At 66.2% G+C, this 56,781-nt stretch carries 57 protein-coding genes (2 of these 57 only partly in view); 32 read left to right on the top strand and 25 right to left on the bottom strand.

The window, feature by feature from the left end; translation table 11 throughout:
• From TX88_RS05300 to TX88_RS05275, 6 genes are all read left to right on the top strand, one after another.
• Window positions 1-417, top strand: partial view of an ABC transporter substrate-binding protein gene (locus TX88_RS05300; protein WP_044515164.1) — the 3' portion only. The gene continues 495 nt to the left of window position 1, outside the view; only the last 417 of its 912 coding nucleotides appear in the window; its start codon lies off the left edge, out of view; it ends in the stop codon at window positions 415-417.
• 56 nt (window positions 418-473) lie between these two features.
• Entirely contained in the window at window positions 474-2,006 is a 1,533-nt protein-coding gene (locus tag TX88_RS35530) for an amino acid ABC transporter permease/ATP-binding protein (RefSeq protein ID WP_044515162.1), read from the top strand.
• Entirely contained in the window at window positions 2,003-2,437 is a 435-nt protein-coding gene (locus TX88_RS05290; protein ID WP_044515159.1) for a RidA family protein, read from the top strand. Before TX88_RS35530 ends, TX88_RS05290 begins: the two co-directional genes overlap by 4 nt.
• A complete protein-coding gene (locus TX88_RS05285; RefSeq protein ID WP_044519122.1) occupies window positions 2,437-3,558 on the top strand; it encodes an acetamidase/formamidase family protein in 1,122 nt (373 codons plus the stop codon). Before TX88_RS05290 ends, TX88_RS05285 begins: the two co-directional genes overlap by 1 nt.
• Before the next feature lie 110 nt (window positions 3,559-3,668).
• Window positions 3,669-3,956 carry a hypothetical protein gene (locus TX88_RS05280; protein WP_044515157.1) on the top strand — a complete coding sequence of 96 codons (288 nt, stop codon included), beginning with the start codon at window positions 3,669-3,671 and terminating at the stop codon, window positions 3,954-3,956.
• Window positions 3,957-3,973: 17 nt separating this feature from the next.
• Complete coding sequence (locus TX88_RS05275; RefSeq protein WP_044515155.1) at window positions 3,974-4,285, top strand: hypothetical protein; 312 nt, start codon at window positions 3,974-3,976, stop codon at window positions 4,283-4,285.
• On the opposite strand, the gene TX88_RS05270 is transcribed toward TX88_RS05275, so the two are convergent.
• From TX88_RS05270 to fadD2, 3 genes are read right to left on the bottom strand one after another with little or no spacing between them, the layout of a single operon-like run.
• Window positions 4,274-5,140: an SDR family NAD(P)-dependent oxidoreductase gene (locus TX88_RS05270; RefSeq protein WP_044515153.1), complete on the bottom strand. Its 867-nt coding sequence runs from the start codon at window positions 5,138-5,140 to the stop codon at window positions 4,274-4,276. The two genes, TX88_RS05275 and TX88_RS05270, sit on opposite strands and share 12 nt — an antisense overlap.
• Before the next feature lie 56 nt (window positions 5,141-5,196).
• Window positions 5,197-5,979 carry an SDR family NAD(P)-dependent oxidoreductase gene (locus TX88_RS05265; RefSeq protein WP_044515151.1) on the bottom strand — a complete coding sequence of 261 codons (783 nt, stop codon included), beginning with the start codon at window positions 5,977-5,979 and terminating at the stop codon, window positions 5,197-5,199.
• A 29-nt stretch (window positions 5,980-6,008) separates the two neighbouring features.
• The gene (gene fadD2, locus TX88_RS05260) at window positions 6,009-7,682 is read right to left on the bottom strand and encodes a long-chain-fatty-acid--CoA ligase FadD2 (RefSeq protein ID WP_044515149.1); all 1,674 of its coding nucleotides are present in this window, start codon (window positions 7,680-7,682) and stop codon (window positions 6,009-6,011) included.
• A gap of 54 nt (window positions 7,683-7,736) precedes the next feature.
• Between fadD2 and ligD the strand changes: the two genes are divergently transcribed.
• From ligD to TX88_RS05230, 6 genes are all read left to right on the top strand, one after another.
• Complete coding sequence (gene ligD / locus TX88_RS05255) at window positions 7,737-8,966, top strand: non-homologous end-joining DNA ligase (RefSeq protein WP_044519121.1); 1,230 nt, start codon at window positions 7,737-7,739, stop codon at window positions 8,964-8,966.
• Between the two features lie 31 nt (window positions 8,967-8,997).
• Window positions 8,998-9,543, top strand: coding sequence for a GNAT family N-acetyltransferase (locus TX88_RS05250; protein WP_044519120.1), 546 nt, complete (start codon window positions 8,998-9,000; stop codon window positions 9,541-9,543).
• Between the two features lie 65 nt (window positions 9,544-9,608).
• Window positions 9,609-10,343 carry a (Fe-S)-binding protein gene (locus tag TX88_RS05245; protein ID WP_044515147.1) on the top strand — a complete coding sequence of 245 codons (735 nt, stop codon included), beginning with the start codon at window positions 9,609-9,611 and terminating at the stop codon, window positions 10,341-10,343.
• Complete coding sequence (locus TX88_RS05240) at window positions 10,340-11,806, top strand: LutB/LldF family L-lactate oxidation iron-sulfur protein (protein ID WP_044515145.1); 1,467 nt, start codon at window positions 10,340-10,342, stop codon at window positions 11,804-11,806. The genes TX88_RS05245 and TX88_RS05240 overlap by 4 nt, the downstream gene beginning before the upstream one ends.
• On the top strand, window positions 11,803-12,423 hold the full coding sequence (locus tag TX88_RS05235; protein ID WP_110917893.1) for a LutC/YkgG family protein: 621 nt from the start codon (window positions 11,803-11,805) through the stop codon (window positions 12,421-12,423). The genes TX88_RS05240 and TX88_RS05235 overlap by 4 nt, the downstream gene beginning before the upstream one ends.
• 146 nt (window positions 12,424-12,569) lie before the next feature.
• Entirely contained in the window at window positions 12,570-13,019 is a 450-nt protein-coding gene (locus tag TX88_RS05230; RefSeq protein ID WP_044515141.1) for an STAS domain-containing protein, read from the top strand.
• A 174-nt stretch (window positions 13,020-13,193) separates the two neighbouring features.
• Here the strand turns inward: TX88_RS05230 and TX88_RS05225 are convergent, their stop codons facing one another.
• Window positions 13,194-14,639 (bottom strand): DUF1254 domain-containing protein, encoded by a 1,446-nt coding sequence (locus tag TX88_RS05225; RefSeq protein ID WP_409365848.1) that lies wholly within the window; start codon window positions 14,637-14,639, stop codon window positions 13,194-13,196.
• A gap of 174 nt (window positions 14,640-14,813) precedes the next feature.
• On the opposite strand from TX88_RS05225, the gene TX88_RS05220 reads away from it, so the two are divergent.
• From TX88_RS05220 to TX88_RS05210, 3 genes are all read left to right on the top strand, one after another.
• Window positions 14,814-15,830 (top strand): AraC family transcriptional regulator, encoded by a 1,017-nt coding sequence (locus TX88_RS05220; RefSeq protein ID WP_044515140.1) that lies wholly within the window; start codon window positions 14,814-14,816, stop codon window positions 15,828-15,830.
• 166 nt (window positions 15,831-15,996) lie between these two features.
• A complete protein-coding gene (locus tag TX88_RS05215) occupies window positions 15,997-16,350 on the top strand; it encodes a heme-binding protein (protein WP_044519118.1) in 354 nt (117 codons plus the stop codon).
• On the top strand, window positions 16,347-16,661 hold the full coding sequence (locus TX88_RS05210) for a hypothetical protein (RefSeq protein WP_209446952.1): 315 nt from the start codon (window positions 16,347-16,349) through the stop codon (window positions 16,659-16,661). Before TX88_RS05215 ends, TX88_RS05210 begins: the two co-directional genes overlap by 4 nt.
• Window position 16,662: 1 nt before the next feature.
• Here the strand turns inward: TX88_RS05210 and TX88_RS05205 are convergent, their stop codons facing one another.
• The 4 genes from TX88_RS05205 to TX88_RS05190 form a co-directional block, all read right to left on the bottom strand.
• Window positions 16,663-17,874 (bottom strand): CaiB/BaiF CoA transferase family protein, encoded by a 1,212-nt coding sequence (locus TX88_RS05205; protein ID WP_044519117.1) that lies wholly within the window; start codon window positions 17,872-17,874, stop codon window positions 16,663-16,665.
• A gap of 84 nt (window positions 17,875-17,958) precedes the next feature.
• Window positions 17,959-18,699, bottom strand: a complete 741-nt coding sequence (locus tag TX88_RS05200; protein ID WP_044515136.1) for an SDR family NAD(P)-dependent oxidoreductase — start codon at window positions 18,697-18,699, stop codon at window positions 17,959-17,961.
• A 61-nt stretch (window positions 18,700-18,760) separates the two neighbouring features.
• On the bottom strand, window positions 18,761-19,099 hold the full coding sequence (locus tag TX88_RS05195; protein ID WP_084621819.1) for a nuclear transport factor 2 family protein: 339 nt from the start codon (window positions 19,097-19,099) through the stop codon (window positions 18,761-18,763).
• Between the two features lie 64 nt (window positions 19,100-19,163).
• The gene (locus TX88_RS05190) at window positions 19,164-19,670 is read right to left on the bottom strand and encodes a MarR family winged helix-turn-helix transcriptional regulator (protein WP_244438366.1); all 507 of its coding nucleotides are present in this window, start codon (window positions 19,668-19,670) and stop codon (window positions 19,164-19,166) included.
• Window positions 19,671-19,733: 63 nt separating this feature from the next.
• Between TX88_RS05190 and TX88_RS05185 the strand changes: the two genes are divergently transcribed.
• The 3 genes from TX88_RS05185 to TX88_RS05175 all read left to right on the top strand — a co-directional run bounded on the left by TX88_RS05185 (window position 19,734) and on the right by TX88_RS05175 (window position 22,649).
• Entirely contained in the window at window positions 19,734-20,231 is a 498-nt protein-coding gene (locus TX88_RS05185; RefSeq protein ID WP_044515133.1) for a nitroreductase family deazaflavin-dependent oxidoreductase, read from the top strand.
• Window positions 20,232-20,300: 69 nt separating this feature from the next.
• A complete protein-coding gene (locus TX88_RS05180; protein ID WP_044515132.1) occupies window positions 20,301-22,190 on the top strand; it encodes an acyl-CoA dehydrogenase family protein in 1,890 nt (629 codons plus the stop codon).
• A 177-nt stretch (window positions 22,191-22,367) separates the two neighbouring features.
• Window positions 22,368-22,649 carry a hypothetical protein gene (locus tag TX88_RS05175; protein ID WP_235732705.1) on the top strand — a complete coding sequence of 94 codons (282 nt, stop codon included), beginning with the start codon at window positions 22,368-22,370 and terminating at the stop codon, window positions 22,647-22,649.
• An 8-nt stretch (window positions 22,650-22,657) separates the two neighbouring features.
• On the opposite strand, the gene TX88_RS05170 is transcribed toward TX88_RS05175, so the two are convergent.
• Window positions 22,658-24,112, bottom strand: coding sequence for an NAD-dependent succinate-semialdehyde dehydrogenase (locus TX88_RS05170; RefSeq protein WP_044515129.1), 1,455 nt, complete (start codon window positions 24,110-24,112; stop codon window positions 22,658-22,660).
• 33 nt (window positions 24,113-24,145) lie between these two features.
• Complete coding sequence (gabT, locus tag TX88_RS05165; protein WP_044515127.1) at window positions 24,146-25,492, bottom strand: 4-aminobutyrate--2-oxoglutarate transaminase; 1,347 nt, start codon at window positions 25,490-25,492, stop codon at window positions 24,146-24,148.
• Between the two features lie 112 nt (window positions 25,493-25,604).
• Here gabT and TX88_RS05160 point away from each other — a divergent pair, with 112 nt between their 5' ends.
• Window positions 25,605-27,083, top strand: a complete 1,479-nt coding sequence (locus tag TX88_RS05160; RefSeq protein WP_044515125.1) for a PucR family transcriptional regulator — start codon at window positions 25,605-25,607, stop codon at window positions 27,081-27,083.
• Here TX88_RS05160 and TX88_RS05155 read toward each other — a convergent pair.
• Genes TX88_RS05155 through TX88_RS05145 form a run of 3 tightly spaced genes read right to left on the bottom strand, consistent with a single transcriptional unit; the run spans window position 27,073 to window position 30,323 of the window.
• Window positions 27,073-27,879, bottom strand: coding sequence for an acyl-CoA thioesterase (locus TX88_RS05155; protein WP_044515124.1), 807 nt, complete (start codon window positions 27,877-27,879; stop codon window positions 27,073-27,075). The genes TX88_RS05160 and TX88_RS05155 overlap by 11 nt on opposite strands.
• 54 nt (window positions 27,880-27,933) lie before the next feature.
• Entirely contained in the window at window positions 27,934-29,100 is a 1,167-nt protein-coding gene (locus tag TX88_RS05150) for an acyl-CoA dehydrogenase family protein (RefSeq protein WP_044515122.1), read from the bottom strand.
• Window positions 29,100-30,323: an MFS transporter gene (locus TX88_RS05145; RefSeq protein ID WP_044515120.1), complete on the bottom strand. Its 1,224-nt coding sequence runs from the start codon at window positions 30,321-30,323 to the stop codon at window positions 29,100-29,102. Before TX88_RS05145 ends, TX88_RS05150 begins: the two co-directional genes overlap by 1 nt.
• 74 nt (window positions 30,324-30,397) lie before the next feature.
• Here TX88_RS05145 and TX88_RS05140 point away from each other — a divergent pair, with 74 nt between their 5' ends.
• The 4 genes from TX88_RS05140 to TX88_RS05125 are packed head-to-tail and all read left to right on the top strand — an operon-like array spanning window position 30,398 to window position 32,535.
• Window positions 30,398-30,952, top strand: a complete 555-nt coding sequence (locus TX88_RS05140; protein WP_044515119.1) for an RNA polymerase sigma factor — start codon at window positions 30,398-30,400, stop codon at window positions 30,950-30,952.
• Window positions 30,945-31,556, top strand: coding sequence for a methylated-DNA--[protein]-cysteine S-methyltransferase (locus TX88_RS05135; RefSeq protein WP_044515117.1), 612 nt, complete (start codon window positions 30,945-30,947; stop codon window positions 31,554-31,556). Before TX88_RS05140 ends, TX88_RS05135 begins: the two co-directional genes overlap by 8 nt.
• Window positions 31,553-32,272 (top strand): 2OG-Fe(II) oxygenase, encoded by a 720-nt coding sequence (locus tag TX88_RS05130; protein WP_044515116.1) that lies wholly within the window; start codon window positions 31,553-31,555, stop codon window positions 32,270-32,272. Before TX88_RS05135 ends, TX88_RS05130 begins: the two co-directional genes overlap by 4 nt.
• The gene (locus tag TX88_RS05125) at window positions 32,269-32,535 is read left to right on the top strand and encodes an Ada metal-binding domain-containing protein (protein WP_044515114.1); all 267 of its coding nucleotides are present in this window, start codon (window positions 32,269-32,271) and stop codon (window positions 32,533-32,535) included. The genes TX88_RS05130 and TX88_RS05125 overlap by 4 nt, the downstream gene beginning before the upstream one ends.
• On the opposite strand, the gene TX88_RS05120 is transcribed toward TX88_RS05125, so the two are convergent.
• Together TX88_RS05120 and TX88_RS05115 are read right to left on the bottom strand one after the other, a co-directional pair.
• Window positions 32,532-35,426, bottom strand: coding sequence for an MMPL/RND family transporter (locus TX88_RS05120; protein ID WP_044515112.1), 2,895 nt, complete (start codon window positions 35,424-35,426; stop codon window positions 32,532-32,534). The genes TX88_RS05125 and TX88_RS05120 overlap by 4 nt on opposite strands.
• Entirely contained in the window at window positions 35,423-35,836 is a 414-nt protein-coding gene (locus tag TX88_RS05115) for an MmpS family transport accessory protein (protein WP_044515111.1), read from the bottom strand. Before TX88_RS05115 ends, TX88_RS05120 begins: the two co-directional genes overlap by 4 nt.
• 320 nt (window positions 35,837-36,156) lie before the next feature.
• On the opposite strand from TX88_RS05115, the gene TX88_RS05110 reads away from it, so the two are divergent.
• Window positions 36,157-36,783 carry a sigma-70 family RNA polymerase sigma factor gene (locus TX88_RS05110; protein ID WP_409365847.1) on the top strand — a complete coding sequence of 209 codons (627 nt, stop codon included), beginning with the start codon at window positions 36,157-36,159 and terminating at the stop codon, window positions 36,781-36,783.
• Window positions 36,784-36,804: 21 nt separating this feature from the next.
• On the opposite strand, the gene TX88_RS05105 is transcribed toward TX88_RS05110, so the two are convergent.
• Window positions 36,805-37,395 carry a sigma-70 family RNA polymerase sigma factor gene (locus TX88_RS05105; RefSeq protein ID WP_084621974.1) on the bottom strand — a complete coding sequence of 197 codons (591 nt, stop codon included), beginning with the start codon at window positions 37,393-37,395 and terminating at the stop codon, window positions 36,805-36,807.
• 405 nt (window positions 37,396-37,800) lie between these two features.
• Here TX88_RS05105 and TX88_RS05100 point away from each other — a divergent pair, with 405 nt between their 5' ends.
• The 3 genes from TX88_RS05100 to TX88_RS05090 all read left to right on the top strand — a co-directional run bounded on the left by TX88_RS05100 (window position 37,801) and on the right by TX88_RS05090 (window position 40,694).
• A complete protein-coding gene (locus TX88_RS05100) occupies window positions 37,801-39,213 on the top strand; it encodes an NCS2 family permease (protein WP_044515108.1) in 1,413 nt (470 codons plus the stop codon).
• A gap of 35 nt (window positions 39,214-39,248) precedes the next feature.
• Entirely contained in the window at window positions 39,249-40,211 is a 963-nt protein-coding gene (locus TX88_RS05095) for a DUF808 domain-containing protein (protein WP_044515106.1), read from the top strand.
• Window positions 40,212-40,490: 279 nt separating this feature from the next.
• On the top strand, window positions 40,491-40,694 hold the full coding sequence (locus tag TX88_RS05090; protein ID WP_044515104.1) for a cold-shock protein: 204 nt from the start codon (window positions 40,491-40,493) through the stop codon (window positions 40,692-40,694).
• A 55-nt stretch (window positions 40,695-40,749) separates the two neighbouring features.
• Here the strand turns inward: TX88_RS05090 and TX88_RS05085 are convergent, their stop codons facing one another.
• The 5 genes from TX88_RS05085 to TX88_RS05065 form a co-directional block, all read right to left on the bottom strand.
• Window positions 40,750-41,256, bottom strand: a complete 507-nt coding sequence (locus TX88_RS05085; RefSeq protein WP_044515103.1) for a DUF5994 family protein — start codon at window positions 41,254-41,256, stop codon at window positions 40,750-40,752.
• Between the two features lie 342 nt (window positions 41,257-41,598).
• Window positions 41,599-42,225 (bottom strand): TetR/AcrR family transcriptional regulator, encoded by a 627-nt coding sequence (locus TX88_RS05080; protein ID WP_044519114.1) that lies wholly within the window; start codon window positions 42,223-42,225, stop codon window positions 41,599-41,601.
• A 5-nt stretch (window positions 42,226-42,230) separates the two neighbouring features.
• Window positions 42,231-45,119 carry an MMPL/RND family transporter gene (locus TX88_RS05075; protein WP_044515101.1) on the bottom strand — a complete coding sequence of 963 codons (2,889 nt, stop codon included), beginning with the start codon at window positions 45,117-45,119 and terminating at the stop codon, window positions 42,231-42,233.
• Window positions 45,116-45,544 (bottom strand): MmpS family transport accessory protein, encoded by a 429-nt coding sequence (locus TX88_RS05070; protein WP_044515099.1) that lies wholly within the window; start codon window positions 45,542-45,544, stop codon window positions 45,116-45,118. Before TX88_RS05070 ends, TX88_RS05075 begins: the two co-directional genes overlap by 4 nt.
• Before the next feature lie 113 nt (window positions 45,545-45,657).
• On the bottom strand, window positions 45,658-46,326 hold the full coding sequence (locus TX88_RS05065) for a TetR/AcrR family transcriptional regulator C-terminal domain-containing protein (RefSeq protein ID WP_044515098.1): 669 nt from the start codon (window positions 46,324-46,326) through the stop codon (window positions 45,658-45,660).
• Between the two features lie 101 nt (window positions 46,327-46,427).
• On the opposite strand from TX88_RS05065, the gene TX88_RS05060 reads away from it, so the two are divergent.
• Together TX88_RS05060 and TX88_RS05055 are read left to right on the top strand one after the other, a co-directional pair.
• Window positions 46,428-47,492, top strand: a complete 1,065-nt coding sequence (locus TX88_RS05060; RefSeq protein ID WP_044515096.1) for an NAD(P)H-dependent amine dehydrogenase family protein — start codon at window positions 46,428-46,430, stop codon at window positions 47,490-47,492.
• Window positions 47,493-47,713: 221 nt separating this feature from the next.
• Complete coding sequence (locus TX88_RS05055) at window positions 47,714-50,956, top strand: NAD-glutamate dehydrogenase domain-containing protein (RefSeq protein ID WP_409365876.1); 3,243 nt, start codon at window positions 47,714-47,716, stop codon at window positions 50,954-50,956.
• A 7-nt stretch (window positions 50,957-50,963) separates the two neighbouring features.
• Here TX88_RS05055 and TX88_RS05050 read toward each other — a convergent pair whose 3' ends face one another.
• Genes TX88_RS05050 through TX88_RS05040 form a run of 3 tightly spaced genes read right to left on the bottom strand, consistent with a single transcriptional unit; the run spans window position 50,964 to window position 53,020 of the window.
• On the bottom strand, window positions 50,964-51,443 hold the full coding sequence (locus tag TX88_RS05050) for an OsmC family protein (RefSeq protein ID WP_044515094.1): 480 nt from the start codon (window positions 51,441-51,443) through the stop codon (window positions 50,964-50,966).
• A 35-nt stretch (window positions 51,444-51,478) separates the two neighbouring features.
• Complete coding sequence (locus TX88_RS05045) at window positions 51,479-52,345, bottom strand: LysR family transcriptional regulator ArgP (protein ID WP_044515093.1); 867 nt, start codon at window positions 52,343-52,345, stop codon at window positions 51,479-51,481.
• A gap of 9 nt (window positions 52,346-52,354) precedes the next feature.
• The gene (locus TX88_RS05040; RefSeq protein WP_162563089.1) at window positions 52,355-53,020 is read right to left on the bottom strand and encodes a TetR/AcrR family transcriptional regulator; all 666 of its coding nucleotides are present in this window, start codon (window positions 53,018-53,020) and stop codon (window positions 52,355-52,357) included.
• A 126-nt stretch (window positions 53,021-53,146) separates the two neighbouring features.
• Between TX88_RS05040 and TX88_RS05035 the strand changes: the two genes are divergently transcribed.
• The 3 genes from TX88_RS05035 to TX88_RS05025 all read left to right on the top strand — a co-directional run bounded on the left by TX88_RS05035 (window position 53,147) and on the right by TX88_RS05025 (window position 55,384).
• Window positions 53,147-53,434, top strand: coding sequence for a hypothetical protein (locus TX88_RS05035; RefSeq protein ID WP_162563088.1), 288 nt, complete (start codon window positions 53,147-53,149; stop codon window positions 53,432-53,434).
• Window positions 53,435-53,510: 76 nt separating this feature from the next.
• Window positions 53,511-54,728, top strand: coding sequence for a sensor histidine kinase (locus tag TX88_RS05030; RefSeq protein ID WP_044515088.1), 1,218 nt, complete (start codon window positions 53,511-53,513; stop codon window positions 54,726-54,728).
• Complete coding sequence (locus TX88_RS05025) at window positions 54,725-55,384, top strand: response regulator transcription factor (RefSeq protein WP_044515086.1); 660 nt, start codon at window positions 54,725-54,727, stop codon at window positions 55,382-55,384. Before TX88_RS05030 ends, TX88_RS05025 begins: the two co-directional genes overlap by 4 nt.
• A 70-nt stretch (window positions 55,385-55,454) precedes the next feature.
• Here TX88_RS05025 and ctaD read toward each other — a convergent pair whose 3' ends face one another.
• A protein-coding gene (gene ctaD, locus TX88_RS05020; protein ID WP_044515084.1) for an aa3-type cytochrome oxidase subunit I crosses the window boundary here: on the bottom strand, window positions 55,455-56,781 show its 3' portion. 407 nt of this gene lie beyond the right edge of the window; 1,327 of the gene's 1,734 nt are visible here — the last part of the coding sequence; its start codon lies beyond the right edge, outside the window — the gene reads right to left on this strand; it ends in the stop codon at window positions 55,455-55,457.

Below are 56,781 nucleotides of genomic sequence, written 5' to 3'. Positions count from 1 at the left end.
TCGCTGTGCGGGCTCACAGTCGGGCTCAACAAGGGATACGTCGAAGTGCCGCTCGTCGAGGCTGTCGGGCCCGACTGCGCGGCGGCCGGGCTCAAGGCGCCGACCGTCAGCCTGTTCGACTCGAGCGCCGACTGCACGCAAGCGGTCCTCGCCGGCCGCGCGGACGCGTACATGAACGACGTCAACACGGTCAACGGATTCGTCGCGGCCCATCCGGACAAGCTCGACTCCGCCGAGACCGTCATGCTCGACTACACGATCGGTATCGGGGTGCCACAAGGCAAGCACGAGTTCCGCGACGCCATCCAGGCCGCCCTCACCGAGGTGCAGTCGAGTGGGCTGCAGGACAAGCTCGCCGCCAAATGGAAGCTGACGGAGAACGCGGTCGCCGAACCGACGATCCTCAGCGTCGGCTGATGTCGCCGCTCAACATCACAGCGACCCAACGCATATGCCAGAAGTGAGGTGAACTCATGGACAAATTCCTGCACTACCTGACGCTGCCGTGGCTGCTCGACGGCATGTTGTTCACCCTCCAGCTCACGCTGTACGGCTTTGGCGGCGGTATCGTGCTCGGCGCTCTCCTTGCCACACTGCAACTTACGAGATCTCGCACGCTCACCGCGATCGGCCGTACCTACGTCATCATCTACCGTGGCACGCCGCTGATCCTGCAGCTGGTGTTCGTCTTCACCGCGTTACCCCACATCGGAATCACCCTGCCGCCCTTGGTCGCCGGCTCGGTCGCCCTCGCGATGAACGAAGCGGTCTTCATCTCCGAGATCCTGCGCTCGGGAATCAAGGGCGTCGACCCGGGACAGACGCTCGCCGGTCGAGCTCTCGGCCTGGCACCCCGCAAGCTCATGCGACGCGTGATCGCCCCTCAGGCATTCCGATCGATGATCCCCGCTCTGGGCAACGAGTTCATCTCCACCATGAAAAACAGTGCGCTGGCGTCGGTCATCGCTGTACCCGAGCTCACCCTGCGCACCCAACAGCTCGCCTCGGCCACCTTCGACTACTTCTCCATCTACTTCGCGACGGCCGTCATGTACCTCGTCCTCACCGCCGTCCTCAGCGTCGTCCAGCTGGTCCTCGAGGACGCACTCAACCTCGACCGCGATCACAAGTCCCTGCTGTCCCGACTGGGATTCCGGCGCCGGACGAGCACACCGGCTCCGCCGGCGAACCCCGCGGTCGCACCCGCGGCTGCTGCCGAGCGGCAGGACATCGGCGAGACCATCCTCGAAGTCCACGACCTGCACAAGGCGTACGGCGAGAACCGCGTGCTCAACGGCATCAGCATGTCGGTGCGGCAGGGCGAAGTCGTAGCGCTGCTGGGGCCGAGCGGATCCGGGAAGAGCACCCTGCTGCGCACGATCAACCACCTCGAGTCGGTCGACACCGGAACGGTTCGCGTCGCCGGGCAGACCCTCGGCTACAGCGAGTCCGGTGCACCGCTTCCCGAAGCACAGATCGCGCGCGCCCGGATCACCGCCGGTATCGGCATGGTCTTCCAGCACTTCAACCTGTTCAAACACATGACGGCGAAGGAGAACATCGCGGCGCCGCTGCGCTGGATCCAGCGCCTGCCCCCGGAGGAGGCTGCCGAACGTGCCGACCTGCTGCTGTCGCAGGTGGGCCTGGCAGACAAAGCCGATGTTCTCCCGCACCGGCTGTCCGGCGGGCAGCAACAGCGGGTGGGGATCGCACGCGCCCTGGCCGCTCGTCCCAGGGTCCTGCTGCTCGATGAACCGACAAGTGCGCTCGACCCCGAACTCGTCGCGGAGGTCCTCGGCGTCATCCGCAGTCTGGCCCACCACCACGGCCTCACGATGATCATCGCGACGCACCAGTTGCGGTTCGCCCTTGAGGTCGCCGACCGGGTCGTCTTCATGGCGGGCGGAGTCGTCGTAGAAGAGGGCACCGCCGAGCAGGTGATCACCCGGCCGCAGAACCCGGTGACCGCCCGATTCGTCAACGCGATGCAGCTGGCGGACGCATGAGCGCCAAACAGTCCTTCAGTTTCACTGCCGTCGAAGGCATTCCGCCGCAGGTCGGTCCGTTCTCCCACGCGACACGGTGGGGAGACACCCTGTACGTGACCGGCCAGATGCCCACCGATCCCGGCACCGGCAGACTCATCGCCGGCGACGTGGCCGAGCAGGCGAATCAAGTCATGGCGAATCTCTCGGCGGTACTCGCCCAGTTCGACGCCACGCTCGACGACGCCCTGATGGTGCGCGTCTACCTCACCGACTTCGACGACTTCGACGTGTTCAACGCCGAATACGTCAAGTGGTTCACCGGCCCGCTGCCCAGCCGTACCTGTGTCGGGGTCACCGGCCTTGCGGTGGGAGCGGCCGTCGAGATCGATCTCATCGTCGGGCTTTCCCGGCCGCAGTCCAACCCCACCCCGGCACCCATGGAGGCATGATGATCTTTCCGACTCTTCATCCAGGTGAAGGCCACATCGGTGGCGAGCACTACCTGCAATCACACCCCGACGACGTGCTCTGGGGATGGCTTCCCAACGCGAGGACAAAGCCCGTGCTCTCGATGGCGTCCGGCGAGACGGTGACGATCGACACCGTGAGCCATGAGGGGATCCTCGAAGACCAAGGGCGAGACCCTGTTTCGTACTTCGCGCAGTTCGGCGTCCAGAACGTCCTCAAGGACGTCATCGACATCGCGGCGAGTCCCCTCGCCCATGACGACACCTGTGGGCCGCACATCGTCACGGGGCCGATCCAGGTCGGCGAGGCGCGCCCCGGCGACGTACTCAAGGTCGAGATTCTCGACCTCGCGATGCGTGTTCCCTACGGCTTCATCAGCAGCCGGCACGGTTACGGTGCCCTCGCCGGCGAGTTCCCCGAGTTTCCCGACTCCGAGCCGGTACGTGCGGTCGACCAGATCGTCTCGATGGGCACGATCAGTCATTTCAGCTGGGTCGAGAAGCACCAGGGGATGTCCTACGGCATGCTGTCGGCGGGCCGCGACACCGGACGCACCGTGCGATTCCCGATCAACCCGTTCCTCGGGATCATGGGTGTCGCCCGGGCAACCGAGGATCCGGTGCCATCGGTACCTCCCGGGGACCACGGCGGCAACATCGACATCAAGCATGTCGTGGCGGGTTCGACCCTGTATCTGCCCGTGCAGGTCGACGGGGCCGGCTTTTTCACGGGCGACCCGCATTTCGCCCAAGGAAACGGCGAGGTCGCGCTGACGGCGCTCGAGGCACCGCTCCGGGCCACCATGCGACTGTCCGTTCTGAAGTCCGAGGACGCGCGGGCAGCGATCGGCGCCGTCGCAAACCCGGTAGTGGAAACCGCGACGCACTGGATCCCGACCGGCATGGACGCCGACCTCGACGAGGCCATGCGCATCGCGGTCCGAAATGCCGTCACGTTTCTCAACACTCGACTGAACGTGCCGCGCGATGTCGCCTTCGCGTACCTCTCGGCGGCCGGCGATTTCGAGGTGAGCCAGGTGGTGGACGCGGTCAAGGGAGTGCACTGCATGATCCGGAAGGCCGACTGGGCCGCTTGGTCCTAGGCAGTTTCGCCGGCAGGCCCCGGAAACCGGGGCCAAAGCGACCTGCCCGTTCGCCACCGCTGGTGCTACCGTCGAAATAGGCGGCTAGCAGAAACGGTTGACACTCAACGATGAGCACGTCACGAGTACGCATTCTGCGCCCGGTGCTGCTGGGCGCGGCTGCGCTGTCTGTCGTCATCGCGCCGACCGCCGTGTGGGGGCAGGTCTCCCCGGCGCCCGCCCAGATCCAAGCCGACCCGTGCGTGAACGGCGTCATCCCGTGGAATCCCTACGTGGTGAACTGCAATCTGCAGCCCAGGCCGCCCCGGATACGCGGGTCCGCTCCAGATGCCGGCGCCATCATCGCGTGCCGCGGCAAACCTGGATGTCTGGCCTGGTACATCAACGGGCCGCCGTGACGATGTGAGCGGGTGTCATGGGCAGCGACGAGGACGACGTCGAAAAGAATTGGCATGACCCGCAGATGTTCCGATCCGCGGTGGGTTACGTGCTGGCCGTGCTCGCCGTCGCCGGCGTTGCCCTGACGTTCTATGCCTTTGATCATTCCGTGCTGTCGGCGTCGCTGGTTCCGACGATCGTGTTCGTCGGCGGGGTCGGGGCATTCGTCCGGACCTACCAGGTGTGGCGGGCCGAGGGCACCTGGCCCATCTGGCAGGGCGCAGGGTGGTTCCTGCTGGCGTTCTCGTTGATGTGCCTGGCTGTGCCCGGCTCAGCGCTACTCTCCTAGCGCGCCCTTGGGGAGTGCGGCTTCGACAGCGCGATTCCGGTCCAGAGCTGTTTTCGCCAGCCGCAAGGACAACCGTGGTGACAGCCGCTCCAGGTACCAGAACGCCTTCCACCACGCCGGCACGATGATGATCGCGTCATTGCGCATCACGGCACGGACCACCCGTTCGGCAAACACATGAGGATCCATGGGCCGCAACGGCTCCCAGACCTTCTTGATGAACTCTTCGTCTGTGACGCCAGGGGCCTTGAGCCGCCCGAACTTGCCGCCGGTGAGGATCGGGGTGCGGATCACGCCCGGGCAGAGCGCCGAAACCCGCACGTTGTGGCGATCGGCCTCGACTCGCAGTGTCCGCGAGATCGCCACGACGGCATGCTTGGTGGCGGAGTAGCTCGCCTGCCCCGCGCCGGTCATGAGACCTGCCATCGACGCCGTGTTCACGATGTGACCGCTGTGCTGCCGGACCATGATCGGGTAGACCGCCTGGATGCCGTGCACCACACCGCGCAGGTTCACATCGAAGACGTCGTTCCAGTCGTCGAGCGTGTAGGAGTCGACTTCGCCCCCGACCCCGATGCCCGCATTGTTGAACAGATAGTCGATGCGGCCCGACTGCTCCACCACCGTGGCCGCCACGCGTTCGAACGCGGCGGGATCGCGCACGTCGAGCTCGATCGCGTGTGCTGTTCCACCGCCCGCGTCGAGACGGCCTGCGAGGTCCTGTGCGGCGTCGATCTGCCGGTCGGCTATCCAGACCTCTGCGCCTTCGCCGGCCAGCCTGGCTGCCAGCGCTGCACCGATACCTGATGCGCCACCGGTGATGACGGCGACCTTGCCTGACGCACTCGACCCCATGGCCGCAGAATACGGTCGATCACGCTGCCCCGCCGGGAGTTTTGCCCGACTGAGGGCTAGGGCAGGATCGAGTCGACGTAACCGCCGTCGACCCGCAGCGCGCCGCCCGTGGTGGCCGAGGCCAGCGGAGAGGCCAAGTACGTCACCATGTTTGCGATCTCTTCGGGCTCGATCAGTCGCTGGATCAACGACTGCGGCCGGTGCTTGATCATGAATTCGCGCTGCGCCTCGTCCCACGGCAGCGATTTGTCGACGAGTTGGTAGACGAAGTCCTCGACGCCCGCCGTGTGGGTCGGCCCGGCGATCACCGAGTTCACGGTCACCCCGCTACCCGCGGCTTCCTTGGCGAAACCGCGCGATACGGCGAGCAACGCCGTCTTGGAGACGCCGTAGTGGATCATCTCCGCCGGCGTGACAATGGCGGAGTCACTGGCGATCTGGATCGCCCGGCCCCAGCCCCGCTCGGTCATCCCGGGCAGGTAACTGCGGATAAGTCGCACCGAGGCAAGGACATTCACGTCGAAGTAGGTGCGCCACTGCTCGTCGGTGATCTCCAACGGCGGCACCGCCCCGAAGATCCCCAGGTTGTTCACCAGGATGTCGACATCGGGCAGCTGACGCAGCAGCTCGGCCGTTCCCTCCTCGGTGGATACGTCGGCGGCGACGCCCAGGACATCGAACTCGCCCAGTTTGGATACGGCTTCATCGACGCGGGCCGGCGTGCGACCGTTGACGGCGACACGGGCGCCGCTGCGCGCCAGCTGCTCGGCGATGGCCAGCCCGATGCCCTGTGTCGAACCCGTGACGAGGGCGGTCTTTCCGGTCAGTTCGATGTTCACAAGGCTGTACTACCACCGATGCGGGCAAACTATTCCAGGTTGCGCAGCTCGCGCTTGAGGATCTTGCCGGTCGGGTTGCGCGGCAGCTCGTCGAGGAAGACCACCTCACGAGGCACCTTGTACCGCGCCAGGTGCTCTTTGACGTAGGTCTTGATCGAGTCCTCGTCTAGGTTGGCGCCCTCGGCCTTCACCACGAAGGCCTTCAGCCGGGCACCCCATTCCTTGTCCTCGACACCCAGTGCGGTCGCCTCGATGACATCGGGATGACCACTGATCAGATCCTCGACCTCGGCCGGGAACACGTTCTCACCGCCGGAGACGATCATCTCGTCATCACGGCCGCTGACATAGAGCAGACCGTGCTCGTCGAAGTATCCGACATCGCCCGACGACAACATGCCGTCGATGATCTGCTTACCGCCGCCGCCGGTATAACCCTTGAACGGGAACGTGTTTCGCACGAAGATGCGTCCCACCTGGCCCTGCGGCAGCTCGTTGCCGTTGTCGTCGATGATCTTGACGGTGATGCCCTTGACCACCGGCCCGACCGTCGACGGATTGATCGACAGGTCTTTGGGCCGGGCGATGCTCGCGAACGCGATCTCGGTCGACCCGTAGAGGTTGTAGATGACCGGCCCGAGATCCTTGAGCGCCCGGGAGGCCAGCTCGGCGCCGAGCTGGGACCCGGAGACGAACACGATCCGTAGTGAGGACAGATTGGGCTTCGGCGTCATCTGCTCGAGATGGTCGAGCATCCGCGAGAGCATGACGGGTACCACCACCATGGCGGTGACCTGGTGTTTCTCAACGTCTTCCAACACGGTGGCGGGCTTGAACCGGCGACGCAGCACCAGGGTGGTTCCCAGCATCATCGCGATGGTGGCGTGCAGGAAGCCGAGCGCGTGGAACATCGGCGCGGGCAGCGACGTGACCTCGCCGGCCTTGAACGGGACATGCGACAGCACGCCGCCGATCGGGGCGAGCGACGGCGGGGCGGCCCGGTTGGCGCCCTTGGGCGTCCCGGTGGTGCCGCTGGTCAGGATGATGATCGACGGGTGCTTGCTCGCCTTGGGGGCGGGCCTGCCATTGCCGCGCGCGATGACATCGGCCAGGGTCTCGTCGGTGCTGCCGGAGGGCTTGTCGGAATCCGGGTTGACGCCCAGCGCCCGCAGCTTGCCCAGCTCCGGTTCGGCGTAGGACACCGCCGCGGTGTACTCGTCGTCGTAGACGATCACCTTGGCGCCCTCGCGCTCGGAGACCTCTTTGATCTGCGGGCCCGAGAACTCGGAGTTGAGCAGGATGATCCGGGCACCCACCCGGGCCGCGCCGTACAGCGCGATCAGGAACCAACGATGGTTGCGGGCCAGGATCCCCACCCCGTCACCGCCCCTGACACCCATCGTGAGCAATTCATGGGCCACCGCGTGCGCTGCGGCGTCGAGCTCCCCGAACGTCAGCTCGCCCTCGTCGTCGATCACCGCGGCACGCTTGGGGTGCCGACGCGCGTTGAGCGCCGGGATCATCCCGATCTCGCCCCAGGTGCGGATGTCACCGAGCATGGCCAGGATGTGCTGTGGTGGCTCCAGCCGTAGCGCACCCGCCTCGAACATCTTGCGCGCGTAGTGCAATTCGGCCGCGCCCCGCTCCGCATACTGCTTGGCCTTCGCGGTCACATTCGCCGGCAGATCAGACAGACTTGGCATGTCGCCACAATAAGTGACATCTATCGCACTGCGGGCAGTAACTACCATGTGGTCATGGCCGGTGCAGTGTCGCTGGAGATAGACGGCCTCGAAGTGGCCGTCAGCAACCCCGACAAGGTGGTTTTCCCTGATGCCCACGTCACCAAGCTGGACCTGATCAACTACTACCGGTCAGTGGCCGACGGCGCCCTGCGCGGGGTGTACGGACGCCCGATGATCCTCAAACGCTTCGTCAAGGGCATCTCCGCCGAGGCCATCTTCCAGAAGCGGGCACCCGAGAAGCGACCGGATTATGTGGACGTGGCCGAGCTCAAGTACCGGTCCGGCACGTCGGCCAAGGAGGCGGTCCTGCGCGATGCCGCGGGCCTGGCGTGGGCGGTGAACCTGGGGTGCGTCGACCTGAACCCGCACCCGGTGCGGGCCGAGGATCTCGACCATCCCGACGAGCTGCGGGTCGACCTGGATCCGATGCCCGGCGTCGGCTGGTCACAGATCGTCGACGTCGCCCAGGTGGCCCGCGCGGTGCTGGAAGAGCACGGCCTGACGGCGTGGCCCAAGACGTCGGGCTCGCGCGGCTTCCACATCTATGCGCGCATCCACCCGAGATGGCCGTTCACCAAGGTCCGGCTCGCCGCCGAAACCGTGGCCCGGGAAGTGGAGCGACGCGTTCCCGATCTCGCGACGGCGCGCTGGTGGAAGGAAGAACGAGGCACCCGGGTCTTCGTCGACTTCAACCAGAACGCCAAGGACCGCACGGTGGCCTCGGCCTACTCGGTACGAGCCACCCCCGATGCCCGGGTGTCCACGCCGCTGCGCTGGGACGAGGTCGACGGTTGCCACCCGGAGGCGTTCACGGTCGCCACTGTGCCCGACCGGTTCGCCGAGATCGGCGACCCGTGGGAGGGCATGGACATCACGGTCGGCGATTTGGACCCGTTGCTTGCGCTCGCCAAGGAGCTCGGCCCGGCCGAGAAAGCACCGAAGGGCGCCTCGCACGATGGGCGAAGGCAATCGACCATGCCCCTGATCGAGATCGCAAAGACCAAGACCAAGGATGAGGCGATGGCGGCGCTGGACGTGTGGCGCGAGCGCTATCCCGCGGTGGCCGCGCGGCTGGAACCCGTCGACATCCTGCTCGACGGGATGCGGGGCCCTAGTTCGATCTGGTACCGCGTGCGGATCAACCTGCAGCACGTGCCCGAGGCCGAGCGCCCGCCGCAGGAAGAGCTGCTCGCCGACTACAACCCGTGGGAGAACTATCGCGGCGCGCAGTGGAAGCACTGACACTCACCTCGGCGGCTGGGATACTGCCGTGGTGGTCGAGTCCAACGCGGTGCGGGTCTTCCCCGTCGACTCAGCTGACCTCGCGGCACGGATAACCGGGCCCACCACAGCGCTCTTGCGGCACTTGGTGACCGGGGGTGCCGCGTTGGGCTGGGTCGATCCGCCGTCCGAGGCCGAGGTTGCCGAACTACTCGGCGAGGTGGTCAAGGGAACGGCCGACGGCGACTCGGCCCTGCTCGTCGCGGAGGTCGACGAGCAGTTGGCCGGCTTCGCATACTGGCGCCGATACCCGCGTCCGACCCACCGGCCCCATGCCGACGTGGAGAAAGTCGCCGTCGACTCGCGGTGGCAGGGCCTGGGCATCGGCCGGCGCCTGATGCAGGAGCTGATCCGGGCCGCCGCCGAATCGCAGGTCGAGGTGCTGACCCTGGACCTCCGCGGCGACAATGATCGGGCCGCCCGGCTCTATGAGTCGTTGGGCTTCAAGAAGTACGGCGCGCTCGAGAGGTTCGTCGCGGTGGGTGAACGGCGGTACGACAAGTTGTTCTACGCACTGGATTTGCGTGTGCAGCCCTGATCCGAAACGAAATACGCGCCACCACCCGGTCGGTACTGTGGTCAGATCACGCTTGAGGAGTGCGTATGCGAATCGCCCTGTTCGCGACCTGCCTGGCGGATGCGATGTTCCCACCCGCGGCGATCGCCACGGTGCAGTTGCTCGAGCGCCTCGGCCACGAGGTGGTCTTCCCGCCCGGCCAAACCTGTTGCGGCCAAATGCATGTCAATACCGGCTATCTCAAAGAAGCCACCGTGCTGGTGCGCAACCACGTCCAGGCCTTCGAATCCGCGAACTGCGACGCCGTGGTGGCGCCGTCGGGCTCGTGTGTCGGGTCGGTACGTCACCAGCACGCGATGGTGGCCCGTCGGGGCGGTGACGACGACCTGGCCGGCCGCGCCGAACATCTGGCCGCACGGACCTACGAGTTGTCGGAACTGCTGATCGACGTGCTCGGCGTCGATGACGTCGGCGCCTACTATCCGCACCAAGTCACCTACCACCCGACCTGCCATTCGCTGCGCATGCTCGGGGTCGGCGACAAGCCGCTGCGGCTGCTGCGCAACGTGCGGGGACTGACGCTCGTGCAGTTGCCCGAGGCCGAATCCTGTTGCGGCTTCGGCGGAACCTTCGCAATCAAGAACTCCGACACGTCCACTGCCATGTTGGCCGACAAGATGGCCCACATCCTGGAGACCGAGGCCGAGGTGTGCAGCGCCGGGGACTCCTCGTGCCTGATGCACATCGGCGGCGGGCTGAGCCGGCTGCGCTCCGGCGTGCGGACCGTGCATCTGGCCGAGATCCTGGCGGCCGAACGATGAGCGAATTCCTGGGCACCCCCGGCGTCGGAAACCTTCGCGGTGACGAGCCGTTCCCCGCCGCCGCCCGCACCGCGCTCGCCGACTCCCAACTGCGCCGCAACATCGGGCACGCCACCCACACCATTCGCACCAAGCGTCTCAACGCAATACGCGAATGCGACGACTGGGAGCAGTTGCGCGTCGCGGGCAGCGCCCTCAAGCAGGACGTCATGGCGCGGCTTCCCGAGTTGCTCGTGCAGCTCGAGGACAACGTCACCAAGCGCGGCGGCGTGGTGCACTGGGCCCGCGACGGCGACGAGGCCAACCGCATCGTCGCCGACCTGATCCGCGCCACGGGCTCGGACGAAGTGGTGAAGGTCAAGTCGATGGCCACCCAGGAGATCGGGCTCAACGAGTATCTGGAAGCCCAGGGCATCGCCGCGTTCGAAACCGATCTGGCCGAGCTGATCGTGCAACTGGGCCACGACAAGCCCAGCCACATCCTGGTGCCGGCCATCCACCGCAACCGCGCCGAGATCCGCGAGATCTTCGACCGGGAGATGCCCGACGCGGGTGAACTCACCGACGAACCCCGGGTACTGGCGATGGCGGCCAGGGCCCATCTGCGACGCAAGTTCCTCACCGCGCAGGTCGCGATCAGCGGCGCCAACTTCGGCATCGCCGAGACCGGCACCCTCGCGGTCGTGGAATCCGAAGGCAACGGACGGATGTGCCTGACGCTGCCGCGGACGCTGATCACCGTGATGGGCATCGAGAAGGTCGTGCCGGCGTTCACCGACCTCGAGGTGTTCATGCAATTGCTGCCGCGCTCCTCGACGGCGGAACGGATGAACCCGTACACCTCGATGTGGACCGGCGTGCACCCCGGCGACGGTCCGCAGGAATTCCACCTGATCCTGCTGGACAACGGCCGCACCCGCGTGCTGGCCGATGAGGTGGGACGCGCCGCGCTGCACTGCATCCGGTGCAGTGCATGCCTGAACGTCTGCCCGGTCTACGAACGGACCGGCGGCCACGCCTACGGATCGGTCTATCCCGGACCGATCGGGGCGATCCTGAGTCCCCAGCTCACGGGAACGACCGGCCACGACGACCCCAACGCCAGCCTGCCCTACGCCTCGTCGCTGTGCGGAGCGTGCTTCGAAGCCTGTCCGGTGCGCATCGACATCCCGTCGATCCTGGTGCACCTGCGCGCTGCCCAGGTGGACCAGGAGCGGGGAGGCCTGCCGTCCGGACAGGATCTGGCGATGAAGGCCGCGGGCTGGGCGATGGCCGGCGCGGGCCGGTTCTCGCTGGCCGAGAAGGCCCTGGGCGCCGGGCGGCTGATCGCCGGGCACGATCACCGCATCTCCGCGCTGCCATGGCCGGCTTCCAAGTGGACCGCCAGCCGCGATATTCCGGAGCCGCCCGCCGAGACATTCCGGCAGTGGTGGAACCGCACCCATGAGGGAGGCCGGGGGTGACGGGCCCGACGCCTGAGGCCAGGGCTGCGGTGCTCGGCCGGGTCCGCGCCGCCCTGGCGTCGGCGCCGCCCGAAGCCGTCGCGGTGCCGCGCAACTATCACCGTGAGACGTTGTCCGGCGCGGGCAACGTCGAGCGGTTCGCCGAGACGGTCGCCGAGTACCGCGCCCGGGTGCATCGCATCGAAGTCGATGCGATCGCGTCGACCGTTCTCGAACTGGTCGGGCCGGCCGCCACGGTGGTCATCCCGGCCGACCTACCGATCGAATGGGTGGCGGGGGTGACGACGCTCGCCGACGCGCCGGTGCTGAGTGTCGAGCAACTCGACCGCGCCGATGCGGTGCTGACGGGATGCGCGCTCGGGATCGCCGCGACCGGGACGATCGTGCTGGATGCCGGACCCGGGCAAGGGCGGCGTGCGCTGACGCTGGTGCCCGACCATCACGTCTGCGTGGTCCGGGTCGATCAGATCGTGGACACCGTGCCGCAGGCATTCGCCGAGCTGGCGCCGACGCGGCCACTGACGTTCATCTCCGGCCCCAGCGCCACCAGCGACATCGAACTACAGCGTGTAGAAGGAGTCCACGGACCCAGGACGCTGGACGTGCTCGTGGTGTGAACCTTACTGGCGAGTAAGCGTCGGAGGGTTCTTAGCAAAGTATTAACGCTGGCTCCCAGCCGCCTTATTTTGCCCGCATAACGTCATGAACAGGTTGACGCGACGGAGCTCAGCCAGAGCTCAAGAAAGACGGCGGGAGGCTGATCATGACATTCACGAACAACACCCCGGCAATGGATCGACACTTTCGGTACGGGAACTCGGCAGTCATCTGCGAGGGCGCATCAATGCGCGCGCAGTGCCGCCAACTGGCGACAGTGGTGACCATCAAGGGAGACGTCGACAGCAACAACATCGACCAGATCGCGTCGTATGTGAATCGGTTCATCCTCGCGGAGAAGCCCTTGGCGCTCGATCTGAGTGGCGTGAACAGCTTTGATCCGCAGGCGATCTCGCTGTTCTACGACATCGATGAAAAGTGCGGCGCACTGGGCGTGGACTGGACGGTAGTCGCCAGCCAGCCAGTCGTCGGCGAGATCCACCACCAGGACGTGGACGTACCGCTCAGCTCGTCGGTGCCCGAAGCTCTGCATCACTTCGCCGAAGGCAACACGGCACGCCGCCGGTTGCTCCCCCTGCTTATCAAGAGCGCCTGAGAGAAAGGCCAACGCAATGTTGATCGATGTTCGCTGGTTGACCCGCCTGCTTCGCCATCGTCGCCGGGCGGCGCACATCTAGTCGCTCGCACTTCAGACAACGTCCGAAATGGCTGCCAGACCCGGTCTGGCAGCCATTTCGCGTCATTTATGGCAAATCCCTGGCAAGCAGTCTCACTGAACCTTTGTGATCGCGGGCGGCTTCCACGTGCCGTCGATGATCGACGGTGAGGTTTCCTTCGGCCAGTACAGCCGCAGCATCAGGTTGAACTTGCCTGCCGGTGCGGGCAGCCAGTTGGCTTCCTTGCCCGGGCCGGGGTTCTCGTGCTGCAGATAGAGGTCGACGGACCCGTCGGGGTTGGTGACGAAGGTGTTCCGCTGGCTCAGGTTGTAGCGGTTGAGCGGGTTGTCGACGAAGAAGTAGGCCTCGTCGTACATGGTCAGCGACCAGAACCCGTTGACGGGCGGGAACTGGCCCTTGTCGAAGTGCACCGTGTACTTGCCGGCGCCGTCGTAGGCCTGGCCGCCGGCGTCGGCTTCCGAGGTCGGGTAGACCGCGTCCTGGGGCCGGTTGGCACCCAGGCCGATGGCGGTGATCAACGCGCGCTGCAGATAGTCGGTGCCGTACTGGCCGGTCTCTGTGGTGAACCGCCAGCCGTTGACGTTCTCCAGGTCTTTGAAGCGGGCCATGATCTTCTCGAAGCCCTCTTTGGGCACCGACTGCAACGCCGCGGCCACGTCGGGACCGAGCTTGCCGATGTCGAACTTCTCCCCCGCGACGATGCCGAGTTCGGCCATCTTGTCCACGATCAGCCGGTCGCCCTCGGTCGGCGGGTTGTCCTTCATCAACGTGGCCAGCAGGTCGAAGTACGCTTCGGTGCTCAGATTGTTGACCTGGTCGCGGACCGGCGTCTTCATGTCGATGGTCGGATCGACCTTGCCCGCCGGCGGGGTGTACGGCTTGCCGTATGAACTGAGCGGTGCCAGCGAGATCTCGTCCTGCAACTTGTGCACAGCGGCGTAGTCCTCGGGCGTGCCGTCGCAGTAGATACGGCCCAGCAGCCACACGGTCGAGGTGGGTGACTTGTACTCCTTCACGCCGGCGGGCAGCGTGCCTTTCCAGCCCGGACCGGTGATGGCGTAGGTCTGCGGGTCCGTCCCGGTCGTGCGCTTCCCCGGAACCTCGAAGACATTGGTGTAGCCGTCGAGCATCGGGAACAGGTAGTAGCGGTCGTGAGCGTCCGGCAACGTGAGCACCCACGGCTCGTCTTTGACGTCGATGAATCCGTTTGTGTACAGCGTGTCGGCGTTGGGCGCGGTGACGTCGCGGAACTGGGCGCTCGGGTACTCGCGCATCCGCATCAACTGCCCCATCGGTGCCCGTGGCGCCTCAACCTGGGCGACATTGGTCATCACGCGTCGCGTCATCTCAACGGTGACAAGGGGATACCCGTAGACGTAGGCATCCAGGGCGATGGCCTTGGCCTGGTCGGGCGTCAACTGCCCGGGCCCGGACTGCTCGCCTTGATCTGACGAAGGAGAACACGCCAGGGTGCCCATCACCACGATCGCGGTGCCGAGCGCGACGAACCGCTTGACCACGCGCCTGTCCTTTTTCACGAAAAGTCATTCCTCTCTTGGGTTTTCCGCCGACCAGCGGTACACGACGCGGGTGCGCCGGTCACTGGTTGGGCAAGCCGCGCAGCCGATTCACCCCGACCCGGGCATTCACTTTGCAGCAAACCGACAACATCTGTCTTGACATTCCAGGACAAATCTTTGACAGTCTGGGACATGGCCGTGATTCGGGGGACGGCGCTCACGAATTTTCACCAGCTCGTCACCGAACTCGGCGGGGACAGTCGCGCTCTGGTCGCTGCCGCCCACATCCCCTACGACGACGTCGGTCGCCACGACCGCTTCATCTCGCTTCCCAACGGCGCGCAGATGCTCGAGCACACCGCCACCGCACTCGAAACCCCAGACTTCGGACGGCGTTTGGCACTCCGTCAAGGCATCGACATCCTGGGTCCCGTCGGGCTTGCGGGTCGCAATGCCGCCACTGTTGCCGAAGCCTTCATGATTTTCGACAAGTTCATGGCGGCCTACAGCCCCTCGATCACCGCGCGCGTGACCACACATCTCGATCCGGATCTACGACGCTTCGAGTTCGAATATCTTCTCGACCCGTCACCTCCGCAAGCCCAGGCCATCGAGCTGTCCCTGGGCGTCACTCTTCGGGTACTGCGACTGTTCCTCGGCGCAGCCTACCGGCCTGTCGCGGTGCACCTGCCCCATCCCGCGCTGACTTCCGCCGACCACTATCAGAACTACTTCGGCTGCCCGCCAAGCTTTTTCGAGCCTGTCGCAGGCTTCACCCTGCGCACCACCGACCTGCAGCGCCCACTGCCCGCCGATCAACTCGCCCACCAGACCGCGGTCGATTACCTCGCCCAGGTGATGGGCGAATTCAACCCGGCGACCAGCCAACTGGTGCGCACCCTGGTGCGCCAGCTCCTGCCCACCGGGGCCATCGGCCTGACCGACATCGCCGGTCACATCGGTCTCCACCCCAAGGCACTACAGCGGCGGCTGCGCGCCGAGAACACCACATTCGCCGACCTGGTCGACCAGACCCGGCGCGATTCCGCGCAACGCCTGCTGCTCGACACCGATCTCGGCCTCGACCAGCTGTGCCGCCAACTCGGCTACGCCGAGCAGAGCGTCCTCACCCGGTCCTGCAAACGGTGGTTCGGCACGACTCCCACGGCCTACCGCAACACCCGGATCGCGTCGCCGCCTCGGCCCTGAACACCGGCCCACCAAGCCGAACCACATCTTTGCCGAGCGAACAATCCATCGCGCATACCCCTTCCCACCTGCTAATGTTCGGCCCGCCGGGCGATGCAATCGGCACCTGCCCACCTCGGGAAGGAGTCCCGCTGTGTCCCGCACACTTTCCACGGTGCGCTACGGAATGGTCCCGGCTTTCGCGGCCGGCGCCGTCGGGGTCGCTGTCGGTCTGTTCAGCCCCGTGACCGCCGTGGCCGACCCGCCGCCGCGCCCGCCCGACTGCACGGCCGCCGACCTCGCAGGCATCGCCTCGGGCGTCGCCGCCTCGACGTCGACATACCTGTTCACCCACCCGGATGTGAACGATTTCTACACAAGTCTGCGAGGCCGTCCGGACGAGGAGACCCCGGAGGCCACTCGCGCCTTCTTCGACGCCAACCCGCAGGCCCACGCCGACCTCGCCGGAATCCGTCAACCACTCACCGATTTCCGAGCCCGGTGCGGTATCAAGGCACCTGATCAGCCATTAGGACAATGATGAACACCCCAACGCCTCGATCGTCCTGGCTCCGCGCGGCCATCGTCGCGCTCGCCTTCACCGCGCTGCCCGGCGCCATCGTCCTGGCCGCCCCGGCCGGGACCGCCAACGCCGACGTATGCGCGAGTGCCGGCCGGCGGATCTCGGTGGGCGGCTGCGTCAACATCGCCGATGCGGTCTCCCCGTACGTGCCACCGCCGACGTACTACGCGCCGCTCCCCGAGGACCCGCCACCACCGCCGCCGGGCGCGAACGTCAGCGGCTGCATCGGCTACAACGGCCGGTGGGTGCACGCGGGCGGCTGCAACTAGCTCAGGCGATCGCGCCGGAGTCCTTGAGCTCGCTGATCCGATCCCAGTCGATGCCGAGTTCCATCAGGACGATCTCGGTGTGCTCGGAGGCCTGTGGCGCGCGCGTGGTCTCCAGGGGTTCGTGATTGAACTGCACGGGCCCTCGCACGACCTTGAACGGCTTGCCGCCGTCGGTGGCCTCCACCTCGACGATCATGTCGTTGGCGACGGCCTGATCGTCACCGGCGAGGTCGACCAGGCTCTGGAACGGCGCCCATTGGCCCTTCATGGTCTTGAGATGCTGGCGCCAGTACTCGAACGGCTTGCTGCCGATCGCCTGCGCGATGAGTTCGACGCCTTCCGAGGCATTCTCGATCAGCGGCATCACGTCGCAGAACCGCGGGTCGTCGGCCAATTCGGGCAGACCGAGGTGTTCGAAGGCATCGCGGATGTAGCCGGTCGGACTGACGATGCACAGGTTGATGGTGCCTCCGTCGGAAGTCCGGTAGTTGGCCATGAACGGGTTGACCGAGGTGGCATCGTCCGGCATCAGAGAGCGCATCGTCTCACCTGTCTCCATGCCCTGGGTGACGCTGGCACCGGCTGCCCACCAGGCGGTGCTGAGCAGCGAGACGTCGATCTCGGCGGTTTCTCCGGTGCGCTCCCGGTGGAACAAGGCCGCGGCGATGCCACCGGCGATGTTCATCCCGCCGATCGAATCGCCGAAGGCTGGGATGCCCTGGGACAGAGCACCGTTGATCGCCTCCGGCGTGAGGGCGTGCCCGACGCCGCTGCGGGTCCAGAACGCGGTGCCGTCGAAGCCGCCGGTGTCGCGCTCCGGCCCCTTGTCTCCGTACGCACTGCCGCGGGCATAGATGATGTTCGGGTTCACCGCGCGGATGTGCTCGACGTCGAACTTGTTCTTCTGCCGTTGGGCGGGCAGGTAATTGGTGAGGAACACATCGGCGGTCTTGGCGATCTCGTACAGGATCTCCTGGCCGCCGGGGGTCGAGACGTCGATGCCGACGCTGCGCTTGCCGCGGTTCGGGTGCTCGATGAGCGGATGCCGGTTGGGGTCGAGCTGGAATCCGCCCATGTTGATGAAGCCGCGCTGGGTGTCGCCGCGCACCGGGTGCTCCACCTTGATGACGTCGGCGCCCCAGTCCGCGAGGATGGCCCCCGCCGCCGGTACGAAGGTGAACTGAGCGACCTCAAGCACCCGCACGCCCTGCATGACCTTGATCAACGCGGCTCCTAACCGTCGGACTTACGGTAAGTGTAGCGGGACGGTTTCCGGCGGACGGAGCCTGCACTGGCGTCAGATCTGAATCTGCCCGCCGTCGACGGCCAACTCCGCCCCGGTCATGAAGCTGCTCTGATCCGAGGCCAGGAACAGCACGGCAGAGGCGATCTCCTCGGGGCGGCCGAGCCGCTTCATCGGCACCTGCGCGGCCATACCGTCGAGCAGATCCTGCTTCTGGTCAGCCGGCGCCAAACCCGTCAGCCCAGGCGTTTCGATCGGCCCGGGCACGACGGTGTTGACGCGGATCTTGCGGTCGGCCAGTTCAGCAGCCCAGGTGCGGCCGAGCGAGCGGATGGCCGCCTTGGATGCCGCGTAGAGCCCGAACGCGGGCACCCCCTCGGAAGCGGCGGTGGAGCCGGCGAGGACGATCGAGGCGCCCTCGTTGAGCAGCGGCAGCACCTTCTGCACCGTGAACACCGTGCCGGCCACGTTGCGATCGAAGTTGTCCCGGTAGTGCTCCGGGGTGACGTCGGCGAGCGTCGCGAAGTCGCCGCCGCCCGCGTTGGCGAAGACGACGTCGAGCCCCCTGCCGCGCTTGCCGATCTCCTCGGCGAGGGTGTCGAGCTCGTCGATCTTGCTGATGTCGCTCTGGATGCCGTGGGCGCCGATGGAGGCGGCCGCGTCGTCCAGGCGGGCGCGGTCGCGGCCGGTGATGAAGACGTAGGCACCTTCGTCGGCGAGCCGTCGTGCGGTGGCCAGGCCGATGCCCGAGGTTCCTCCGGTGACCAGTGCCGTCTTGCCGTCGAGCTGTCCCATGATCGGACTCCGTTCGTGTGTGGTTCGTGTTCCGACCGCTACAACATAAGTGACATATCACCTATTCCGGAGAGTTCAGCACTGTCCACATCCGAACGATTCGCTCACTCGATATCTCGGCCACGTCGAAGCCCGATGCCACCGCGACATCGTCCGCGGTGCGCACTTCCCAGGCCAGAAATCCGAGCCCGCGAGTCTTGCGGACTGGACCAGCCTTCACGAAATGCAGCCCCTCCAGCCTTTCCTGCAGCTCAGCCGCTTTGGCGTTGAGCTCGTCGTGTCCGGTGGCAACGCCGTCATCGTCGATCCACTGCACGTCGTCCGCGTAGGTGGTCGCAATGGCTTCAGCGCGGAGCTTCGGGTCGCGCTGGTCGAACACGGCGAGAAGATTGGCCTCCATGAGGCGGGTAGTGACGTCACCCATTGCTCCACTCCTGACTTTTAGGTGATAGTTCACCTAAATGCTAGCTCGGCGCGGCAGGTAGTGAGCTGTTGTGATTGAGGTTGACGTGGATATGTTCGAGTGCCGCGGTGAACGGTGCCAGCAGGTTGTCGGGCAGTGGATCGAAGAAGAGGCTGCGCACCAGATCGACATGGGCGGGCGCGGCCTCCTCGATGGCCCGCTGCCCGGTCTCGGTGAGCATGACATTGGTCGTGCGGCCGTCCTCGGCGCTGGGGCGGCGTTCGGTCAGGCCGCGTTCCTCCATGCGCCGCAACTGATGTGAGAGCCGACTGCGCTCCCAGCCGATCTGCGCGGCGAGATCGCCGACGCGCATGCCCTCGTCACGCGCGCTCAACGCCACCAGCACGTCGTAGTCGGCCAGCGACAACCCGGAGTCGGCCTGCAACTGGCGGTTCATCTCGTAGTTCATCCGCAGTTGCACGCGCATGTAGGCGATCCAGGCGCGCTGCTGCTTCGGCGTCAGCCACCCCTGCTTCGGTGATGTGTCCCGCACTTTTCTCGGCGTCACTTCGTCAGTATGACGGTCCGCGCATCGGCGGGTCATCCTCCACAACGCTCCTATGCTGACCGGATGGGACTCCTCCGCGCGGTGGCCGGCAGTCCGTATTCGTATCGGCTGCTGCTCAAATGGCACCGGTTGCTCCCGCCGGTCGAGCGCCTGCTGCGCCGGTTCAGCCGCGGTCGGATCGGCGTACTCGAGCTGGCCGGGCTGCCGTCGCTCCAATTGACGGTTACCGGGCGCAAGTCGCGGATCCCGCGGACCGTCACCGTTCAATACGTTCCGGACGGCCACGCGCTGCTTGTTGTCGGCTCCAACTGGGGACTCGCGGAACATCCGGAGTGGGCACGCAATCTCGGGGCCACCGGCCACGCTTACGTCGATCGCGACGGCCACCGCGAAACCGTCCGCGTCGAGCTGCTTGCCGGCACGGAACGTCAGCGCGCGTGGCACACCATTCTCGATTTCTGGCCCAATTACGCATTGGCGCAGGAACGGGCGGGCGACCGCACTTTTCGGATCTTCGCACTATGGCCGGACGCCTCCACCTCACCCGAGGGCGTGACCTGACCGAATGCCGGGTACCCCACCCCCGAACGGGGTTACCGTCGAGTAGGGCCCGATATATGGAGGCCGGTGATGACCGCTACCGGAGAAGTCAACGAACGACAGGCCAGGCAGGTCGCCGAGGAAGCGCGGGAAGCGCAGTGGCACCAGCCCAGCTTCGGCAAAGAACTGTTCCTCGGCAGATTGCGGCTGGATCTGGTCCATCCGTACCCGCGTGGTCCCGCCGAGGCGACAGAGCACGGCGAGGCATTTCTGGCCAAGCTGCGCGCGTTCTGCGAGACGCAGATCGACGCCGCCGTGATCGAACGCGACGCGCAGATCCCGGACAAGGTGATCCGGGGCCTGAAGGAGCTCGGCGCGTTCGGGATGAAGATCTCCCCCGAATACGACGGGCTCGGCCTGTCTCAGGTGTACTACAACAAGGCACTCACCCTGGTCGGCTCGGTCCACCCCGCGCTGGGCGCCTTGCTGTCGGCGCACCAGTCGATCGGGGTACCGCAGCCGGTGTCGATGTTCGGGACAGCCGAGCAGAAGCGCACCTGGCTGCCCCGGTGCACGCGGGAGATCAGCGCGTTCCTGCTGACCGAACCGGACGTCGGCAGTGACCCGGCCCGGCTGCACGCCACCGCCACGCCGGACGGCGAGGACTACCTGCTCAACGGGGTCAAACTCTGGACCACCAACGGTGTCATCGCGGACCTGCTCGTGGTGATGGCTCAGGTGCCCGCGAGCGACGGGCATCGCGGCGGTATCACCGCATTCGTCGTCGAGGCGGATACGCCCGGCATCGTTGTCACGAACCGCAACGCGTTCATGGGACTACGCGGAATCGAGAACGGTCTGACCAAGCTGACCGACGTGCGGGTACCGGCCGCAAACCGCATCGGCCGCGAGGGAGAAGGGCTCAAGATCGCCCTGACCACGCTCAACGTAGGACGCCTGTCGCTGCCGGCCGTGTGTACCGGAACGGCGAAGTGGAGCCTGAAGATCGCCAGGGAATGGTCGAAGGAACGCGTGCAGTGGGGCCGGCCGGTCGGTGAACACGACGCGGTGGCCGGCAAGGTGGCGTTCATCGCGGCCACCGCCTACGGCATCGAGTCGATGGTCCAGCTCGCCGGCGAATTGGCCGACGCGGGCCGCACCGACATCCGGATCGAGGCCGCGCTGGCCAAGCTCTACGGCTCCGAGATGGCATGGCTGATCGCCGACGAGCTGGTGCAGATTCGTGGCGGCCGCGGCTTCGAGACCGCCGAGTCGCTGGCCGCCCGCGGGGAACGCGGCGTGCCCGTCGAGCAGGTCCTGCGCGATATGCGGATCAACCGGATCTTCGAGGGTTCCACCGAGATCATGCATCTGATGCTGGCCCGCGAGGCGGTCGACGCGCACCTCTCGGTGGCCGGCGACATCATCGACCCGGATGCGGACCTCAGGCAGAAGGCGAAAGCGGCCGCGCAGGCCGGCAAGTTCTACGCCCGCTGGCTGCCCACCCTGGTCACCGGAAAAGGTCAGTTGCCAACGTCATTCACCGAGTTCGGCCCACTGGCCGAGCACCTGCGGTATGTCGAGCGGGCCAGCCGAAAACTCGCCCGCAGCACCTTCTACGCGATGTCGCGGTGGCAGGGCGGGCTGGAACACAAACAACGCTTCCTCGGCCGGGTCGTCGACATCGGGGCAGAGCTGTTCGCGATGACGGCGGCCTGCGTGCGGACCCGCAGCGGCACGCCGGACTCCGCGGTCGACCTCGCCGACGCGTTCTGCCGCCAGTCCCGGGTACGGGCCGAGCAGCTGTTCACCGCACTCTGGGACAACAGCGACGACAGCGACCGCACGCTGGCGCATGAGGTGCTCGCCGGCAGCTACACGTGGCTGGAGGACGGAATCATCGATCCGTCGATCGAAGGGCCGTGGATCGCCCAGGAGGGCGGCGACGTGACAGAGGACGTGCACCGGGTCATCCGGTGAACCAAGTACTTGCAGACGTGAACAATCCACGGGCGCAGGCTTCCTCACGACCCGAGACGCTCGTAGACTCACAGGGTTATGACGACCCCGTCGAACGCGCACGGCCGCGGATGGGGACAGCGGCCGCATTCGCTAGATTCGCTCGATCACCGTCTCTCCCGCAGACAAGCACGTCAGATGAGCCGGCGGTTCGCCGGGGTCGGCGTCGGCATCGCCGCCGCGCGTCTACGCGAAATATCCTGCGGCGCACCCGCCGCCGATGCTGAACTGGCGGGTGTCGAATTTGCCGTCGTCGCAGATGAACTCATGCAGGACGAGCGGATCGCGAAACTGGCGCGCGGCAAGCAGCGCTGCGCGTCGTGGTTCGTGATCATCGTCATGGGGCTGATCATGTTCAGTTCACTGCTGTGCATGGTCGTGCTGATGTTGAGTCTGATGCAGCACTCGGCACCGTTCTGAGCGACCGCTCAGTCGAACGCGACGCTGAAGTACTGCGTCTCCTGGAACTCGTGCAGACCTTCGCGGGCACCTTCGCGACCGAGCCCGCTCTGCTTCATCCCGCCGAACGGGGTCGACGGGTCGGACACGATGCCCCGGTTGATACCGACCATGCCGGCGTCGAAGGACTCCGCGAGCCGCACCGCGTCCTGCAGTCGACCCGCGTAAATGTAAGCCGCCAAACCGTATTCGGTGTCGTTGACCCAGCGCAGGAGATCGTCCTCGTCCTCCCACACCACCACCGGGGCGACGGGCCCGAAGATCTCGTCGGCCAGGATCGCGGCATCCGGGGCGACGCCGGTCAAAAGCGTGGGAGCGACGAACCAGCCCGCGGCCGGCACGTCGGCCTGCGCGGCGATCACGGCACCGTCGGTCACCGCGGCATCGATCGCGGCAGCCACTCGCTGCGCTGCGCGCTCGCTGACCAGCGGACCGATCTGTGACGCCGGATCCGACGCAGGCCCCACGCGCAGTGCCGCGACCTCGGCGCCCAAACCGGCGACGAACTGGTCGACCACCGACGCATGCACGTAGAACCGGTTGGCCGCGGTGCAAGCCTGACCGCCGCCCCGGAACTTGGCCACCATGGCGCCCGCGATGGCCGCCTCGACGTCGGCATCGGCGGTGACGACGAACGGTGCATTGCCGCCGAGTTCCATGCTGGCGTTGACGATCCGGTCGGCAGCCTGCTTGAGCAGCACCCGGCCCACGCCGGTCGAGCCCGTGAACGACACCTTGCGGACCCGGTCATCGCTCAACCAGTTCTCGACCACGGCGGCGGCATCGGTGGTGGGCACCATGTTGACCACACCGTCGGGAACACCTGCGGCCGAAAGGATTCCGGCGATCGCCAGGGCGGTCAGAGGCGTCTCGGCCGCCGGTTTGAGGACCACCGTGCAGCCCGCGGCCAATGCCGGAGCGATCTTGCGCGTGGCCATCGCGGCCGGGAAGTTCCACGGCGTCACCAGCGCGGCGACCCCGACCGGCTTGTGGGTGACCATCGTCCGGGTGCCGCCGGCAGGGCTGACACCGTAGGCGCCGTCGGTCCGCACCGCCTCCTCGGAGAACCAGCGGAAGAACTCGGCGGCATAGCCCACCTCGGCGCGGGCATCGGCCTGCGACTTGCCGTTCTCCGCGCAGATCAGGGCCGCCAGCCGCTCGGTGTCGGCGACCATCAGATCGAACACCCGGCGCAGGATGTCGCTGCGCTGCCGCGGGCTGGTCCTGGCCCAGTCACCGAAGGCCCGGTGCGCGGCGTCGACGGCCGAGCGGGCGTCGGCCACCGTGCCGTCGGCGACCTCGGCGATGGTCAGGCCGCTGGCCGGGTCGTACACCTCGAACGTCGAGGCAGCACCACGGGCCTGCCCGTCGATGAGGATGCCGTGCTTGGCGTCCAGTTCGGCGATCGCATTCTGCGTGTTCACTCACGTCTCCCTGAGGTCGAGCCGGACCGGCGGTCAGCGGGTCTCGGCGAAGATGGCGGCCAGGATGTCCAGCCCCTCCTCGAGCAGGTGGTCAGGCATCGACAGCGGCGGCAGGAACCGCAGCACGTTGCCGTAGGTCCCGCAGGTCAGCACCACCAGGCCCTGGGCGTGGGCGGCGGCGGAGACCTGCTTGGCCAGGTCGGCGTCGGGCTCGGTGGTGCCCGCCTTGACCAGTTCGACGGCGATCATGGCGCCGCGGCCGCGGACCTCGCCGATCCGGGAATCCTCGGCGGCGATCGCCTCGAGCCGGCCGATCATGGTCTTCTCGATCTCCACGGCGCGGGCCAGCAGTCCCTCCCGCTCGATGGTGTCGATGACGGCGAGGGCAGCGGCGCACGCGATCGGGTTGCCGCCGTAGGTACCGCCGAGGCCGCCGGCGTGCGGCGCGTCCATGATCTCGGCGCGCCCGGTGACCGCCGACAGCGGCAGGCCACCCGCGATGCCCTTGGCGGTGACGATCAGATCGGGCACGACGTCGTCGTGCTCGACGGCGAACATCGCGCCGGTGCGGGCGAAGCCCGACTGCACCTCGTCGGCGACGAACACCGCACCGTTGGCGGTACACCAGTTCTGCAGGGCGCGCAGGAAACCCGGTGCGGGCACGATGAACCCGCCCTCGCCCTGAATGGGCTCGATCACCACGGCGGCGACGTTGTCGGCGCCGACCTGCTTGTCGATCAGGTCGAGGGCGCGGGCGGCCGAAGCCGCACCGTCGGTCTCGCCGTCACGGAACGGGAACGACGTGGGCACCCGGTACACCTCACCGGCGAACGGCCCGAACCCGTTCTTGTACGGCTGGTTCTTGGCGGTCATGGCCATGGTGAGGTTGGTGCGGCCGTGGTAGGCGTGGTCGAACACCACGACGGCCTGCCTGCGGGTGTGGGCACGGGCGATCTTGACGGCGTTCTCGACGGCTTCCGCGCCGGAGTTGAACAGCACGCTGCGCTTCTCGTGGTCACCGGGCGTGAGGCGGTTGAGCTCCTCGGCCACCCGCACATAGCCCTCGTACGGGGTGACCATGAAGCACGTGTGGGTGAACGCGGCGACCTGCTCGGTGACGGCCTCGACGACAGCCGGTGCGCTATTGCCCACGGTGGTCACGGCGATGCCGGAGCCGAAGTCGATGAGCTGGTTGCCATCGGCGTCCACGAGGATTCCGCCGCCTGCGGCGACCACGTAGACGGGCAGCGTGGTCCCGACGCCGCCGGCCACCGCAGCGGTCTTCCGTGCCTGGATCTCCTGCGAGATCGGGCCGGGAATGGCGGTGACGAGCCGGCGTTCCTGGGTGACGGCCGCACCTGCGAGCTCAGCGATGGTCACGTGTTCCTCCTGCTGCTGGCGGTTGTTTGTCCTCACGCTAGGGAACCGCGGGCATCGTCGGCAGGTCGGAAGTGCACAAATGGATAGCTGAAATTGTGCAAAACTGGCACCTATGGTTCTGGTCGGCGATGTCCTGGCGGTGCGCGCGCTCGGGTTGGTCGCCGTCGAGGTCTGTCACCGCGACGCACCGGTCCGCTGGGTGGCCACGAGTGAACTCGCCGATCCAGGGCCGTTCCTGGAGGGCGGGGAGATCCTGCTGACCACCGGTCTGGAAACCGGGGACTGGCACGAGCAGTGGGACGGCTACGTGCGCAGACTTGCCGACGCCGGCGTGGCCGCCGTGGGGTTCGCCGTCGGCCTCACCCACGCCGAGACTCCGTCCGCCCTCGCGGCTGCCTGCCGAAGGCACCAGCTGAATCTGTTCGAGGTGCCGCGCCGCACCACCTTCGTCGCGATCAGCCGACACGTCGCACATCTGCTGGAGGAACAGGAGTCGACCGCGACGCGCGAGTCACTCCAGACGCAGCGCAGGCTCATCTCGGCTGCGGCCAAACCCGATCCCGTCGTCGCGGTCATCACCGCACTGGCCGCCGCGCTCGACGGCGCGGCATGCCTGATGAATCCGGACGGCCGGGTCGTGACCGGCCCGGTTGGCGCCCGCCGCAACGAGTTTCCGCTCGACGAGGTCGCCCAGGACGTCAAGCGGTTGCAGGCCCACGGATTGCGTTCGGCTGCAGCGCAGTCCAACCCGACGCTCTCCGTGTCGGTCCATCCCATCGGGCTACGCGGCCGGGCGTCGGCTTATCTGGCCGCGTTGGTGCCCGCCAGGGCATCGGAGGGACAGCGCCAGGCCGTGACGACCGCGGTCGCCCTGCTCGGCCTCATCGACGAACAGGATCGCAGCCGCGCCACGACCCGACAGCACCTTCGCAGCCGAGCGCTGGAGCTGCTCGCCGAAAGCGATGACCGCACGGCTCAATTGGTGTTGGAGGTGGACCAGCCGGCGGCCGAACTGCCGAAGCACATCCGCTTCCTCCGGGCCACCGGAGACGAATCCGCGATCGAGAACGCCATGGCTTCGCTGGAGCGGCGGGGCATCCTCGCCGGCGTATATGCCGGCGAGCTGTGCGCGGTCGTCGCACCCGCACAGGCGAAAGCAACCGGTTCACAGTTGGCCGCGGGCGGCCTCCACGTCGGCGTCGGGAACGCGGTGGCACCCGGCGACGGCGCGACCGGCTATCGCACGGCCGGACTGGCACTCGCCCAGGCCACCGAGGTGTCCGGCGTGGTGCTGTGGGACCAGGTGATCGACAATGGCCCCCTCAGCCTGATCGACCCCGAGAAAGCCGCGGCGTTCGCCGAATCCTGGTTGCACGGGCTCGATTCCGAACAGCTGGAGATCCTGCGTTGCTTCCTGCGCCATCACGGATCACGCCTGAAGGTCGCCGAGGAACTCGGCCTGCACCGCAACACCGTGCGCAACCGTCTCGCGGCCATCGAGGCGGCGCTGCCCGGCAAGCTCGACGATCCGCAGACCCGGGTGAGCGCGTGGATCGCCCTGCAGTCGGCTCCCGACGACCTCAGGCCTTGAAGTAGACGAACTGGTGGCTGGTGGCCAGCAGCACGCCGGAGCGGCCGAACAGGTGCGCGCTCTGGTCGAAGTATCCGCCGGAATATCGGTGTGCCCGTGCCGTTCCCAGCACGAAGTCATCACCCTGGATCGCGAGTTGCTCCTCGTCGGCGTGGAAGTACACCGAGATCGTCACCGTGCCGGCCGGTACGAACTGGCCGTGGCGCAGGAAGACCCGCGGATAGAAGATGTCACTCACCGAGGTCAACGCGGCGAAATCCATTGGCCTGGAGGGCTTGTTCCGCACCCAGAGGGTCGTGGTGGAGCTTGCCGACTCGGCTGGCTCGCCGCCGGTGTCGGGCATCGCCCCGTCGACGAACCGCATGTCGTAGTTGTCGAACCACACCACGCCGAACGGCGGGACCGTCGGCACGATGCCCTCGGGTGCCGGGGCCTGCGGCGCGGTGATCTCGGTGTCCGACCATCCTTGGCGTCGCAGTCCGAACACCGCGGTGGCGGTGGTCTTGACCTCGCCGTCCTGGCTGAGTTCGACGATCCAGTGCTGATTGGAGCGGTTGGTCTTGACGGCCCGGGTCACGATGTCGAACTCGCCGTCGGCGATCGGCGCCACGTAGTTCACCGTCAGGGCGATGGGCTGGCCGTGCCGTTGCGGGTGCAACTCGACCGCCCGCACGAGCGTGGCGGCCGTGATACCGCCGAACGGGCCGACCATGTTCGCCCACTCCGGCACCGTCCGCCCGCGCCACCGGCCGTCACCGGAGGATTCGAGCTCGAGGGCGTTGTCCAAGGGATGCACCCGGCCACAGTACCCAGGCCGCCTCGCGTTGCCCGGCGGCGCCGATGCCGACGGTCAGCCAGTTCGCTTGGCCGGCGCATAGTTCGGCCGGCCCAACCCCAGCGCCTGCTGCGCGATCATGTTGCGGAACACCTCAAGGGTTCCGCCGTAAATACCGGTCGGGCCGGCCAACCGGAAGATGTACTCGGCGGCCCCGTCGCCGGCGGCGCCGGTCGTCCCGACGGGCAAGGCGCCTGCCGATCCGACGATGTCCATGAGATCGGGGGATACCTCGCGCATGGTCTGGGCAATCGCGACGCGACCGTACATGTCGGGGCTGCTCATCGCGGCCTCCAGGCGGGCGATGCCTCGGCCCAGCCGATAGCGCGACGCGGCGTCATCGGCGGCCACGGCCGCTACGCGATCGACCGCCTCGGCCATCAAGGTGATGTGCTCGGTCATGGTGGCGAGCTTCTGCAGGCCGCGGGTCTCGCGTTCGAACGTGCCGTGCTCGAGTTCGAGGGCACCGCGCAGCACCGTCCACCCGCCGTTGACCTCACCGACGCGGTACCGGTCGCTGACTCGCACGTCGCTGTAGTAGGTGATGTTGGTGCGGTCTCCGTCGACGGTGCGCAGCGGCTGGATCTCGACACCCGGGGAATCCAGCGGCACCAGGAACATCGTGAGGCTCTTGTGTTTGGCGGCGGCCGGGTCGGTGTTGGTCAGCAGGAACACGTACTGGGCGTTGTGCGCATTCGAGGTGAACATCTTGGAGCCATTGACAACCCACGTCGATCCATCCGCTTCCCGCACCGCCCGGGTCTTGCAGGTCGCCACGTCGGACCCGCCTTCGGGTTCGGTGTAGCCCAGGCACAGGCGCAGACTCCCGCCCAAGACACCCGGGAGCACTTCGTCGAGCAGTTCGGTCGAGGCGAACTTCTCCATCGTGTGCGCGACCATCGCGGTGGTTCCCCAGTGGAACCACGGGGTGTGGGCCCGGCCGATCTCCAGTTCCCAGATCCGCCGCCGGACCGCACTGAATCCACCGTCGGCCTCGGCTTGGTAGTCACCGGCCAGGTATCCGGCCTCGCCCAGGGCCAGATGCACTGTCTCGTCGAAGTTCTCGCCAGTCTCGCGGTCATGCTCGATCACCTCGTCGGTGACGACCCGGGCCAGGAACGCCCGCAACTCATCGCGGAAGGCCAGGTCCTCCTCGGAGAGCTCGACATGGGAGAAGTCCATCAGGACACCGTGACACTTCCTGGATCATTTGTAAAGACGACCTCGCGCCGGCGCAACAGCAACAGCAGTGCCCCGCCGGCGAAGGCAGCCGCTCCGGCCAGGATCAGGAATCCGTCAAAACTGTTGCTGGTCGCCAGCATGCGGCTCAGCGCGACTGCGCCCAGAGCCGACGAGACCCCGATAACCGCCGACAAGATGCTGAGCACCGTGCTGTAGACACCCAGGTTGAAGTGGCGTGCCACCAGGTAGGCGATCACGTCTCCCTCCGCTCCCCAGGCGGCACCGAGACAGCAGACGGCAACCGTCAGGACACCGATGTGGTCCCACGGCGACGCGATCAGCAGGCAGCCGAGGCCCGGTAGCGCCATCGCCACCGCGGCGACGACCTGCGCGGGTAACCGGTCGAGGGCCACCCCGCAGATGAAGCGTCCGACGATGACGGCGGTGGCGAACACGGTGATGAGTACCGCGACGTGGCCGCCCGCCCCGGCGTCACCCAGCATGATGCCGAGTTGGGTGGTGGTGACCGAGTGGTACAGGTTGCACAGCAGCACGCCCAGCACCAGGATCCAGAACACCCTGCTGCGGCCGATGGCCCGGTAGTCCTTGCCGGCCTTGCGTTCTCCCGCCGATGGCATCGCTTCGCCGTTGCGTCGAGGCACGAGGAGCAAGGCGATGACACCGACCACCGCGATGGTTGCCGCGATGGCCAGGCATCCGGCCCGCCAACCGTAGGTGCGGTTGACGACATCGAGTGCCGGTACACCGACGGCGCCCAGTAACGGTGGGCCTGAGATCGCGATGGCCAGGGCCAGGCCCCGGGCGGCCTGGAAACGGGTCGCGACCAGCCGGCTGTAGATCGCGGGAGTCGTGGTCACCCCGAGCGCGATGAGGACCACGTTGATCACGAAGTACTGCCAGATGGGTCCGGACATCAACGCGTAGGCGATCCAGCATGCGGGCAGACCGATGACACCGATCGATGCGATCCGCCGCACGCCGAAAAGGTCGGCGAGGCGGCCGTAGACCGGCAGGAAAACGAAGGTGAGCAACGTGATCGCGCCGGTCAGTGCGAAGTCCGAGCGGCTCCATCCGAAGGCCGCGAGGAACTGCGGCCCCATCGCGGCGTTCGTGTAGGCGCTGAGGCTCAAGCCGGCGCTGAGACCGGCGGTCGCGGCGGCCAGCGGTTGCCAGTTGGTGCGAAGCTCACCGAAGTAGCTCATAGACCGGTCAGTGTGGCACTGACCGCGGATTGATCTCGATCGCCCCTCGACGCGATGGACGGATTTCACTCACGATGGACACCTCACAAAACTCGGGCATGGAGCGTCTACAGGGTGTGAAAGCCAAACCGCCGTTTGAGACCGTGGTTCGCGACCACGGCCCCACCGTCTATCGGGTCTGTTGCGCCATCGTCGGCGCGCACGACGCCGATGACGCCTGGTCGGAAACGTTTCTGGCGGCACTCAAGGCCTATCCTGACCTCCCGACCGACACGAATTTCGAGGCCTGGCTGGTCACCGTGGCCAACCGCAAGGCCATCGACATCACCCGGACCCGGACTCGCCAACCCGTCCCGACCGACGTCGTCCCCGAAACACCGGGCCCCCGCACCGCCGAGACCTTCGACGACCTGGCCGCCGCGGTGGACCAGCTTCCGCACAAACAGAAACACGCCGTCGCCTACCACTACCTGGCCGGCCTGCCCTATGACGAAATCGCCGAGATCCTCGGCGGCAGCGCCGCGGCCGCACGCCGTGCCTCCAGCGACGGTATCGCCACGCTACGACGCACCTACCTCGGCGAACTCACCGAGGTCGACGCGCCCACGAAAGGAGAGATCCATGAGTAACGAAGGCATCGTCGACGACCTGGCCCGGATCACCCAACCCGAAGCAGGCAAGCTGGCCGACCTGCACATCCGACTCGCGGCCGCTGCCCAGTGCGACGGTCTCCTCGACATCGCCTACCGCACCGTCGACAGCCCGGTCGGGCCGCTGCTGCTGGCCGCCACCGAGCAGGGCCTGGTCCGCGTCGCCTACGCCCGCGAAGACCACGACATCGTCCTGCAGCACCTCGCCGATCAGGTGAGCCCCCGCATCCTGCACGCACCCGCGCGCCTCGACACGGCGGCCCGTGAGCTGGACGAGTACTTCGCCCGGACGCGACGCACCTTCGACCTGCCGCTGGACTGGCGGCTCTCTGCCGGATTCCGCAGCACCGTGTTGCATCACCTGCCCGAGATCGACTACGGGCAGACCGCCAGCTACGCCACCGTCGCGGCCCTGGCAGGCAGCCCCAAAGCGGTGCGCGCCGTGGGTACGGCATGCGCGAAAAACCCACTGCCCGTGGTCATCCCCTGCCACCGCGTCGTCCGCAGCGACGGCGCGATGGGTGGCTACCTCGGCGGCGCGGAGGCCAAACGCCTGCTGCTCGACCTGGAGGCCGCGGCGTGAACCGCGCGAATCCCTGGCAGCAGCAGGTGGATGGCACCGACTGGAGCCGTGTCGGTGACGAACTCGACACCACGGGATGTGCGTTGACGGGGCCGCTCCTGACACCGGCGGACGCCGCGGACATCGTCGCGCTCTACCCCGACGTGGCCCGGTTCCGATCGACGATCGACATGGCGCGCTACCGGTTCGGCGAAGGCCAGTACCGCTACTTCCGGCAGCCCTTTCCGCCGGCCGTGACCGCACTCAAGCGGGCGCTGTATCCACACCTGCTGCCGATCGCGCGCACCTGGTGGGCCCGGCTCGGCCGGGATGCTCCATGGCCGGATGACTTCGACGACTGGCTGCACATGTGCCACGAGGCCGGCCAGACCAAGACGACGGCGATCCTGCTGAAATACGGTGCCGGAGACTGGAATGCGCTACACCGCGACCTCTACGGCGAGTTGATCTTTCCGCTGCAGGTCGTGGTCAACCTGACCGACCCGGACGTCGACTACACCGGCGGCGAGTTCCTGCTCTACGAGCAACGAGCCCGCGCGCAATCGCGCGGTACCGCCACGGTCATCCCCCACGGGCACGGATTGGTTTTCACCACGCGCGACCGGCCGACCAAGTCGGTACGGGGTTGGTCGGCGGCACCCATCCGGCACGGTGTCTCCACCGTCCGTTTCGGGACCAGGTTCACCCTGGGCCTGGTGTTCCATGACGCCGCATGAAGCCCTACATCCTGCTCGGCGCCGACGGTCGCCCACATCTCAGCGGCACACCGGGAACCCTTGGGGGACACCACCGCAGCAAGATCTACGGCCGCCTCGACTGCCCGTCGGCCCGACGCGCCATCGCCGCAGGCGGCTACGTCCGCCACCGGGTGTTCTTCGCCGACGCGCAGAGCGCCGTCTCCGCGGGCTACCGCCCCTGCGCGGTCTGCCTGCCCGCCGCCTACCGGCAGTGGAAGACCGGCAAGGGCGATGAGGCCTAACTCGTGGTCACCGGAAGGGCCGCGGTGTCGTCATCGTCCTCGCGGGGTACCCGTGGCGGTGCGGGCTTGCGGAAGTGGTTGTCCCCGCGGGGATACACCACCTGCGGCCACCAGAACCACCGGCCCAGCAGCGTGGCGATCGACGGCATCAGCAGCGACCGCACGATGAACGTGTCGATCAGCAGACCGATGGCGATGGTCGAACCCATCTGGGCCAGCACGATCAGATCGCTGTAGAGCATGCCCGCCATGGTCGCCGCGAACACCAGTCCGGCGGAGGTGACCACACCACCGGTGCCGCCCATGGACCGGATGATGCCGGTCTTGAGGCCCGCGTGGATCTCGTCCTTGAACCGGGAGACCAGCAGCAGGTTGTAGTCGGATCCGACCGCCAGCAGGATGATGACCGACATCAGCATGACCAGCCATTCGATCGGCTTGCCGAAGAGGTCCTGCCACAGCAGCACCGAGATGCCGAACGATGCCGCGATCGAACTGCCCGCCGTGCCGACGATGACCAGTGCCGCCACCGCGCTGCGCGTCAGGATCAGCATGATGATGAAGATCAGCGTCAGCGCCGAGACCACCGCGATCATCAGGTCGTAGCGGGCGCCGTCGGACATGTCCTTGTAGGTCGCCGCGACACCGCCGAGATAGATCTTGGCGTCCGACAGCGACGACATCTTCAGGGCCTCCTGCGCGGCCTTGCGTTCGGACTCGACCCGCGCGATGCCCTCCACCGTGGCCGGGTCGCTCTGGTGGGTGATGAACATCCGCGCCGACTTCCCGTCGGGCGAGAGGAACATCTTCAAGCCGCGCTCGAAATCGGGGTTCGTGAACGCCTCCGGCGGCAGGTAGAACATGTCGTCGTTCTTGGCGGTGTCGAACGCCGCGCCCATCGACAGCGCGGTGTCGTTCATCGCCTGCATCTGGTCGATCAGGGCCTTCTGCGAGTTGTACGAGGCCAGCGACAGGTCCCGGCTGGTCTTCATCGATGCGATCGTCTGCGGCAGCAGCGCGGTCAGCTTCGGTGCCAGGTCGGCCAATTGGTCGGTGTTGACCTGGACCGACGCTGTCTTGTCGGTCAGTTCGTCGATCCCGTCGAGGGCGTCGAAGACTGACTTCAGCGACGCGCACATGGGTATGTCGAAGCAGTGCGGTTCCCAGTAGAAATAGTTGCGCATCGGCCGGAACTGGTCATCGAAGTTCGCGATGTTGTCCCGCATCTTCTTGGTGACTTCGAGCAGCTCCTGCGACTTGGCCGCCGAGTCCTGCGTCAGCTGGGTCTGCCGGAGGGAGAGCCGGTACTGCTCCTCCATGATGGAGATCGAAACGTTCGTCGCATCAACCATTTTGATCTGGTCGGCCAATTGCTCCCGCTGGAACGGCAGGTTCAGGTTGCTGGTCTGCCCCTGGATCGCGGTCTGGAACGGAATTGAACTGTGCTGGATTGGGATACCCAGCGGACGGGTGATGCTCTGCACCATGGCGATGCCCTCGGTGTGCATCACGTTGCTCGAGATCTTGTTCAGCACCAGCATGTCGGCGGGATTGCGCATGTCGTGATCGGACTCGACCATCAGGATGTCCGGATTCATCCGGGCCTGGGTGAAGTGCCGGTCGGCGGCGGCGAAGCCGATGTTGACGGGGGCATCCGTGGGTAGGTAGTACCGGTCGTTGTAGGCCGGCTTGTAGCCGGGGATGGCCACGATCCCGATCAGCACGACGAACAGACTCGCGACGAAAACCGGTGCGGGCCAACGGACCACCGCGGTGCCGACCTTGCGCCAGAACCTGCTCTTCGGGGGGCGCTTGGACTCGTACAGACCGACCTTGCTGCCGAGGAACAGCACGGCGGGGCCGAGCGTGACGGCGATCAGCACCACGACGATCATGCCGATCGCGACCGGCGCGCCCATGGTGCTGAAGTAGGGCAGCCGCGCGAAGCTCAGGCAGTACGTCGCACCGGCGATGGTCAGGCCCGAACCCACGATGACGGGCGCGACGGATTTGAACGTGGCGTAGTAGGAGTCGTCCTTGTCCAGCCCCATGCCGCGGTCCTCGCGGTATCGGCCGAAGAGAAAGATGCCGTAATCGGTTGCGGCGGCTATCGCCAGCATCGTCAGAATGCTGCCGGCGAAGGTGGTCAGCCCGAACGCGCCGTGCAATGCCAGCACCGACACCACGCCGCGCGCGGTGAGCAGGGCGAGGAATGTCAGGAACAACTGGATCAGCGTCGTGATGATCGAGCGGTAGACGATCAGCAGCATGATCGCGATGGCGGCGAGAGTGATGATGGTGATCATGCCCAGGCTCTCGTTACCGATGACGTGTTCGTCGCGGGTGAGCGCGGCGGGGCCGGCAACGTAGGCCTGCACCCCGTCCGGGGCCTTGGTTTCCTCGATCGCCTTGCGGACCACTTCGACGCCCTCGTTGGCGAGCGTCATGCCCTGCTCGCCGGCCAGGTTGATCATCACGTAGGACGCCTTGCCGTCGGCGCTCTGCGCTCCGGCCGCGGTCAGCGTGTCACCCCAGAAGTCCTGGATGTGCTGGATGTGCTCGGGATCCTGCTGCAGCTTGTGGATGATGTCGTCGTAGTACTTGTGCGCCTCCGGGCCCAGTGGCTTTTGCCCCTCGACCACGATCATGATGGTGCTGTTGGAGTCGAACTCCTGGAAGTTGGCACCCATCAACTTCATCGCCTGCATCGACGGGGCGTCCTCGGGTGCCATCGGTGCGGCGTGCATCTCGCCGACCACCTCAAGCTGAGGGGCGATCACGTTCACCAGTACGGCGATCGCGACCCAGAACAGGATGATCGGCACCGAGAGGACGCGGAGGCTGTGGGCTATCAACGGCCGCTTGCGGTGTGCGTGAGCGGAATTGGTCATGCGGATTTCACCAGGCAGTAGGTCTGGGCATTGATGCCATTAGCTGACTTCTCCTCACGGACAACGTCGTTCACAGTGACCCGGCAACCGATCTCGTCACCGTCGCTCCGGGCCATGAGGTTGGCGCTGACGGTCGGCAACGTGGTCGACAAGGTGACCGACCAGGGCAGCGGTGCGGTGACGTGGTGCACCTTCGCGTCCGGGTCGAAATAGCTGATCTGGGCGGTTGCTCCCGGCGGCCCGTACACGTCGTATACGAGGATCTTCGGATTGAACTGGACGATCTCGATGCCCGCGCCCGCATTCGCATTGAGGTCCTCGGAGCCGAACATCCGATGCAGGCGCGAGACCACCAGACCCGACACCGCAAGCACGACCACCAGAACCAGCGGAATCCAGGCATTCTTCATCAAGCGAGCTCCCCGACCAGGACTCACTGACACCTCCCGACGATTACCCGAACCCGCCGATGGCGATGACCCGCCCCGGCGATCGGCGAATTAGTTCGAATAACTATGTACAGCGTGGACAAACGTTACACCGGTCCACAACCCGCCGCAGTGGCGACCTATTTCCTGTGAACTCGCTGAAAGAAAGCTTGGTGCAGCAGCTTTGGTCATGCAGCTCAACGCTTGTCGACATCCCCAGGCACCGGGCCATTTGGCATCAGCTATCTAGATCAACTATTATTATGCATAGATATTCTATATAAGTCGGAGGTGGCCTGAGGTTGAACAAACACACGGAACCACCGTCCGACAGTCGGGACGCCACCCGGTTCGTCAACACCGTGCTGCCCTGCATCGAGCAGATCCGGGGGCGTGCGCGGCGGCTGACCACCAACACATATGACGCCGAGGACCTGATCCAAGAGACAATGCTCAAGGCCTACAGCGGGTTTCACACCTTTCAGCCGGACTCGAATGCCCGCGCCTGGTTGTTCCGGATCATGTACAACAACTGGATCAGCACCTACCGCACGCGTCAGCGGGGCGTGGCCGAGCAGCTCTGCGAAGAATTCACCGATTGGCAGTTGTCCGCCGAAGCCCGCCACACCTCTGCAGGCCTGCGATCGGCCGAAGTGGAAGCCCTCGAGACCATGCGCGACGACGAGATCGCCGACGCGCTCTGTGCCATACCGGCAGTCAATCGCGTGACGGTCTACCTGGCCGACGTGGAGGGCTATCCCTACCGCGAAATCGCCGCCCTCATGGGTACTCCCATCGGAACGGTGATGTCGCGACTCGCGCGTGGCCGCCGCCGACTACGCGAGCTGCTCGATGACGTCGCGAAGGACCGGGGGATCATCCGGGTCCCGGCGGGCGATCCGGGTCCGTTGCCACAATCGACCCGGTAGCCAGGGTCCGCTGTACTCGAATCAGGCTGCGGTGCAGGGCAGCCGGTTGCCGACATTCCCGCCTGCCACATCGGCGTCGACGAGCCGGGCACGAAGATTTCGCCGCCCCCGGTGCAGTCGCGACATCACCGTCCCCACCGGAATCTGCAGGATCTCCGCAATCTCCTTGTACCGGAACCCTTCGACGTCGGCGTAGTACACGACGATGCCCTGCGATTCCGGCAATGCCCGCATGGCCTGACGCAGGTCGTCATCGCCCATCGATTCCAGGGCCGCCAGTTCGGCCGAGACTAGGCCGAGCGGGGACCGCTGCGCCACCTCCGCGAGTTGCCCGTCCGTGAGTTCGTCGGCGAAGACCTCCTGCGGTCGCCGCTGCGCTGTGCGGTACGAGTTGATCCACGTGTTCGTCAGAATCCGGAACAGCCAGGCCCGGATGTTCGTGCCGTCCCGGTACGTGTGAAAACTGCTGTACGCCTTGACCATTGTCTCCTGGACGAGGTCCTCGGCGTCCGGCACATTGCGTGTGTAGCGACGCGCGGCCGCGAAGAGCTGGTCCACCAGCGGCAATGCATCGCGCTCGAACCGTTCCGAAAGACAATCGTCAACACTCATGTGCGTATCCGTGCTCACCGGCATGGCCCCCGCTCCTGCCACTGCTCATATCGCTGGCCTCAAACACTTCGCGACTCGAAACTATCCGGCGCCGCAGCCGACCCCCAGGGGGATTACCCCCAGGTTCGGGGCGGTTTTCCACGCCCCAGTGGTCATGCCGAACTGTCATGCACGCAGCATGGCACCTCAACCCAAGTTGAGGTCAAACGATTTTTCGCCGCCAATCTCTTTGCGGCTGTTGCGTTTGCGCAGCTCGATATTGACTGAAGGGCAAAAGTCTCCGACGGCGACGGGCGAGACGGTCATGCCGCGCGACGGGATCGCAGCGGCTCTCGCGGCATGGGCTCCCCGATCATCGGCGATACGCCGGGAAACCGGGCCGATCTCGCCTTAGGCTCATCGCTTATGAATCGAGTCGATCGCTTCTTCGAGATCTCGACCCGTGGTTCAACGGTTCTCTCCGAGATCCGCGGAGGCGTGGTCACCTTCATCGCGATGGCCTACATCATCGTGCTGAACCCGGTCGTCCTCTCCGGCTCCGCCGACGTCGCCGGAAACAAGCTGCAGTTCGCCCAAGTCTCGGCCACCACATGTCTGGCGGCGGGCGTGATGACCATCCTGTTCGGGATCATCGCGCGGCTGCCGTTCGCGTTCGCCGCAGGGCTGGGCATCAACTCGTTCCTGGCCACCACTGTGGTGGGCACGGTCACCTGGCCCGAGGCCATGGGTCTGGTGGTCATCGACGGCCTGATCATCGTGGCGCTCGCGGCCAGCGGGTTCCGCCGGTTGGTGTTCGACGCGGTCCCCATGCAACTCAAGCTCGCGATCACCGCGGGCATCGGCTTGTTCATCTTGTTCATCGGATTGGTCGACGCCGGATTCGTCGGCTCGACCGGTCTGCCCTCTCCCCCGGTCGGGCTGGGCACGGGCGGCGTCGGCTCGATCAATACCGTGCCCACGGTCGTCTTCGTATTCACCCTGCTGGTCACCGGCATCCTGGTGGCCCGCAAAATCCGCGGCGGCATCCTGATCGGCCTCGTCACCGGCACCGTGGTGGCCGTCATCGTCGAAGCGATCTGGCACCTCGGATCGGCGCAGGACAAACACGGCGGGTGGGGCTTGTCGGTGCCGACCCTGTCCGGTTCACCGTTCGCACTGCCAGACCTGTCCCTCGTCGGCGACGTCAGCCTGGGCGCCTTCAGCCGGATCGGCGCGCTGGCCGCGATCATGCTGGTGTTCACCTTGGTGTTCGCCAACTTCTTCGACGCCATGGGGACCATGACCGGGCTGTCCCGGGAAGCCGGGCTGTCCGACTCCCAGGGCAACTTCCCGCGGCTGAAATCGGCACTGATCGTCGAAGGCGCCGGTGCCGTCGTCGGCGGTTCCTCATCGGCGTCGTCGAACACCGTCTTCATCGAATCCGGGGCCGGCATCGAGGAGGGCTCCCGCACGGGGTTCGCCAATCTCATCACCGGTGCGCTGTTCCTGGCGGCCATGTTCGTCGCTCCGCTGGCCTCGATCGTGCCGACCGAGGTCGCCGCCGCGGCCCTGGTGATCGTCGGCGCCATGATGGTGTCGCAACTGCGCCACATCGACCTCTCCGAGTTCTCGGTGGCCCTGCCCGTGGTGCTCACCGTGGCCACTATGGCGTTCAGTTATTCGATCGCCAACGGCATCGGCGTCGGCTTCGTGGCCTGGGCGGTATTGCGGTCGGCAGCGGGCAAGGCCCGTGAGGTCAGCCCGCTGCTGTGGATCGTGGCAGCCGGCTTCATCCTCTACTTCGCCCGCGGCTGGATCGAGTCACTCATCGGCATGTAGCGGCCGGTAGCCTTCTCGGTCATGGGGATGACTTCGTGAGCGCCGGCCTGTTCGGTTTGCTCGACGACATCGCCGCCCTGGCGCGGCTGGCGGCGGCATCTATCGACGACATCGGTGCGGCGACCGGGAAGGCGACCGCCAAGGCCGCCGGCGTGGTGATCGACGACACCGCGGTGACGCCGCAGTACGTCCACGGGATCACCGCTGATCGTGAGCTGCCGGTCATCAAGCGCATCGCGATCGGCTCGCTGCGCAACAAGATCCTGTTCATCCTGCCCGCGGCGTTGCTGCTCAGCCAGTTCGCGCCGTTCCTGCTGACGCCGATCCTGATGCTGGGCGCGACCTACCTCTGCTTCGAAGGCGCCGAGAAGGTCTGGGGACGGTTCACCGGCCACGGCGGACACGACGCCGACGGCCAGCCGACCACCGCGGTGGGCGGCGACGCCGAGAAGTACATGATCACCGGCGCGATCCGCACGGACTTCATCCTGTCGGCCGAGATCATGGTGATCGCGCTGAACGAAGTGGCCGATCAGACGTTCTGGCCACGACTGATCATCCTGGTGATCGTCGCGCTGGTGATCACCGCCGCGGTCTACGGCGTGGTGGCCGGCATCGTGAAGATGGACGACATCGGTCTGCTGCTGGCCCAGCGCTCGTCACGGGTGGCGCAGAAGATCGGCCGCGGCCTGGTTGCCGGGATGCCCAAGCTGCTGTCGGCCCTGTCCACCATCGGCACGGTCGCGATGCTCTGGGTCGGTGGGCACATCCTGCTCGTGGGCACCGACACCCTCGGCTGGCACACGCTCTACGGCCTGGTCCACCACGCCGAGGAGGCCGTCCGCCATGCGACGGGCAGCACCTTCGGCGGCCTGCTGGCCTGGCTGACGAACACGGCCGCGTCCGCCGTCATCGGTCTGGTGGTCGGCACCGTGGTCGTGGGGATCATGCACGTGCTGCCCTTCGGCAAGAAGGAGAAGCACGACGCTTCTGCGTGATACCCGCCCGCGAGCGACAAAAGTGACACATGTGACTCACTGCCGGGAGACCTCGGCGACAACGGCGCTCGCCAGCGCAGTGAAAGTATCTGCAGTAGAGACGATTCGGCGACACTCGTTGTGGCGCAGCGCAGCAGCGGGCGGCCCACCCGCGAGCGGGCGCCGAATCGCTCAAAATTCGCCGGGGCAAATACTTTTTAGGTCAATGCGTTTCGACGTGCCATACTGGGAGCGGACGCGTTTCGTACGTCCAGTTTGAACAATGAGAGAAGCAAAAATATGGCACAGGGAACTGTGAAATGGTTCAACGGCGAAAAGGGCTTCGGCTTCATCGCTCCTGACGGCGGCGCACCGGACGTTTTCGTCCACTACTCCGAAATCACCGGCGGTGGTTTCCGGTCGCTCGAAGAGAACCAGCGTGTCGAGTTCGAGATCACCCAGGGAGCCAAGGGCCCCCAGGCAGTGGGAGTCACCGCGATCTGATCGCGCCAAGACCTGATGGTGGACCGGTACGGATGAATTCCGTACCGGTCCATTTTCATTTCACCTGGGCGTTCGCCACGGGTTCCTGCAGATTCCCCAACCACCTCGCCGATTCGGTCTGAGCGACCTGCAGGACACGATCTGCCGTGTCGAAGAGGGGGGTGAGCCGCGCCGTTTCTTCCACGGGCATCGCCGCGGCGCAACGCATCACCAGCCCGCCGAGAGCGACGGACGTCTTGCACGGGACGACAAGGAGTTTCACGCACGCGTCGCGTCCCGCGACCATCATCAAGCGCGGCCGGCTCAGCTTCATCCCAGTCGGTCCCCGAGTGCCGGTAACGATCGAGTCCAGGTCAAGCTGCCCCTCGGCGGCCGACCAATTGACACGAATATCAACGACTTCCCCGATCGAACGATGCAGGACCCCGACCAGTTCTGGCAGCTCGTTCGCTACCGATCCGGTGTGCGGCCACCAGGCTCCGTCAATATCGGCGCCCAATTGCCTGGCGAGTGTGAGCCGGACGGGACTCGCCAGTCGCCGAGTCCCGCTGAGGCCGTTCACGACGACTGCGCGTCTGCACGAGGCATGGGCCGATCCGAGGGCTGGTCCGAGAAAACCAACTCCGACGGCGGTTCCATCGGTCCCTCGGCATCCGGCATCGGTTCTTGCTGCTCGGGGTGTGAGAACAGTTCGGACGATTCCATAAAGAGTGCCCTTGAGAGGTACGGGACTACCGCACTGGTATTGGATAGCAAGCGATCGTTAATCGCCGGCTGAGGGTTCAACATCGGAAGTCGTGGCGATCGACGCCACGGTTGACCTACTGATGTATCCGGCCCGATCACCAACTTACACCGGCCGACGATGTCCCGACCAGCGACGGTCAGCTTCTGGGCACCATCGTCACTGGCCGCGCACCGCGGGCAGGATCAACGTGTCGATGACATCCCGGATGAACTTCGCGTCGATGCTCTGCCCGCTGATCACCCGCATCAAAGACATCCCGGTCATCACGTCGGCGACCAGCGACCAGTCCCGGTCAGGTGACACCTCGCCGCGTACGGCAGCCTGCTGCAGAATCGCATTCACCACCCGCCTGCCCTTGAGCAGCATCAGATCGTCGAGGGCCGAGGCCAGGTGCGGATCATGGGTGGCCTCGACCGCGGCCCGCAGCACCAGGTCGTAGGAGAAGTGCTCTTCATCGTTGCGCACCGCACGACGCACGAGTTCGTCGAAATCGCCTTCCAGGCTGCCGGTGTCGGGCGCGTCGTCGTCGAGCAGGTCGGGCCGCCAGTACACCAGCGCATCGGTGATCAGCGCCGCTTTCGATGACCAGCGGCGGTAGATCGCCGCCTTTCCCACACCTGCTCGCGCGGCGATGTCGTTCATGTTGGTGTTGACGTAGCCGTTCTCGGCCAGGGCGGCCAACGTCGCGTTGAGGATGGCCGCGTCCCGAGTCCGGTCCAGGCGACCGTCGGTACGCCGGCGCAGCTTGGATCCTGCGTCGGGTGGATCCTCACACCCCGCCATCACGGTCACACCGACGTCGTCTGGATGGGCGCCGTTGCGTCGTCGTTGTCGGCCGCCGCCTTCCGTTCACGATCGAGGCGGCCCTGCCTGGTGATCTCAAAGGTGTTGAGCGGCCACCAGAACCAGCGGCCCAGCGCCGCGGCGATCGATGGAGTCATGAACGAGCGCACGATCAACGTATCGACCACCAGGCCGATACCGATCGTCGTACCCAGTTGGCCGATCACCCGCAGGTCGCTGACGATCATCGACGCCATGGTGAAGGCGAACACGAGCCCGGCGGCGGTGACGACGCGTCCGGTGGCCCCCACGGCGCGGATGATGCCCGTGTTGAGCCCGGCGTGTATCTCCTCCCGGAGGCGGGAGACCACGAGCAGGTTGTAGTCCGAGCCCACCGCCAGCAGGATCACCATCGACAACGGGATCACGATCCACTGCACGCCCAGGCCCAGGATGTCCTGCCACAGCAGCACCGACAGACCACATGCGGTGCCCAGCGATGCGGCCACCGTGCCGACGATCACCAAGGCGGCCACCACACTTCGCGTGATGATCAGCATGATCGCGAAGATCAGGATCATCGACGCGATGATCGCGATCATCAGGTCGGTCTTGACCCCGTCCTGCATGTCGGCGTACATCGATGCGGTGCCGGCCAGCGACACCTTCGCATTGGCCAGCGGAGTGCCCTTGACTGCGTCGGCCACAACGTCTTTGAGGTCGCGCACGTGGGCGATGCCCTCGACCGAGGCCGGGTCACCCTGGTGGGTGATGATGTAGCGGACGGCATGACCATCCGGCGACACGAACATCTTCAATCCCCGCTCGAAGTCGGGGTTCTGGAACACATCCGGTGGCAGGTAGAAGAAGTCGTCGTTCTTGGCCTGGTCGAAGTACAGACCGATCTCGGTGGCGCCCTTGGCCAGTTCCTGCTGCTGGGCCTGAGTACCGGCCATCGTGCTGTGGGTGGCGATCATGAAGTCACGCATGCGTGTCATCGAGTCGATGGTGGACCGCAGCACCGGCAGCATCTGCGGCATCAGCTGATCCATGCGGTCCATATCGATTGTCAGGCCCTGCATTTCGTCAGTGAGCTTGTCGATGCCGTCCAGGGTGTCGAAGATCGACCGCATCGACTGGCAGATCGGGATGTCGAAGCAGTGCGGCTCCCAGTACAGGTAGTTGCGCAGCGGCCGGAAGAAATCGTCGAAATTGGCCAGGTTGTCGCGCATCTCCTGGGTGGCTTCCACCATGTCGTGCGTGCGACCGACCATGCTGTGCGTGGTCGCGGTCAGCTCGGACATCAGGGTGTACATGCGTTCCATGCTCGCGACGGTCTGGCCCATCTCGTCGGCCTGCTCGAGCATCTGCGCCGAGTTGTCGTTGTTGAACTTGGCCCCCTGTAGCGTCCCGGCATTCTGCGCGCCGAGCAGGAACGGGATGGAGCTGTGCTCGATGGGCGAGCCCAGCGGACGGGTGATGGTCTGCACCCGCTCGATACCGCGCATGTGCACCACGCCCTTGGCGACCCGGTCGATGACCAGCATGTCGGCCGGGTTCCGGAGGTCATGGTCGGCTTCGAGCATCAACAGTTCGGGATTCATCCGGGCCTGGGAGAAGTGCCGGTCGGCGACCCCCATGGCGAGGTTGGCCGGCATGTCGGCCGGGGTGAACTTCTGATCGTTGTACTGCGGCACGTAGGTCAGCAGGCTGACGAAGCCGATGATGGCGATCAGGCTGGTGACGAAGATGATCGGGATGGGCCAGCGCACGACGGACGTACCGACCTTGCGCCAGCCCTTCGTGGAGAGCTCGCGCTTCGGGTCGAGCAGGCCGAACTTCGACGCGACGGTCAACACGGCCGGGGCCAGTGTCAGGGCGGCCGCGATGATCACCAGGATCGCGATCGCGCACGGCAGACCCATGGTCTGGAAATACGGCAGCGTGGTCATGGTGAGGCACATGCATGCGCCCGCGATGGTCAACCCCGAACCCGGGATGACGTGGGAGACACCGTGGTACGCGACGTAGAACGCGTCTTCCCTCTCCAGGCCCTTCGATCTCTCCTCGTGATATCGGCCGAGCAGGAAGATCACGTAATCCGTTCCCGCGGCCAGGGACAGCATGGTCACCATGCTGACCGCATACGGGGTCAGGCCGATGATGTTCACATAGCCCGCCGCTGCGGTAACACCCTGCGCGGCAAAGAGTTCCAGGCCGATGATGACCATCGACACCAGCATCGTCACGATGGACCGGTAGATGAACAGCAGCATCACGATGATGACGGCGACCGACACCAACTCCATCGTCGCCATGCTCTGATGCCCGGCGACCTGAGTGTCGGCGTTGAGCACGGTGTTTCCGGCGACGTGAGCCTTGATACCCGGGGGTGAGGGCACCGAGGCGACGATGTCGCGCACGGCGGCCACCGACTCGTGGCTGGCGCTGGTGCCCTGGGAGCCGTTGAGGAAGATCTGCACATAGGCCGACTTGCCGTCGACGCTCTGTGATCCCGCCGCCGTCAGCGGATCGCTCCAGAAGTCCTGGACGTTCTGCACGTGCTCGTGATCGGCCTCGAGCTTGTCGACGATCTGGTCGTAGAACTTGTGCGCCTCGTCGCCGAGCTTGTCGTCGCCCTCCAGCACGACCATCGCCGAGGAGTCGGAGTCGTACTGCTGAAACACCTTGCCGATGTTCAGCATCCCCTGATAAGACGCGGAATTCGTCGGGCTGAGCGGCACCTGGCGGGCTTCGGCGACCTTGTCGAGCGATGGAACCAGCGTGCCCAGCGCGACCACCACAAGCACCCAGAACAGGATGATCGGCAGCGAGAAGATCCGGACCATGTGGCCGATGAACGGCCGATGGGGCTTCGAGTGCGAGTTGCTCATACGGATTTCACCAAGCAGTAGATGAACGGTTTGACGGTGTCGTTGCTCGCCCGGTCGTCGCGGACCTCGCCGTCGACGGTCACCCGGCACCGAAGATCACTGACATCGCGATCTCCCTGGGCCATGATGTTGGCCGACATCGAGGGCAGCGTCGTCACAATCGTGAACGACCAAGGTAGTGGGGTGTTTTCGATGAGATGGGGTTGACCGTTCTCATCGAGATAGTTGAGGCTCGCGGTTCCGCCGGAACCGGTGACCTCGTAGGTGATGTGCTTCGGATTGAAGTTCGCGGTGATACCGGAGCCGTCTGCCGCCCTCGGTTCGTGATGGTTGGACTCACGAATCCGAAGGATCGCGTATGCGCCCAGAGCGACGACCACCACGAGCACCAGCGGTATCCACGCTTTTTTGAGCAACCGGAACACCGTTGCGCCTCCCCGACCTGCTATTCACCAAATTGACCCAGACGGAACTCGAGTTCCGCCTAAGAGGATGCTGAGTACTGTACTCGAGCCGGACCCTGGCGACGACCCGGTGCTTATTCGGCGAGGAACCGCTCGAGCCCGGCGATCACGATGTCGAGGTTGAAGTCGAAATCCTGGGCGGCGCTCGCGCCGACGTCACGATCGGCGACCACACCACTGAGCAGTGGGAAGTCACTGGACGGAAGGTCTTTCAGTGCACGCACCACTTCGGGTGTCTGGTGGTGCAGTCGCGACTCCGCCGAACCCAGCACGTCGTGGGCGGCCGACATCGCGAGGCCGGAGACCAGGGTGAGCACCCGCCCGGCGTCGTCGGTACCGAATCCGCCATCGGCCAGGGCCCGCAGCACCTGCTCGGCCAGCGCGAGACTGGCCGCCCCGCTGGTCCCACGCAACCGGAAGCTCGTCGCCGTCACACCGAGTTTGAGCACGCCATTGCGGATGGCGTTGCCGTAGGCGCGCAGGATCTCCTGCCAACTCGCCCCCTCCGGCAGCTTGATCGAGCGCAACTCCGTCTCGAACAGATCGGCCACCACCAGCTCGAGCAGACCGTCACGGTCGCCGACGTAGTAGTGCAGCGTGGTGCGGTCCACCCCGAGCTCATCGGCCACCGCCTGCATCGTCAACGCACCCGGCGCGATGGCGCGCGCCGCGGCGACGATCTGCTTCTGATCGATGCGCGGTGGCCGGCCCCGCCCTCGGCGCGGTGCGTTTCCGGTGGTCACAAGACAAATTCTAGTTGTTCCGACCGCCGTCTCCGGACCACTCTTCCTTTTTTCTCACGGTCGTGGAAAACTGCCCGGAACCGAGCAAGGGAGCCGCTGCGATGTCACAAACTTCTCCATACCGGGTTGTCCAGTGGACGACGGGAAACGTCGGAAAGAGTTCGGTGGCGGCCATCGCCCGCAACCCGACCCTGGAACTGGTCGGCTGCTACGCGTGGTCACCGGACAAAGCCGGCAAGGACGTCGGGGAGCTCGTCGGAATCGAACCCATCGGGGTCGCCGCCACCAACGACGTGCAGGCGCTGCTTGCCCTCAAACCGGATGTCGTGGTCTACAACCCGATGTGGATCGATGTCGATGAACTCGTCGAAATTCTTTCCGCCGGAGTCAATGTCGTCGCAACCGCATCATTCATCACCGGACACAATCAGGGCGAGGGCCGGGACCGGATCGCCGAGGCCTGCCGCAAGGGCGGGTCGACCATGTTCGGATCGGGCATCAGCCCGGGCTACGTCAACCAGCTGGCGATCGTGGCGGCAGGTATCTGCGACCGAGTGGACAAGATCACGGTCAACGAAGCCGCCGACACCACGTTCTACGATTCGCCGGAAACCGAGAAGCCGGTCGGTTTCGGTCAGCCCATCGATCATCCCGACCTGCAGGCCATGACCGCTCACGGCACCGGGGTCTTCGGCGAGGCGGTGCGGATGATCGGTGACGCGCTCGGCATCGAGTTCGACGAGGTCCGCTGCGACGCCGAGTACGCGCAGACCACGGAGGACCTCGACCTCGGCTCGTGGACGATCCCGGCGGGCGGCGTGGCGGGGGTGTTCGTCAGCTGGAAGGGCATCGTCGGAGATACCACGCGTGTCGAGCTCACCCTGCGCTGGCGCAAAGGCCAGACGCTGCAACCGGATTGGCAGATCGATCAGGACGGCTGGGTGATCGAGGTGGCCGGTCGCCCGACCGTGACGATGAAGGTCGGCTTCCTGCCACCGCCGGACTTCGAGGCCACCACGCTCGAGGAGTTCATGGTGCTGGGACACATCATGACCGCGACTCCCCCGATCAACGCGATTCCGGCGGTGGTCAACGCTGCACCCGGCATCGTCACCTACAACGATCTCCCGCTGGTCCTGCCGCGTGGAGTGGTCCCGAAGGGCTAGGCACGCGCTACCCACACCGATTCCGGCTTACAGACTGTATTGATCACCGCCGGATCGCTGACACTTTGCACCCTCCTCAATGGTGCGCCGCACCACAAGATTAGGCCGTCCGTCGAACGCAACCGACGGCATCGATCAACGACGATTGAGGAGACCACACCGTGAACCCGTTGCGCGCCAACGCCATTACGTCCGATGTGCATGATCAGCAGGCCGGGGTTGTGGTACCCGGCCGATTGTTGGAGTTCACGGCGCTCGACGATCTGGCGGGGGACGCGGTCGCGGTCAACCTGGACTGGGCCGGTACCGAAGACGGTCGGCTGACCTTCGCACTCGCCGCCCTCGCGCCGGTTCCGTTGCGCCGGATGCTGCCCGCCCTGCAGAGCATGGACCTGGAGGTGCTCGAGGAGCAGGCCGGCACCTGGACCAGGCCGGACGGGCGGATCTGCCATGTCTATCACCTGCTGTTGCAGCCCGGCCCCGATGTCGTCGACGCACTGGCCGAGCAACAGGACGGCACCATTGACCGCATCCGCGAAACCTTCCAGGCAATGTGGGCCGGCCGGGTCGAATCGGACGGGTTCAACGCGCTGCTCCTGCGAGCCGCACTGAGCTGGCGACAGGTCACCGTGCTGCGAAGCTACAGCCGGTACCTGCGTCAGTTGCCTCTGCCGTACGGCCAGACACGCATCCAGCGGGTCCTGCTGGACAACCCGGAGGCCACCCGCGCTCTGCTCGACCTGTTCGAGGCCCGGTTCGACCGCACCGAGCAACCGGCCGAAAGCCCCCACCGCGTCGCCCGTATCGCCGAGGCCGAGCAGCGGGTGGCCGCCGAGATCGATCAGGTGCTGCACATTGACGCCGACCGGATCCTGCGCGCGTACCACAATCTGATCAACGCCACCGTGCGCACCAACGCGTTCGCGCCCGACGCCCTCACCGTGTGGGCGCCCTATCTGGTCCACAAGCTCGACGCTCAGTCCATCGACGAGCTGCCGCAGCCCCGCCCGCTATCCGAAATCTTCGTGTACTCACCGGAATTCGAAGGTCTGCATCTCCGCTTCGGGCTGGTCGCCCGTGGCGGCCTGCGTTGGTCGGACCGCCACGACGACTACCGCACCGAGGTCCTGGGGCTGGTCAAGGCACAGGCGGTCAAAAACGCGATGATCGTGCCCGCCGGCGCCAAGGGCGTGTTCGTCGTCAAGGCCCGGGCCGCCGCGGGCGAATCCCCCCGCGTGCAAGGCCTGCGAAGCTACCGACAGTTCATCGCCGCATTGCTCGATGTGGTCGACAAGACCGCCTCCGATGACCGGCCCCGGTTCGGCGGCGTGGTGTGCCACGACGGACCCGACCCCTACCTGGTGGTGGCTGCCGACAAGGGGACCGCCACGTTCTCGGACTCGGCCAACGCGGTGGCGCTGGACCGCGGCTACTGGATGGGCGACGCCTTCGCCTCCGGTGGATCGGCCGGCTACGACCACAAGGCCATGGCGATCACCGCCCGCGGCGCCTGGGTCAGTGGCGACACTCACCTTGCCGAACTCGGCATCGATTCCGCCTCCGACGAGTTCACCGCCGTCGGCGTGGGCGACATGAGCGGGGATGTCTTCGGCAACGGGATGCTGCTGCGCCCGGGGCTGCGACTGGTGGCCGCATTCGACCACCGGCACATCTTCATCGACCCGCAGCCCGACACCGAGCCGGCCCGCAAGGAACGGCAACGACTGTTCGAACTGCCTCAGTCATCGTGGGATGACTACGACCGTTCTGTGATCAGTCCGGGCGGCGGAGTGTGGCCGCGGACCGCCAAAACCATTGCCACCACACCGGAAATGCGTGCTGCGCTCGGCATCGCCGACGATGAGACCCGCCTGACTCCGACCCAGTTGATCAGCCATATCCTGCGGGCGCCGGCGGACCTGTTGTTCAACGGCGGGATCGGCACCTACATCAAGGCCGGCGACGAACAGCACTCCGACATCGCCGACAAGGTGAACGATCCGGTGCGGGTGGACGCCGGTGACGTCCGTGCGCGGGTGATCGTCGAGGGCGGGAACCTCGGGCTCTCCCAGCGGGCCCGCATCGAGTACGCCCGCCGCGGCGGCTTGGTGAACACCGACGCAATCGACAACGCGGCCGGAGTGGACTGCTCAGACCACGAGGTCAACATCAAGATCCTGCTGGACGCCGCCGCGCGGTCCGGAAAGCTCACCGGCAACGCCCGCAACCGGCTGCTGGTCGACATGACCGACGAAGTGGCGCAGCTCGTCCTGGCCAACAACCAGGCGCACAATCGGCTGCTCAGCGATGCCCGCTCCAACGCGGCCCAGATGATCGACGTGCACGCCCGCATGACGGCAGATCTCGAGGCCCGGCGCGGGTTGCACCGGTCTCGCGAGAACATGCCCAGCCCAGCGGAATTCGCTGACCTGGCCAAGGAGAATTGCGGTCTCGCCGCTCCGCAACTCGCCACATTGATGGCGCACGTGAAGCTCGACCTCAAGGCCGAACTGCTCAGTGGCGAGATGTTCGACGACCCGTACTTCGTCGCGCTGCTCACCCGGTATTTCCCGCCCACGTTGCGGCGCAAGCTCGGCGAGCCCCTGCCCGAGCATCCACTGCGCCGGGAGATCATCACCACCTCGATCGTCAACCGCGTGCTGGCCACCTCGGGGCTGACCTTCGCGTTCCGGCTCTCCGAGGAAACCGGCGCTGCCCCAGCCGATATCGTGCGGGCTCACGCAGTGGCGTCCGAGGTTTTCGACCTCGACACACTCTGGTCGGACATCTATGCCGCCGATCTCTCGCCGGCACTGACGAATGCCATGATCATCGAAGGCCGTCGCCTACTCGACCGGGCCGCCCGATGGTTTGTGCTCAACCGTCCGCAACCGCTCGACGTGGACGCCGAGATCACCCGATTCAGCAACCAGGTGGCGATGCTGCGCGGTCAACTCGGAGCGATGCTGCGGGGTCAGGAGCGCGATACCGTCTTGGCGGCGCACGCCGACCTGGTGGCCCGCGGCGTACCGGCCGACATCGCCCGCCGGATCAGCGAATCCCTCTATGCGTTCAGCCTTCTGGACGTCATCGAGGTCGCCCATGTTCACGGTGAGGACTCGGCCCAGCTGGCCAGGATCTACTTCGAACTGTCGGACCGGTTGGGAGTGGACCGGCTGCTGCTGGCCGTGTCGTCGCTTCCCCGAGGCGGCCGCTGGCATGCGCAGGCCCGGCTTGCCCTTCGGGAGGACCTGTACCGCTCGCTGCGTGATCTCACGATCGACGTCACCAAGCACGGGATCGAGGGCGCCCAGGCCGCAAGCAGCATCCTCGACTTCGAGGCCTACAACCGCCCGCGGTTGGACCGGGCCAAGCGCACGCTGGACGAGTTCCTCGATTCCGACGCGCCCGACCTGGCGGTCCTGTCGGTGGCCTCAGCCCAGCTGCGCCGGCTCCATCGGTGACCCGGGCTCAGCTCACCGTGACGGTGGGCTCAGCAGTCACCGGAAAGTTGACCGAGTTGGCGATGAAGCACATCCGGTGCGCTTCGTGATGTAGTTCGGTGGCATCGCCGGCCCGCTCCGGGTCGGTGATGCTCACCTGCGGCCGCAGCGTGACATCGGTGAAAATGCCACTGCCCTCGGCGTTCTCGCTCATCGTGCCCTCCGGTCGATCACTGTAGGCAGTGACGACGATGCCCGCTTTGGCGCACAGAGCGAGATACCAGAGCATGTGGCACTGCGACAGGCTGACCACGAGCAGTTCCTCGGGGTTCCAGCGCTGCGGGTCTCCGCGGAAGGCCGGATCGGCACTCCCCAGGATCACCGGCTTGGCCGGCGTCTCGACGCCGGCCACGTCGTGATCGCGTGCGTAATCGCGGTAGCCGCTGGTCCCCGAACCGGTATTGCCGGTCCAGGTCACCTCGACCTCGTATCGATGTGTCCTGCTCATCGCCACCTCTCAGTCCGTTGAATACCCGCCAAACCTCAGCCGGGGTGTCCGCGCAGCGTCCCCGCCGCGGTGCGCACAGCAGCCGTGATGGTCTCGACGATGCGACTGTCGAGCTTCCAGCATTGCCAGTACAGCGGCACGTCCAGGTATTGCTCGGTGATCCGGACGAAATCGTCGTCGACCAACTCCTCGGGGTACATCCCCCAGCCCAACCCGGCGCGCACGGCGGCACCGAACCCCTCGGCGGTCGGGATGTAGTGGACCGGCCTGACGACGTCCTTGCGGAATTCCTTGCGCACCAATTGGTCTTGCAATGCATCGTCTCGGTTCCAGGACAGGGACGGCGCCGCCTGCGCCGCGTCGCGGGTGAATCCGTCGGGCAGGTACCGCTGCACGTAGTCCGCGCTGGCCACCGGCACGTAGCGCATCGCACCCAACGGGTGCACCCGGCAGCCCGGGACCGGGCTCCGCTCGGTGGTCACCGCGCCCATCACCACGCCCTCACGCAGCAGTCGCGCCGAGAGGTCTTGGTCCTCGATCCTGATGTCGAACAAGAACTCGGCCGCTCGGGCGAACACACCGGTGAACCAGGTCGCCATCGAATCGGCGTTGACCGCCAGCGCGATCCTGGTGCGGTGCGCCGAGCCGCCACCCATCTCGGCCAGGGTCTCGGATTCCAGCAGTGCCGTCTGGGCCGCGAGCCTCAGCAGTGGAACACCGGCAGAGGTTGCCGTGCAGGGCTTTTCGCGGACCACGAGGACCTGACCGACACGCTGCTCCAACGCCTTGATGCGCTGGCTGATCGCCGACGGGGTCACATGCAGACGCTGCGCGGCCGCGTCGAAGCTCCCCAGCTCGACCACCGCGGCGAAGGCAGCGAGCTGCTGGCCGTCGATCTGCACGCAACGATCCTAGTCGGGCGGACCCTCTGCGCCGCGCAAACCGCCGCCCGTGAACCGGATGAGCTGGTCGACCCAACCGCGGTCCAGGCCGGCGGGGCCGAGGGGGCGTCCGTAGAGCGCGAGATCCGAACTGGCGAGCGCGCCGATCATCGAGAAGATGGCAATTGTGCTGCGCTGCTGACCTTCTCTGGTCTGAATGTCGGGCACCGCGCGACCTGCCGCGGCGAAGAACAACTCCGGCAGACTCGGCGTACCCGCCAACTGATCGAGCCAGATCTGGTCTTCGTCCAGGGCCAGCTGATTCATCACCTTGAGCCACCGCAACCCACCGACCGGATCCTCGTCGAGCAACCGGACATACGGCGCGATCAGCGCCTCCACGACATCGCTGACACCGATCTCGTTGCCCGACTGGGCCACTCGCACGAGCTCCTGGACAACGGCCTCGAACACGATCGGGGCGCGCCGCCGGGCCACCTCCAGCACCAGGTCCCGCTTGGCGGGGAAATGGTAGGCCACGGCGCGGCTGGCCACGCCGGCCTCACGGGCCACCGCACGTGCTGCCACCGCACCGATCGACGTCTCGGCGAACATTCGCTCAGCGGTGTCGACGATCAGTGTTCGGGTGTCGACATCACGTCGGGGACCACGTCTGCGGGTCGAACTCTGGACCACGGTACGAGCGTAATCACTCGCGGCCTGATCGTCCTGTGGTCGGTGCAGATCTCCTACTACGGTCGTAGTTCAAGATCGGACAACAGCGCGATGTGGGCTGACCTGCATTCTTCGTAGCGTCGAGCCATGACACGAGCACAGCGTTCCCCAGCTATCTCGATAGCGAATTCCATGACGGGTGTCGCCCGTGGATGGACGGCGAAAGACGCCGTATTCACCCCACCGGTGACCGCCCCGGCGATCCCGGCCGGCCCCGATCCGCGGGAGGGCCGCCGCTGGCGGCGCGCGCTGGCCGCGGTGCGCACGGTACTGGCCGCGGTGCCCAGACCCGATCTGAAGCAGCCCTACTATCCACCGCTGCGTGAAGGCTTCGTCGAGGACGCCGCCATGGCGCGCGAGATGTGGCGACTCTGAATTGCTGGAATCCGGCCCGCGAAAATCCAACCGTAGTAGGAGGCGCGACAGCGCTCTGACCTTCTACGATCACAACATGCTCGGTAGCATCGCGCGCGGCTTCCGTGCGCACGTGCGCCGGCGGGGGTACGCCCTCCCGGTGGGCTACAACTGGGCCATCGTGCTGGCGTTCGACACCACGGTGATCGGTGCCGGCGCGGTGGCCATGTTGCAGCGCCCGACAGCCGACCTCCCGGCGAGCCTGCTCGCGCTCGTCGTCTGCACAGCCCCGTTCGCGCTGTTCTACCTGTCCGGCGTCGACTTCAAGGCGCCAATCGTCTGGGCGACCTGGACCACCTCGACCGCCGTGTTGCTGTTCGCGACGGCCACCCCGGTATCCAATGATTTCGCTCCGCTGATCGCGGTACTGATGGTCGGCGAGGTCGCCTCCCTGACCGGGGTCTGGGGTGGATTTCTGGCCTCGCTCACCGCGGCCACGCTGCTGCTGACCGCCGCATCGCAACACCGCCTCGACGCCCTGCCGCTCTACCTGGGGATCCTCGGGATGGGTTGGCTGGTGGGTTATCTCGTGTTCACCCAGCAGCAACTCATGCGACAGCAACAGGAGTCCCAGGCCGCGCAGGCCCGCCACGCCGCAGCCGATGAACGGCGCCGCATCGCCCGCGAGGTCCACGACGTGATCGCGCATTCGCTCAGCGTGACCCTGCTACACGTGACGGGGGCGCGGCGCGGGTTGCAGCAGGACCGCGATGTGGACGACGCCGTCGAGGCACTGGAGCAGGCTGAACGCCTGGGCCGTCAGGCCATGGCGGATATCCGCCGCACGGTGGGATTACTCGACGGCGCCCCGATGAGCATGGCGCCCGAGCCCGGAGTCGACGACATCTGCTGCCTGGTCGACGATTTCGTGCGGGCCGGGCTCAAGGTACGTTTCGACGCGACCGGCCGCACCGATGTGGTCTCCGCCGCGGTGGGCTTGGCCTTGTATCGCATCGCCCAGGAGTCCCTGGCCAACATCGCCAAACACGCACCCGACGCGGAAGCGACCGTGTTACTGCGGATTTCACGGACCTCGGCGACGCTGACCGTCGCCAACCGGCTCCCGGTCCCCGCGTCGGCCGTCAGGAACGGTTGCGATGTGGAGGGCCGCGGCGTGAGCGGTATGCGCCAACGCGTCGAGTTGCTCGGCGGGATCATCAGCGTCGGCCCGGCTGACGACGCGTGGTCGGTGCGCACGAACATTCCGTTGGACGACACCGACCGGGCGCCCCGATGGTGCCCCGTGGTGTCATGACGGACCCCGTGCCCGAGGTCGCGGTCCTCCTGGTCGACGATCAGGATCTGGTGCGCTCGGGGCTGCGACGCATCCTGCGGCGCAAAGACGGCTTCGTGATCGTCGCCGAATGCGCCGACGGCGACGAGGTGCCCGACGCCGTCACCCGGTACCGCCCGGACGTGGTGGTGATGGACCTGCGGATGAAGCGCGTCGACGGGATCGAAGCCACCCGGCAGGTGACCGCGGCCGGTGGACCCCCGGTGCTGGCGCTGACCACGTTCAACGACGACGAGTTGCTGTCCGGCGCGCTGCGCGCCGGCGCGAGTGGATTCGTACTCAAGGACTCTTCGGCCGAGGAACTGATCCGGGCGGTCCGCGCGGTGGCGCAGGGCAACAGCTACCTCGACCCGGCGGTGACGTCACGGGTGCTCACCACCTACCGCAAGTCGGCAGAACCGCGCCTCGCCGCCGTCGGCGACCTCACGGCCCGCGAACTCGACGTGCTGACACTGATCGCCAAGGGACACTCCAACGCCGAGATCGCCGATGAACTCAGCATCTCCGGACTCACCGTCAAGAGCCACATCGGCCACATCTTCATCAAGCTCGACCTGCGTGACCGCGCCGCGGCGATCATCCACGCGTACGACACCGGGCTCGTCAGTCCCCAGTGATCCGATCCGGGGCGTACCCCGCCTCAGGGGGATGGGAGGAGGCGGGGCACGCGGCTTTTCGGCGAACAGATCATGGGACTTTGCTCAGGGCACCACTCTCGAGTTCCGGGTGCCGGTTGCGGCCGACGTGGGCCTCGGCGCGCATCCGCTCGACCATGTGTGGGTAGTGCAGCTCGAATGCGGGGCGCTCCGAACGGATCCGGGGCAGCTCGGTGAAGTTGTGCCGCGGCGGCGGGCAGGAGGTCGCCCACTCCAGCGAGTTCCCGTGTCCCCACGGGTCATCCACGGTGACGGGCTCGCCGTAGCGCCAGCTCCGGAACACGTTCCACACGAACGGCAGGATCGAGATGCCCAGGATGAACGAGCCGATCGTGGAGATGACGTTGAGCGTGGTGAAGCCGTCGGTCGGCAGGTAGTCCGCGTAGCGGCGCGGCATGCCCTCGTCACCGACCCAGTGCTGCACCAGGAACGTGAGGTGAAAGCCGATGAAGGTCAGCCAGAAGTGCAGCTTGCCCAGGCGCTCGTCGAGCAGACGTCCGGTCATCTTCGGGAACCAGAAGTACACACCGGCGTAGGTGGCGAACACGATGGTGCCGAACAACGTGTAGTGGAAATGCGCGACGACGAAATAACTCTCGGTGACCTGGAAGTCGATCGGCGGGCTGGCCAGCAGCACACCGGACAGACCACCCAGCAGGAAGGTGACCAGGAAGCCGACCGAGAACAGCATCGGCGTCTCGAATGTCAGCTGGCCCTTCCACATCGTGCCGATCCAGTTGAAGAACTTGATGCCGGTCGGGACCGCGATCAGGAACGTCATGAAGCTGAAGAAGGGCAGGAGAACGGCTCCCGTCGCGTACATGTGGTGCGCCCACACCGCGACCGACAGGGCCGCGATGCTGATGGTCGCGTAGACCAGCGTGGTGTAACCGAAGATCGGCTTGCGGCTGAACACCGGAATGATCTCGGACACGACGCCGAAGAACGGCAACGCGAGCACGTACACCTCGGGGTGGCCGAAGAACCAGAACAGGTGCTGGAAGAGCAACACGCCACCGTTGGCCGGGTCGTAGATGTGTGCGCCGAGTCGCCTGTCGGCGGCCAGTCCGAACAGCGCCGCGGTCAGCAGCGGAAACACGATCACCACCAGCATCGAGGTCACCAGGATGTTCCAGGTGAAGATCGGCATCCGGAACATGGTCATGCCCGGCGCACGCATGCACACCACTGTCGTGATCATGTTGACCGCGCCGAGAATCGTGCCAAGGCCACCGACGGCCAGTCCGAGGATCCACAGGTCCGCCCCCGCTCCCGGCGAGTGGATGGCGTCGGTCAGCGGGGTATAGGCCGTCCAGCCGAAGTCCGCGGCACCGCCCGGCGTGATGAAGCCGCCGAGG

Source organism: Mycolicibacterium septicum DSM 44393 (assembly GCF_000455325.1).
Lineage (GTDB): Bacteria > Actinomycetota > Actinomycetes > Mycobacteriales > Mycobacteriaceae > Mycobacterium > Mycobacterium septicum.
This window is presented reverse-complemented; position numbering and strand designations above follow the sequence as displayed.

Coding starts and splice junctions, on each gene's coding strand:
- TX88_RS35530 (WP_044515162.1), top strand. CDS start 474: ATGGACAAATTCCTGCACTACCTGACGCTGCCGTGGCTGCTCGACGGC.
- TX88_RS05290 (WP_044515159.1), top strand. CDS start 2,003: ATGAGCGCCAAACAGTCCTTCAGTTTCACTGCCGTCGAAGGCATTCCG.
- TX88_RS05285 (WP_044519122.1), top strand. CDS start 2,437: ATGATCTTTCCGACTCTTCATCCAGGTGAAGGCCACATCGGTGGCGAG.
- TX88_RS05280 (WP_044515157.1), top strand. CDS start 3,669: ATGAGCACGTCACGAGTACGCATTCTGCGCCCGGTGCTGCTGGGCGCG.
- TX88_RS05275 (WP_044515155.1), top strand. CDS start 3,974: ATGGGCAGCGACGAGGACGACGTCGAAAAGAATTGGCATGACCCGCAG.
- TX88_RS05270 (WP_044515153.1), bottom strand. CDS start 5,140: ATGGGGTCGAGTGCGTCAGGCAAGGTCGCCGTCATCACCGGTGGCGCA.
- fadD2 (WP_044515149.1), bottom strand. CDS start 7,682: ATGCCAAGTCTGTCTGATCTGCCGGCGAATGTGACCGCGAAGGCCAAG.
- ligD (WP_044519121.1), top strand. CDS start 7,737: ATGGCCGGTGCAGTGTCGCTGGAGATAGACGGCCTCGAAGTGGCCGTC.
- TX88_RS05245 (WP_044515147.1), top strand. CDS start 9,609: ATGCGAATCGCCCTGTTCGCGACCTGCCTGGCGGATGCGATGTTCCCA.
- TX88_RS05240 (WP_044515145.1), top strand. CDS start 10,340: ATGAGCGAATTCCTGGGCACCCCCGGCGTCGGAAACCTTCGCGGTGAC.
- TX88_RS05230 (WP_044515141.1), top strand. CDS start 12,570: ATGACATTCACGAACAACACCCCGGCAATGGATCGACACTTTCGGTAC.
- TX88_RS05220 (WP_044515140.1), top strand. CDS start 14,814: ATGGCCGTGATTCGGGGGACGGCGCTCACGAATTTTCACCAGCTCGTC.
- TX88_RS05215 (WP_044519118.1), top strand. CDS start 15,997: ATGGTCCCGGCTTTCGCGGCCGGCGCCGTCGGGGTCGCTGTCGGTCTG.
- TX88_RS05210 (WP_209446952.1), top strand. CDS start 16,347: ATGATGAACACCCCAACGCCTCGATCGTCCTGGCTCCGCGCGGCCATC.
- TX88_RS05205 (WP_044519117.1), bottom strand. CDS start 17,874: ATGCAGGGCGTGCGGGTGCTTGAGGTCGCTCAGTTCACCTTCGTACCG.
- TX88_RS05200 (WP_044515136.1), bottom strand. CDS start 18,699: ATGGGACAGCTCGACGGCAAGACGGCACTGGTCACCGGAGGAACCTCG.
- TX88_RS05195 (WP_084621819.1), bottom strand. CDS start 19,099: ATGGAGGCCAATCTTCTCGCCGTGTTCGACCAGCGCGACCCGAAGCTC.
- TX88_RS05185 (WP_044515133.1), top strand. CDS start 19,734: ATGGGACTCCTCCGCGCGGTGGCCGGCAGTCCGTATTCGTATCGGCTG.
- TX88_RS05180 (WP_044515132.1), top strand. CDS start 20,301: ATGACCGCTACCGGAGAAGTCAACGAACGACAGGCCAGGCAGGTCGCC.
- TX88_RS05175 (WP_235732705.1), top strand. CDS start 22,368: ATGAGCCGGCGGTTCGCCGGGGTCGGCGTCGGCATCGCCGCCGCGCGT.
- TX88_RS05160 (WP_044515125.1), top strand. CDS start 25,605: ATGGTTCTGGTCGGCGATGTCCTGGCGGTGCGCGCGCTCGGGTTGGTC.
- TX88_RS05150 (WP_044515122.1), bottom strand. CDS start 29,100: ATGGACTTCTCCCATGTCGAGCTCTCCGAGGAGGACCTGGCCTTCCGC.
- TX88_RS05145 (WP_044515120.1), bottom strand. CDS start 30,323: ATGAGCTACTTCGGTGAGCTTCGCACCAACTGGCAACCGCTGGCCGCC.
- TX88_RS05140 (WP_044515119.1), top strand. CDS start 30,398: ATGGACACCTCACAAAACTCGGGCATGGAGCGTCTACAGGGTGTGAAA.
- TX88_RS05135 (WP_044515117.1), top strand. CDS start 30,945: ATGAGTAACGAAGGCATCGTCGACGACCTGGCCCGGATCACCCAACCC.
- TX88_RS05125 (WP_044515114.1), top strand. CDS start 32,269: ATGAAGCCCTACATCCTGCTCGGCGCCGACGGTCGCCCACATCTCAGC.
- TX88_RS05120 (WP_044515112.1), bottom strand. CDS start 35,426: ATGACCAATTCCGCTCACGCACACCGCAAGCGGCCGTTGATAGCCCAC.
- TX88_RS05115 (WP_044515111.1), bottom strand. CDS start 35,836: ATGAAGAATGCCTGGATTCCGCTGGTTCTGGTGGTCGTGCTTGCGGTG.
- TX88_RS05105 (WP_084621974.1), bottom strand. CDS start 37,395: ATGAGTGTTGACGATTGTCTTTCGGAACGGTTCGAGCGCGATGCATTG.
- TX88_RS05100 (WP_044515108.1), top strand. CDS start 37,801: ATGAATCGAGTCGATCGCTTCTTCGAGATCTCGACCCGTGGTTCAACG.
- TX88_RS05090 (WP_044515104.1), top strand. CDS start 40,491: ATGGCACAGGGAACTGTGAAATGGTTCAACGGCGAAAAGGGCTTCGGC.
- TX88_RS05080 (WP_044519114.1), bottom strand. CDS start 42,225: ATGGCGGGGTGTGAGGATCCACCCGACGCAGGATCCAAGCTGCGCCGG.
- TX88_RS05075 (WP_044515101.1), bottom strand. CDS start 45,119: ATGAGCAACTCGCACTCGAAGCCCCATCGGCCGTTCATCGGCCACATG.
- TX88_RS05060 (WP_044515096.1), top strand. CDS start 46,428: ATGTCACAAACTTCTCCATACCGGGTTGTCCAGTGGACGACGGGAAAC.
- TX88_RS05050 (WP_044515094.1), bottom strand. CDS start 51,443: ATGAGCAGGACACATCGATACGAGGTCGAGGTGACCTGGACCGGCAAT.
- TX88_RS05035 (WP_162563088.1), top strand. CDS start 53,147: ATGACACGAGCACAGCGTTCCCCAGCTATCTCGATAGCGAATTCCATG.
- TX88_RS05030 (WP_044515088.1), top strand. CDS start 53,511: ATGCTCGGTAGCATCGCGCGCGGCTTCCGTGCGCACGTGCGCCGGCGG.
- TX88_RS05025 (WP_044515086.1), top strand. CDS start 54,725: ATGACGGACCCCGTGCCCGAGGTCGCGGTCCTCCTGGTCGACGATCAG.